Source organism: Stenotrophomonas sp. 59 (assembly GCF_030291095.1).
Lineage (GTDB): Bacteria > Pseudomonadota > Gammaproteobacteria > Xanthomonadales > Xanthomonadaceae > Stenotrophomonas > Stenotrophomonas maltophilia_Q.
The window spans coordinates 3889303-3944892 of sequence record NZ_CP127408.1; the positions used below are offsets into that span (position 1 = coordinate 3889303).

Sequence of the window (55590 nt, forward strand, 5' to 3'; positions counted from 1 at the left end):
GGGTTCGGACTTCGGCCCGTACCGCGAATACTTTGAAGGCCTGGGCATCGACCTGTCGCGCGTGCGCGTGATCGATGAGCTTTTCACCCCGCAGGCGTTCATCACCACCGACCACGACAACAACCAGATCACCGCCTTCCACCCGGGCGCGATGATGCGCTCCTACGAGAACCACGTGCGTGGCGTGCCGGGCGTGACCCTGGGCCTGGTCGGCCCGGACGGCCGCGAGGGCATGATCCAGAACGCGCAGGAATTCCACGAAGACGGTATTCCGTTCATCTTCGACCCGGGCCAGGCCATGCCGCTGTTCAATGGTCCGGAGCTGCGCGCCTTCATCGATCAGGCCGACTACGTGGTGGTCAACGACTACGAGTCGAACCTGCTGCAGGAGCGCACCGGCTGGGACGAGAAGGAGATCGTCAGCCGGGTCAAGGCCTACATCACCACCCGTGGCCCGAAGGGTGCGGTCATCCACACCCCGGAAAAGAGCTACGACATCCCGCCGGCGCACGAGCGCCGCGTGGTCGACCCGACCGGCTGTGGCGACGCCTTCCGCGCCGGCCTGATCTACGGCATCCAGAAGGGCTACGACTGGCTGACCATCGGCCGCATGGGCAACCTGATGGGCGCACTGAAGGTCGAGCACCCGGGCACCCAGAACCAGCGCTTCACCTTTGATGAGTTCAACGAGCAGTTCAAGCAGCAGTTCGGTTACGCGCTGAGCGCGTAAACGAACTGCCCGCGCATTCCACCTTATTCCCGCGCCTTCGGCGCGCCCCCTTGAACAACAAGGGGGCTTTCCACCCGATGCGCTATCGGGAATGCTGTTGGTAGGTGTCGACCTTGGTCGACACTGCCGGCCAGCGGCCGGCACTACCGGAACCTTCGGCCGGCACGCTGCCTGCTCTCTGTAGAGCCGAGCCATGCTCGGCTTGCGCGCGCCACCGCGATCTGGCCGCAGAACAGCCGAGCGTGGGCTCGGCTCTACATCATCAGGCGCCCTGCCAGGCAGCCAACAGCGCGCGGCAATCGGCGAAATGCCAGTCGGCGCGGCCCGGCCACGGGTTCTCCGGCAGGTTGACCAGCACGGTGCGGGTGCCCGCGGCACGGCCGCACTCCAGGTCGTAAGCGTGGTCACCGACCATCACCGCCTCGGCAGGCCCGATGCCCCAACGCCGCAGATGCTGCTGCAGGCCATCCGGTGAGGGCTTGGGCACCGCTTCATCGCGGCCAATGATGTCGGCATCGTCGAACAACGCCCCAACCCCGATCGCCTCCAGCGTCAGCTTCGCCAGCGCGTGGTCGTTGCGGGTCAGGATGCCCAGCCGGCAGCCCGCGGCCGCCAGCGCGCGCAGCAGCTTCACCGCGCCCGGCGCCGGCAGCGCGTCCTCGGCCAGCGCGCGCTCGTGATCCAGCAGCCACGCACGCTTGGCCTGCGCCGGCGCATCCGGCAGCGCCGCGATATGGTCGAGGATGTCTTCCTCGGCGGCGATCTGCAGCGCATGTCGGATCGCCGCGAAGTCATGCACGGCCACGGTCAGCGTGCCGTCCATGTCGAAGACCCAGTGGCGCACCTGCGCCAATGCCATGCTCATTCGCCCCCGGACGCGCAGGCGGGCTGCGATGCGCCCCCGCACAGCGTGCTGGCGGTGATCGCCTGCATGTAGCCGGCCACCTTCGCCGGCGCGATCCGGTACGGCAGATCGCGGCGCTGCTGGGCCGCATCCGCCGGCCGCCAGCCGTACTGGATCTGGTGGATGAAGCCGTTGCCCTGCAGGTAGGCCACCACCGCACCTTCCCCGAACGGCGCAGCCGGGCCGACCTTGTCGCAGAAGCCGCCAGCGACCGCGAATTCGACGCCGTTGAAGCGGTTGCTGCGCGCACTGGTGGGCGTGAACGTGCCCGCACAGAAACCGCGCGCCTTGTCCTGCTGCTGGGAAACCGCCACCTGCACCAGGGTGGCGCCGCTGGCCGCGACCTGCTTCATCACCTCGGCACCGGGCATCGGCAGGCGGTGGATCAGCAGATAGCCGCCACGCCAGCGTTGCAGGTCCTCGCCCGGTGGCAGGTACTCGGCCAGCACCTCGCCGTTGCCGCTGCGGTCGCCATCCATCCATGCCAGCGTCCAGCCCGCGGGAACGGCATGCTGCACCTGTTCGCCCTGCACCTGGAAGGCACTGCCCGGCTCACCCGCGGGTGGTGCCGCTGCGATCGCCGGAGCTGCGAGCAGCAACGCCGTCGCTGCGGCAAGGCATCGCATCACTGCCACCACTGCGGCATGCGGCTGGCGTCGACGCCACCGGTTTCGAACACAGCGATGCGGGTGCCTCCGGCCTTGACCGGGAATTCGATGCTGATCGACTTGCCCTTGCGCGCCAGCTTCCACAGCGCCTTCTGGTCGGTGATGAACATCGCAATGGCCTCATCGGTCTTCGGGCGCCAGGCCGCCATCGACACCGGCTTGCCATCGTCCACGGTCACCTTCACCGTGCACTGCGGGCAGCGGAAATCGCCAGCCTGCAGCACCAGATAGGCGTGCCGCTTCCACTCCGGGTGATCGCGGAACACCAGCTGCACCGGCTTGGCACCGCTGCCGTCCACGTCCACCCGTTCCTTGCTGTAGATCGACGCCGAGACCTGGCTGCCCTTGCTGCCGACCGGAATCTGGTTGTACTGCCACAGCCCCTGCATGCGGCGCAGGTCGCGCGCGGCATCGCCCTTGGCCTTTACTTCATCGAAACCGGCGGCGATGCGCTCGGCGGCGGCGGTGTCCTTGTACTGGTCCAGCAGGGAGGCACCATGCAGGCGCGCGCGTTCCCAGTCCTGCGCGGCCACGGCCATGTCGTACTGCTTGGCGACGTCCTCGGCCTTGGCTTCCTTCTGCGCCTGCACGGCGGCCGCGGCGGCTTCCTGCGCCTTGCGCTCTTCCTCGGGGTTGCTGCAGGCGGCCAGGGCCAGGGTACAGGCGGTGAGCAGGATCAGTCGTTTCATGGCGGAGGTCCTTCGTGTTTTCGCGATTCTGTAGAGTCGAGCCATGCTCGACTGGCCGTCCAGCAGCAGTCGAGCATGGCTCGACTCTACAAAAAAAAGCGCCGGGGGATGCCCGGCGCTTTTTCTTACTTGGCTTCAGCCTTGGCCAGCATGTCCTGCACCGAGGCCGTGGTGATCGGGTGATAGCCCGGCTTGGCCTTTTCGAAGGCCTGCTTGGCCAGCTCCAGACCCTTCGGGGTCTTCACCAGTTCGGCGTAGATCGGCATGATCAGCTTGCGACGGCCGACGCGCTCGATGAATGCAGCCGCGCCTTCATTGGCCTGCTCGTAGCCGCTGCGGATCGCCAGCGGGTACCAGCGCATGGCGATCTCGCCATTCGGGGTGCCGGTGAAGTGGAAGGCCTTGTCCAGCGTGGCCAGCTTGTCCAGCGGCTGGGTGGCACCCAGGCCATCGATGAAGCGCACCCATTCCTGCGTGCTCCAGTCGGCGATGACCTGGCTGCTCGGCACGGTGCCGGCGCTGGCAAACGCGATGCGCGCGGTATCGACACTGCTGAAGTTGCGCGACTGCGCCTTGGTGGCGAAGGCCGGAATGCCCGGCTCGTCCAGCCACGCCTTCAGCTCGGCCTCGGTCACTGCCGACGGATTCTTCGGCAGCAGGTTCTTCTTCATGTAGTCGACGAACTGGTCGGTGTTCGCGCTCTGGAAGGCATGATCATCGAACCAGCCACGCAGGAACGGATCGAAGGTCTCGCGGCCGAAGCGCTGTTCCAGGAATTCCAGGAACCACGAACCCTTGACGTAGGCCACCTGGCTGAGGGCTTCGTCGGGGTCGCGCTCGTTCAGCGGCGGCAGCGCCAGCGCCTGGTCGGCCGGGCTCATGTCCTTCACTTCGGCCAGCAGGTCGGTCTGGTCGATCTGCTTCTCCATCTCGGCCATCTCCTTGCCGTACAGGGCTTCGGTGATGCGGCCCTGGACGTAGGTGGTGAAGCCTTCATTGAGCCAGATGTCCTTCCAGCTGGCGTTGGTCACCAGGTTGCCCGACCAGCTGTGCGCCAGTTCGTGGGCGACCAGCGAGACCAGCGACTTGTCGCCGACGATCACGGTCGGGGTGGCGAAGGTCAGGCGCGGGTTTTCCATACCGCCGAACGGGAACGACGGCGGCAGCACCAGCATGTCGTAGCGGCCCCAGCGGTACTCGCCGTACAGCTTCTCGGCGGCGCCGATCATCTTCTCGGTGTCTTCGAACTCCTTGGCGGCCTTGTTGACCATGGTCGGCTCGGCCCAGACGCCGGAGCGGCCGGAGATCGGCTCGAACACCAGGTCGCCGGCGGCGATGGCCAGCAGGTACGACGGAATCGGCTGCGGCATCTTGAAGGAGTAGTCACCGTCACGCGCGGCCTTCGGATCGTTGTCGGCGCTCATCAGCACCATCACGTCCGGGCGCGAGACCACGTGCGCGCTGTAGGTGAAGCGCACGCTCGGGGTGTCCTGCAGCGGCACCCACGAACGGGCGTGGATGGCCTGCGACTGGCTGAACATGAAAGGCAGCTTCTTGCCCTCGGTCATCGACGGTGCCAGCCACTGCAGGCCCGAGGCGGTCGGCGCGGTGTGGTAGGTCACTTCCACCTTGGCCGGCTGTTCCGGGGCCTCGATGGTCAGCTTGCTGCCGAACACCTTGTCAGCGGCGGCCAGCTCGAACTTCAGCGGGCTGCGCGCGCCATCGGCGGCGACGGCCTCGACCTTGGACACAGTCAGCTCGCGGGTGTCGAGCACCAGCTGCTTGGCGTCCTTCTGCTTCCATTCCAGGGTGTAGGTGGCGGTGCCGCCGATCTGCTTCTGGTCGAAGTCCAGCTTCAGATCCAGCGCGATGTCCTTGATGGCGACCTTGTCCGGCTCGGCGTACGAGCTTTCGTCGTGGCTGCGGTTCTCGGCGTTCACGGGGGCGGCAGGGGCCTTCTCGGCAGTCGGGGCGGCGGCGGGCGCGGCCGCCTCCTGGGAGCAGCCGGCGGCCAGAGCCACGGCCAGCGGAAGGAGCATCAGCGGATTACGCATGAATCGGGACCGTTACGGGGATCAAACCCCAATGGTACCTCCCCCGGGCCACGCAGGCGTTGCGCGGTGCGGGGTAATGGCCTGCCGGGCGCGAAGGCGCCGCGCCTTGGTGGGTGCCAACCTTGGTTGGCACGGATCCATCAACGCTCACGGCAGGCCGATGCCGACCAAGGTCGGCATCTACAGGTAGGTGCCAACCTTGGTTGGCACGGATCCATCAACGCTCGCGGCAGGCCGATGCCGACCAAGGTCGGCATCTACAGGTAGGTGCCAACCTTGGTTGGCACGGATCTTTCATCGCTCGCGGCCGGGGCGTGCCAACCAAGGTTGGCACCCACCAGGGCAAGGCTTACAGCTTGTAGCCGGAGTGGATCGAGACGATGCCGCCGGTCAGGTTCTTGTAGTGGCAGCGCTCGAAGCCGGCCTGCCCCATCATCGCCTTCAGTTCTTCCTGGGGCGGGTGCTTGCGGATGCTCTCGGCCAGGTACTGGTAGCTGTCCGAATCGTTGGCGAACAGCTTGCCCAGCTTGGGCAGGATCCTGAACGAGTGGAAGTCGTAGATCGGCTTGAACCAGTCCGCGGTGACTTCGGAGAATTCCAGCACGCGGGCCTGGCCGCCCACCTTCAGCACGCGGTACATCTCGCGCAGGCCGGCGTCCTTGTCGGTGACGTTGCGCAGGCCGAAGGCGATGGTGACCAGATCGAAGCTGTTGTCCGGGAACGGAAGGGCTTCGGCATTGCACTGCACGTAGTCCAGGCCGAGCACCAGGCCGCGGTTGGTCAGGCGGTCACGGCCGACCGACAGCATGCCGGCGTTGATGTCGCCCAGCACCACCGAGCCCTCGGCACCAACGCGCTCCTTCAGCAGCGCGGCGATGTCGCCGGTGCCGCCCGCCAAGTCGAGCACGCGGTCGCCCGGCTTCACCTGCGCGGTCGCCACGTAGTAGCGCTTCCACGCCCGGTGCACTCCCAGGCTCATCAGGTCGTTCATCAGGTCGTAGTTGCGCGCGACCGAGGTGAACACCTGGCCGACCAGCTTCTGCTTGTCCTTGGCGGCGACGTCGCGGAACCCGAAATGGGTGGTACCGGCTTTGTAGGGGGATTCGCTCATGGCCCCGATTATCGCACCGCCGGGGGCCAGCGGCACCCCCTGCCCGTATCATGGCGGACCACGACTTACCGGAGCCCCGCATGATCACCACGCCCGACTACCAGGCCCTGCTGCAGACCGCCATCGCCGAAGCCCGCCAGGGGCTGGCCGAAGGCGGCGTGCCGATCGGCGCGGCGCTGTACCACAACGACGGCCGCCTGCTCGGCTGCGGCCACAACCGCCGCGTGCAGGAAGGCGATCCGTCGGTGCACGGCGAAACCGACGCCTTCCGCAAGGCCGGACGCCAGCGCCGCTACCAGGACACCATCATGGTCACCACGCTGGCGCCGTGCTGGTACTGCTCGGGCCTGGTCCGCCAGTTCAACATCGGCACGGTGGTGGTGGGCGAATCGCGCACCTTCCAGGGCGGCATCGACTGGCTGCGCGAAAACGGTGTCAACGTGATCGACCTGGACAACCAGGAATGCGTGGACCTGCTGGGCGGTTTCATTGCGCAGCATCCAGAGATCTGGAACGAAGACATCGGTGAATGAGCACCGCGCAGTGTCCTGTTGAACCCGCTTAATGAACGCTTCAGTGCCGGCATTCCGTTGTGCCGGCAGCGTTTGCGGCCATTGCCGTGAACCCGTGCACAGTCAGCTGCGCCCTGTGCATACGCTGCGGTAACACCCCACCCGGCCGCCGCGCCTAGGGTGGGGTTACCGGGGTCCCCTACCCCGGCGGAGCCAGCCATGTGCGCGCACGCCATATGCCCCGCGCCCGACCCGATTCTCGACGCCATCCGTGAGCGCCTGCTGCAGCAGTTCGCACTGCACCAGCGTGGCCCGATGTTCTGGACTGCCTACCAGGGCCTGCAGCTGGAACTGGTGCGCGGCCGTCCACTCGACCACGAGCGCCTGTGCAACGCCATGGCCGACATGGCGGAGGAGATGGGCGCTGTCGAGCATGCGCAACTGATAGGCAATCGCAACGCCGGCTCCACATCGCGCTGACACGGCATGCACCGGCTCCTAAGCCACACTGCGATGAACCCCCATTCCCATCCACCTCAACCGATTGGATCGTCATGCACGCTGAAGTCCCCACCATTCCCCCGGTCATCAATGTTGACGCCGAGCTTGACCACTGGCGGCGCCAGCATGCCGATGGTGCGTTGGCGCACAACTCGTTCGGCTCCTACGTGCCGTGGATCAAGTTCGCCTGCGATTCGCTGATCACCCAGCCGCGCGCCAGCAACGCGCAGCGCGACGAGATGTTCCAGACCCAGTACGCCCTGCAGATCATGCCGCGGCTGAGCGAAGCCCAGGCCCGCGAGTTCGTCGACCGTTGCTGGCAGCATGTCTACCAGACCAGCCCGGTGCGCATCCAGGATGCGCCGCGCCTGCAACGCATGCGCGCCTGACTGCCGCTGCACGACGCCTCCACGCGCCACTGCTGATCATCCTCGTCACCTGAGTGGGACGACGACGATGAAAGCACGCAACCTGTTCAATACGATCGCCAAGAAGGCCGCGACCGCCACCGGTTCGCCGTGGACCTTCCTGGCTGCGGTGGCGATCGTGGTGATCTGGGGCATCACCGGCCCGGTATTCGGTTTCAACGACACCTGGCAGCTGGTGATCAACACCGGCACCACCATCATCACCTTCCTGATGGTGTTCCTGATCCAGCACACGCAGAACGCGGATACGGCCGCGATGCAGATCAAGCTGGACGAGCTGATCCGCGCTACGGCGGAGGCCAACAACGAACTGTTGGATCTGGAAGAACTGGACGAGGAACGGCTGGAAGAGATCCGCGCCGAATACGAGCGCATGGCCCGCGAGGCCGGTGACGCGCTGCTGCGCGTGCGCGCCTGCCGCGCGGCCCCGCGCGATGATGAAGCGATCTGACGGTAGCGCCGGGCCATGCCCGGCGAGCGCGATACCCGGAAGAATCCCACACGGGCCATCGCCCTCGGCTGATAACGGCGGACATCCCATCAGCGCAGACTGGCGCCATGTCCAGCCGTCATCTGGAACGTGGCCGCCACTCCCGTATCGGGGGCTACTACGTCCTCACCACGGTCGTACGCCACCGGCGCCCGGTCTTTGAAGATCCACGTTGTGCAACGTGTCTTGTGGATGCATTGAGGTATGTTGAACGCATGGGCCTCAGTCGGTCCTTTGCCTGGGTCGTCATGCCTGACCATCTGCATTGGCTGATGCAGCTGCGCGACGGATCACTGGCGCGCATGATGGGAACGGTGAAATCCCGCAGCAGCCGGTTGCTGGGGCAGCAGTTCGGCATACAGACGCCTTTGTGGCAGCCGAGCTATTTCGATCACGCGGTACGCAGCGAGGAAGCCTTGAGGCGCCATGCGTTGTACATCCTGGGCAACCCCATCCGCGCAGGGTTGACCCTGCATCTCGATGAATATCCGTTTGCATGGTGCCGTTGGCCCATGCGGTAGCGCCTGGCCATGCCCGACGAGCACGAAGCGCGGTCCGCCCCAGACGTCAGGCATGCAGGAACGAAAAGCCGCCGGGCGTGGCCCGGCGCTACCGGTATCGAATTGCTGCTCAGCTGCGCTCGTGCCAGCCACCGCCCAGCACCTTGTACAGGGTGATACGGTTGGACTGCTGGGCCAGTTCGGCCTGCAGGCGGGTCTGCTGCGCGGTGTAGGCGGTACGCCGTGCGTCGAGCAGGGTGACGAAGCTGTCCAGGCCGGCGTCGTAGCGCGCCTGCGACAGGCGATTGGCCTGTTCGGCGGCTTCCACCAGGCGCTGCTGCGCGCTCACCTGCTCATCCAGGCTGACATTCAGCGCCAGTGCGTCCGCGGTTTCGCGGAAACCCACCTGGATCGACTTCTCGTACTGCGCCAGCGCGATATCGCGATCCGCATTGGCGATGGCAAGGTTCGCGCGCAGCTTGCCGCCCTGGAAGATCGGCAGGGTGATCTTCGGCAGGAAGCTCCACACACGGGTGCCGCTGTCGAACAGGTTGGACAGTTCATTCGAGCCGCTGCCGATGCTGCCGGTCAGCGAGATGCTCGGGAAGAACGCCGCACGTGCCGCACCGATGTTGGCATTGGCCGCCAGCAGCTGGTGTTCTGCGGCCATGATGTCCGGGCGCTGCAGCAGCACGTCGCTGGGCAGGCCGGCCGGCGGCGGCGCCAACGCCAGCAGCTGCGGTTCGATGCTGTCCGGCAGCAGCGCCGGATCCAGCTGGCCACCAGCCAGCAGCGCCAGCGCGTTGCGGTCCTGGGCCAGCTGGCCGCGCAGGCGGGCGGCGTCGGTGCGCGCGGTTTCCACCAGTGTGCGGGTCTGGGTCAGCTCCAGCGCGGAGCTGCCACCGCGCTCGTGGCGGGCTTCGGCCAGGCGCAGCGAATCTTCGTAGGTCTTCAGCGTCGCCTCGGCGATCTTCAGCTGCTGCGCGTCGGCCCCGTAGGTCAACCACGCGGTGGCGGTCTCGGCCACCAGGCTCAGCTGCGCGTTGCGGCGGTTGGCGGCCACGGCGAAGTACTGTCGCAGTGCCGCTTCGCTGAGATTGCGCACGCGGCCGAACAGGTCCAGTTCGAACTCGGCCACGCCGACACCGGCGCTGAACTGCTCGGTGACGCCCGCATCGGTACCGCGACGGTCCATCTGGCCGGTGACGGCCACGCCGGGCACGCGATCGGCGCGCTGCACGCGGTACTGGCCGCGCGCGCGCTCGACATTGAGCACGGCCACGCGCAGGTCGCGGTTGTTCTGCAGCGCCTGCTCGATCACCTGCTGCAGGCGTGCATCGGTGAAGAAGTCGCGCCAGCCGACGGCGGCGACATCGGCCACCTGGCCCTGGGCAGCCTCGGACGGCCACTGCGCCGGGATGGCGGGCGCAACGGCGGTGTTCTTCGGTGCCAGGGTGGAACAGCCGGCGAGCGTGAGCACGCCGGCCAGGGATACAGCAAGAGAAGAGAATTTCATGGCGACACCTTGGGGGTCACGGTGGTAGCGCCGGGCCGTGCCCGGCGGCTACGCGGTGAGGCATCCGCCGGGCATGGCCCGGCGCTACCGGATTTCATCACTCGGCGGTCTTGCGCTTGAACACGCGCTGCACCACCACGAAGAACAGCGGCACGAAGAACACGCCCAGCACGGTGCCGACGATCATGCCGCCGAGCACGCCGGTGCCGATCGCCTGCTTGGCACCGGAGCCGGCGCCGGTGGAGATCGCCAGCGGTACCACGCCCATGCCGAAGGCCAGCGAGGTCATCACGATCGGGCGCAAGCGGTCGCGCACGGCATGCATGATCGACTCGATCAGGCCTGCACCCTTCTCCAGGTTCTCCTTGGCGAACTCGACGATCAGGATCGCGTTCTTGCTGGTCAGGCCCACCGTGGTCAGCATTGCCACCTGGAAGTAGATGTCGCGTTCCAGGCCCTTGAAGGTGTTGGCCAGCACCGCGCCGAGGATGCCCAGCGGCGCCGCCAGCAGCACCGCCGTCGGCACGCTCCAGCTTTCGTACATCGCAGCCAGGCACAGGAACACGATCATCAGCGACAGCGTGTACAGCAGCGGCGTCTGCGAGCCGGCCTGGCGTTCCTGGTAGGACATCGCCGTCCACTCGATACCGAAGCCCGCCGGAAGCTGCTTGGCCAGCTGCTCGATCTCGGCCATGGCGTCACCGGAGGCGACACCCGGGGCCGGTTCGCCCTGGATTTCCATCGCCGACACACCGTTGTAGCGCTCCAGGCGCGGCGAACCGTAATCCCAGTGCTTGGTGGCGAACGCGCTGAACGGCACCATCTCGCCCTTGTCGTTCTTCACGGACCAGAGGTCGAAGTCTTCCGGGACCATGCGGAACGGCTGGTCGGCTTGCACGAACACGCGCTTGACGCGGCCGCGATCGACGAAGTCATCGATGTACGAGCTGCCCCACGCAGCGGCCAGGGTGCCGTTGATCTGGTCGATCGACAGCCCCAGCGAGGTCGCCTTGGCCGCGTCGATGTCGATGCGGAACTGCGGCGTGTCCTCCTGGCCGTTCGGGCGCACGTTGGCCAGCTTCTTGCTGCCCGCAGCGAGGCCCAGCAGCTGGTTGCGTGCGGCCACCAGTGCCTCGTGGCCCTGGCCGCTGTTGTCCTTCAGGAAGAAGGTGTAACCCGAAGCGGTACCCAGTTCCGGAATGGCCGGCGGCGGGAAGGCGAAGATGAAGGCATCCTTGATCTGGCCCAGTGCCGCCATCGCGCGACCGGTGATCGGCATCACGCCATTGTTGGCGTCACGCTCGCTCCAGTCCTTCAGCTTGACGAACGCCATGCCCGCGTTCTGGCCCATGCCGGCGAAGCTGAAGCCCTGCACCGAGAACACCGAGTCCACCGCATCCTTCTCGTTCTGCAGGAAGTGGTTTTCCAGTGCCGCGATCGATTCCAGCGTGCGTTCCTGGGTGGCACCCACCGGTGCCTGCACCAGCGCCATCAGCACGCCCTGGTCTTCGTTGGGCAGGAACGAGCTGGGCAGGCGCACGAACAGCACGCCCATCAGCACGAACAGCGCCGCAACGATGCCCATGAAACGCCACGGACGGTGGATGATGCCGCGCACGCCACGCTGGTAGCGTTCGCTGGTGCGGTCGAAACCGCGGTTGAAGCCGTTGAAGAAACGACCGGCCAGGCCGCGATGGGCAACATGGTGCTCGCCCTTCTTCAGCGGCTTGAGCATGGTCGCGCACAGCGCCGGGGTCAGCACGATCGCGACCAGCACCGACAATGCCATCGCCGAGACGATCGTGGCCGAGAACTGGCGGTAGATCACGCCGGTGGAACCACTCATGAAGGCCATCGGCACGAACACCGCCGACAGCACCAGGCCGATGCCCACCAGCGCGCCGGTGATCTGGCCCATCGATTTGCGGGTCGCTTCCAGTGGCGACAGTCCTTCCTCGGACATGATGCGCTCGACGTTCTCCACCACCACGATGGCATCGTCCACCAGCAGGCCGATCGCCAGCACCATCGCGAACATGGTCAGCATGTTCACCGAGAAGCCCAACATCGCCAGCACGCCGAAGGTACCCAGCAGCACCACCGGCACGGCGATGGTCGGGATCAGGGTGGCGCGGAAGTTCTGCAGGAACAGGTACATCACCACGAACACCAGCACGATCGCTTCGATCAGGGTCTGCACCACGCCCTTGATCGACACACGCACGAACGGCGTGGTGTCGTACGGGATCTCGGCCTTCAGCCCGGCCGGGAAGAAGCTCTTCATGTCCTCCAGCGCAGCATTCACGCCGGCGGCGGTATCCAGCGCGTTGGCGCCGGTGGCCAGGGTGACCGCCAGGCCACTGGCCGGCTGGCCGTTGTAGCGGGTGACGAAGTCGTACGATTCCGCACCCAGCTCGACGCGGGCGACATCACCCAGGCGCAGCTCGGCACCGTCCTGCGCACCGCGCACGATGATGTTGCGGAACTGTTCCGGGGTCTGCAGGCGCGACTGCGCGTTGATGGTGGCGTTGAGCTGCTGGCCCTTCACCGACGGCGCGCCGCCGAGCTGGCCGATGGCCACCTGGGCGTTCTGTGCCTTGACCGCTGCAGTCACTTCGGCAACCGACAGGCCATAGGTGTGCAGCTTGTTCGGGTCCAGCCAGATGCGCATGGCGTACTTGCCACCGAACACCTGGATGTTGCCCACGCCCGGCACGCGGCTCAGGCGGTCGACGACATTGGAGCCGACGTAGTCGGCGATGTCGTTGGCGTCCATGCTGCCGTTCTCGGACACGAACGCGATGACGTTCAGGAAGCCCGAGCTGGACTTGGCCACGTTGATGCCCTGCCGCTGCACTTCCTGCGGCAGCAGCGGCATGGCCAGCTGCAGCTTGTTCTGCACCTGCACCTGGGCGATGTCCGGGTTGGTGCCGCTCTCGAAGGTCAGGGTAATGGTGGCCTGGCCGTTGGACGAGCTGTTGGAGGAGAAGTAGATCAGGCCATCAAGGCCCTTCATGTTCTGCTCGATGATCTGCGTCACCGAGTCCTCGACCACCTTGGCCGATGCACCCGGGTAAGTGGCGCTGATTTCCACCGCCGGCGGTGCGACGTTGGGGTACATCGAGACCGGCAGCTTGAACAGGGCCAGGCCGCCGGCGAGCATGATGATGATGGCGATGACCCATGCAAAGATGGGTCGATCGATGAAAAAGCGTGCCATGGGGTTCTCCGCTTACTTCGCGTCGCCGGCCGGGGCCGCAGGCTGGGCGGCCGCCGCCGGCTTGGCCGGAGCAGCGCCCTTCTCGGTGGCCTTGACCGGCATGCCGGGGCCGATCTTCTGCAGGCCTTCGACGATGACCTTGTCGCCCGCCTTCAGACCGTCCTCGACCAGCCACTTGTCGCCAACCGTGCGGCTGACCTTGACCGGGCGCACTTCGACCTTGTTGTCCTTGTCGACCACCATCGCGGTGGTATCACCCTTCGGATCGCGGGCGATGCCAGCCATCGGCACCAGTACCGCATCGCTGCGCACGCCGCCACCGATCACCGCGCGCACATAGGTGCCCGGCATCAGCAGGCCGTCCGGGTTGTCCACCTTCACGCGCAGGCCGAAGCTGCCGGTAGCAGGATCGACGCTGACTTCGGAGAACTCCAGCGTGCCCTTGTGCTCGAAGGTGCTGCCGTCTTCCATCAGAATGCTGACCGGCAGCGACTGGTTGTCCTGCAGGCGGCCAGCGGCCAGTTCACGACGCAGCTGCAGCAGCTCGGCCGAGGACTGGGTCAGGTCCACATAGATCGGGTCCAGCTGCTGCACGGTGGCCAGGGCATTGGCCTGGCCGGCGCTGACCAGCGCACCCTGGGTGACGCTGGACTTGCCGATGCGGCCGCTGATCGGCGCGACGATGCGGGCATAGCCCAAGGTGACGTTGGCCGCATCCAGCGAGGCCTTGGCGGCACCGACATCAGCCTCGGCCTGCTTCTGCGCGGCCACGGCGTTTTCCAGATCCTGCTGGCTGACCGCATCAACCTTGGCCAGCTCGGTGATGCGCTTGGCGCTCAGGCGAGCAGCATTGGCCGTGGCTTCGGCACGGGCCAGCTGGGCGCGGGCGCTGTTGGCCTGGGCGCGGTAGCTGGCGTCCTCGATCTGGTACAGCGGCTCGCCGGCCTTGACCATGCCGCCTTCGGTGAACAGGCGCTTGGCGACGATGCCGTTGACCTGCGGGCGCACTTCAGCAACCAGGAAGGCATTGGTACGGCCCGGCAGTTCGCGGGTCAGGCCCACGGTCTCGGACTTCAGCGTGACCACGGTGACGTCACCCGGGCCCTGCTCGGGGGCCTGGGGTTGGCCGCCGCAGGCAGCCACGGCCGCGGCGATGGCCAGCGACAGTGCAATGGGTCGGATTCGGCTCAGCAACATGACGGAAAGGCTCTTGGAGGAAAGGGTCTCAGCCGGCGCTGATACGGCGGACCCTCCACCAGCAACAGTGAAGGCCATGCGAACAGCGCCCACCCGGGTGGAGTGGGAGCCGGACCGGCCTGCCACGCACACGACGGGAATGATGGGATGGAAATATACATACATGCTTGTTTGTTTGTAAACCGGTACAATTCAGCCACGTTTCACCCGCACTCGTACCCATCCATGGCCCGCAAGACCAAAGAGGACACCCAGGCAACCCGGGAAGGCATCCTTGACGCCGCCGAAGCCTGCTTCCATGAACACGGCGTGGCCCGTACCACGCTGGAGATGATCGGTGCCCGCGCCGGCTACACCCGCGGCGCGGTCTACTGGCACTTCAAGAACAAGAGCGAGGTGCTGGCCGCGATCGTCGAGCGCGTGCACCTGCCCTTCATGCAGGAACTGGAGCGCACCTCCAGCGACCAGCGCGACACGCCGGTGCACGACCTGCGCGCGGTGATGATCCATTCGTTCATCGAACTATCCGAGGACGAGCGCCTGCGCAAGACCATGGAGATCATGCTGCGCAGCGATGCCTCGGCCGACACCAAGGTGCTGACCGAACTGCAGCAGGCCGGCTTCCGCGACGGACTGGATCGGATGGAGCGCGCCCTGCGCCGGGCCAAGGACCTGGGCCAGCTGCGAGACGGCGCCGACCCGAAGATCGCCGCACGCATGCTGCATGCAACCATCCTCGGCGTGCTGCACGGTGCGATGGTCGAACCGGACCTGATGGATCTCAAGCGCGACGGCATGATCGCCCTGGACATGACCTTGGCCGCCTACGTGAAGGACGGCGTGTTCGTCCCCGGTACGGTACCCGAGCCGTTGCCGGAAGCCTAGAACACCCTGGCGCAGCGAACGTTGCGCGCCCCTGACCCGATCAACAGCGAGAACGCAGCGATGGTCCTGGACAACGTGGTGTGGGGCTTCATCGGATGCGGCAGCGTCACCGAGAAAAAGAGTGGCCCGGCCCTGGCCAGCACGCCGGGCTCACGGGTAGCGGCAGTGATGCGCCGCAATGCGGCACTGGCCGAGGACTACGCTCGGCGCCATGCGATTCCCCGCTGGTACGCGGATGCCGATGCGCTCATCGCCGATCCGGAGGTGAACGCGATCTACGTTGCAACGCCGCCCTCCACGCACATGCACTATGCGCTGCAGGCGATTGCCGCGGGCAAGCCGGTCTACATCGAAAAGCCGATGGCCATGGACCATGGCGAGTGCCAGCGCATCATCGCGGCCAGTGCCCGCAGCGGCGTGCCGGTGTTCGTGGCCTATTACCGCCGCGCCCTGCCCCGCTTCGCAAAGGTGAAACAGCTGCTGGACAGCGGCGCGATCGGCACACCGCGCAGCGTGCGCGCCAGCCTGCACCGGCCACACTCGATGCGGGCAGCGTCACCGGACTTCTGGCGGACCAATCCCGCGATCTCCGGTGGCGGCCTGTTCGTCGATCTGGGCTCGCACACGCTGGATCTGCTCGACCATCTGCTGGGGCCTTTGATCGATGTCCATGGCCTGGCCAGTTCGCTGACCGGTGCCTACGCCGCCGAGGACAGTGTCTCGATGTGCTTCCGTACCGGCAACGGCGCGCACGGCATCGCGCAATGGAGCTTCTGCGCTTTCCGCCGCCAGGATGAGATCGAGATCACCGGCGACCGCGGGCAGCTGCGCTTTGCCACCTTCGAGGATGTTCCAGTGGTACTGGAAACCGAAGCCGGCGTGCAGGCGTTCGATATCCCGAACCCGCCGTCGGTCCAGCAGCCGTTGATCGCTTCCATCGTGGAAGAGCTGCGTGGCAACGAACGCTCACCGTCGACCGGCATCAGCGCCGCGCGCACCAGCGCAGTGATCGATCAGGTGCTGCACGCCTACCGCATGACACAGTAGATCCACGCCATGCGTGGATTGGAACCACCCGCGCCCTGCAGAAAGGCCGCCTTCCGGCGGCCTTTTCTGTTGCAGCGGGCTGGGTCAGGGCCCTCGCCACGGCGAGGGATCCGACCCCAACGCGCATTACAGGATGTAGCGGCTCAGGTCCGGATCCTGCACCAGCTCACCCAGGTGCGCATCGACGTAGGCGCTGTCGATGGCCAGGGTCTCGCCGTCGCGGTCCGGTGCCTCGTAGCTGAGCGAATCCAGCAGGCGTTCCAGCACGGTGTGCAGGCGACGGGCACCGATGTTCTCCTGGCGCTCGTTCACCTGGAAGGCGATCTCGGCCAGGCGCTCGATGGCGTCGGCGGTGAAGCTGACCTTGACGCCTTCGGTAGCCAGCAGTGCTTCGTACTGCTTGGTCAAAGCGGCCTTCGGCTCGGTCAGGATGCGCACGAAGTCGCCCTTGCTCAGCGCGCCCAGCTCGACGCGGATCGGGAAGCGGCCCTGCAGCTCCGCAATCAGATCGCTGGGCTTGGCCAGGTGGAACGCACCGGAGGCGATGAACAGGATGTGGTCGGTCTTGATCGTGCCGTACTTCGTGGACACGTTGGAGCCTTCCACCAGCGGCAGCAGATCGCGCTGCACACCTTCGCGCGACACATCGCCACCACCCACGTTGTCACCACGCTTGGCAACCTTGTCGATCTCGTCGATGAACACGATGCCGTGCTGCTCGCAGGCCTCGATCGCCGCGGTGCGGATGTCGTCTTCGTTGACCAGCTTGCCGGCCTCTTCCTCGATCAGCAGCGGACGCGCGGCCTTGATGGTCAGCGTACGCTTGTGCGCCTTGGCGCCACCGCCGAGGTTGGCGAACATCGACTTCAGCTGCTGGCCCATTTCCTCCATGCCCGGCGGGGTCATGATGTCCATGCTGACATTGGCGGCCAGGTCGAGTTCGATCTCGCGCTCGTCCAGCTCACCGTTGCGCAGCATCTTGCGGAACTTGATGCGGGTCTCGTTGTCCTGCGCCGACGGTTCGTTGCGGGCGACTTCCGGATCAAAGCCGATGCCACCGCTGCGGCGCGGCAGCAGCGCATCGAGGATGCGGTCTTCGGCGCGTTCTTCGGCCTGGGTACGCACGCGCACCTTGGCCTGTTCGCGGTACAGCTTCACTGCGGTATCGGCCAGGTCACGGATGATCTGTTCGACATCCTTGCCGACATAGCCGACTTCGGTGAAGCGGGTCGCTTCGACCTTCACGAACGGCGCGTTGGCCAGCGTGGCCAGGCGACGCGCGATCTCGGTCTTGCCGACGCCGGTGGGGCCGATCATCAGGATGTTCTTCGGCATCACTTCATTGCGCAGCTCCGGCACCAGCTGCATGCGACGCCAGCGGTTGCGCAGGGCAATGGCCACCGCGCGCTTGGCGTCGTGCTGGCCCACGATGTGCCGGTCCAGTTCCTGCACGATCTCGCGCGGGGTCATGGTAGCGGAGGAAACTTCGATCTTCGACATGGATGTGCTCACGGATTCGTTGTCGGTAGCGCCGGGCCATGCCCGGCGGATCGGGAGGCGTTACAGCTCCTCGACCACCACGTTGCGGTTGGTGTAGATGCAGATGTCACCGGCGATGCCGATCGCCTCGCTGGCGATGGTGCGCGCATCCAGCTCGGTGTGTGCCATCAGCGCACGCGCAGCCGAAAGGGCATACGAACCGCCGGAACCGATGGCGATGATGCCGTCCTCCGGCTCGATCACATCGCCGGTGCCGCTGATGATCAGCGAGGTTTCCTTGTCAGCCACTGCCAGTAGGGCTTCGAGTTTGCCCAGGCGGCGCTCGGTGCGCCAATCCTTGGCCAGCTCGACCGCTGCACGCTGCAGCTGGCCGTGCTTTTCCAGCTTGGCCTCGAACAGCTCGAACAGCGTGAAGGCGTCGGCGGCGGCACCGGCAAAGCCGGCCAGCACCTGGCCATCACGGCCAAGGCGGCGCACCTTGCGCGCATTGCCCTTCATCACGGTGTGGCCCAGCGTGACCTGGCCGTCGCCGGCGATGGCCACGTGCTCGCCGCGACGGACGCAGACGATGGTGGTGGCGTGGAAAACATTGGGATTCTGACTGGGGTCCATGCGGCCTCCGATAGCTGTTCACGGGACATGGGGACAGCGCCCGGTGCGATCAAGCCTGCGCGGATGGCTGCCGTTCAGCGCGAAGGCAGCGATACCGCTGCGCTCGCCGGGCATGGCCCGGCGCTACCACGGCGATAGCCCACGAAACCGGTAGCGCCGGGCCATGCCCGGCGGACGGTCGGCTACCGGCGGCGCTTGGCGCGCGGATGCGCTGCGTCGTAGACCTTGGCCAGGTGCTGGAAGTCGAGGTGGGTATAGATCTGCGTGGTGGCGATGTCGGCATGGCCGAGCAGTTCCTGCACGCCACGCAGGTCACCGGACGATTCCAGGATATGGCTCGCGAAACTGTGCCGCAGCATGTGCGGGTGCACGTGCTTGAACAGACCCTGGCGCTGCGCCAGCTGGCGAATGCGGATCTGCACCGCGCGTTGGCTGATCGGCCCGTTGCGGCCGGGAAACACCGGCGAGGCCGGACCACCACCACTCTCCGTGCGCCACGCCTGCAGGGCTTCGCGCGCCGGCCGGCCGAACGGCACGCGGCGCTGGCGATTGCCCTTGCCCAGCACGTTGACCAGGCCGCTGGCGAAATCCAGGTCGCGCCAGGTCAGCGCGCAGACTTCGCTCAGGCGCAGGCCGGAGGAATAGAACAGTTCCAGCAGCGCGCGGTCGCGGCGGCCGAGCTCGCCTTCCGGATCCAGCTCGACCAGCTGCACGGCTTCGTCGGCGTCGAGGACCTGTGGCAACCGGCGCGGTGCGCGCGGTGCCTTCAGCGTCGCCGCCGGGCTGACCTTGATGCGCCCGTGCTTGAGCAGCCAGGCGTAGAAGCTCCGGCACGCCGACAACCGGCGCTGCAGGCTCTTCGCGGACAGGCCGCGGCGATGCTCATCGGCAACAAACTGGCGCAGCGCGTCGGCATCGAGTGCCTCCACCGCCACGCCACGCGGCTCGGCCCAGACCGAGAGCGCATCCAGGTCGCGGCGGTAGGCATCGAGCGTATGCGCCGACATCCGCCGCTCCACCTGCAGGTGCTGCAGGAAGGCCTGTACCGCGCTCATCGTCGTGGTGTCCTGCTCAGCTCGCGAAGCGCTTCAGGCCGGCGACCAGGGCATCGCCCATCATGCGCAGGAACAGCGTGCCCATGCCCGGATAGAAGCGGTTCGGATCGTGGCTGCCGACCGCGATCAGGCCAACGCCCGGCAGCGGCAGCAGTGCGGTGGTCTGCACCTCCTCGCTGCGCACGCCATACAGCACGGCGTTCTTTTCCGGCTGCAGGCGGCCACAGATCGGCTCGCCGTCCTTCAGGCAGTCGCGGAACGGGCCCAGCTGCGGATCATCGGCGGCGATCACCTGCAGCCAGTCGGCCTGTTCCAGCCCGGAAACAGGCGTGTGCACCACCAGCCGTACCAGATCGCCAGCGAAGTCTTCCTGAAGCGAGGCCGCCATCGCACGCAGGGTGTCGGCGGCGTTGTCCTGCTTCATCAACGCCAGGGTCAGCTGGTGCGTGCGCACCGCCAGGCGTTCGTTGACCTGGGCAGTCGCGCCCAGGTCGGCCAACCGTCGTGCCAGCTCGCGGTTCTTCTCGCGCAGCACTTCCAGCTGGTAGCTGGCCAGCGACGCGGTCGGGCCGTCGTCACGCGGCACCACCAGGGTCAGGGCCAGGTCCGGGAACTGCTTGAGGAAGCCGGGATGACGCCGCAACCAGGCAGCGACTTCATGGGCCCCGAGCTTGTCGACGGTTTCGGTCATGCGATCCACTCCCCTTCGAAGACGAATGCAGTCGGGCCGGCCATCACCACCGGCTGGCCATCGCCCGGCCACTGGATGCGCAGGTCACCACCGGGCAGGCTGATGCGTGCATCACGCTGCAGGCGGCCGCGCTGCATCAGGGTCACCGCGGCGGCGCAGGCGCCGCTGCCGCAGGCCAGGGTTTCGCCGACGCCACGCTCATTCACACGCAGACGCGCATGCGCCGGGCCCATCACCTGGGCGAAACCCACGTTCACCGAGCGCGGGAACGATGCATGCTGCTGCAGCAGCGCACCGACGCGCTCGACCGGCGCAGCATCGATCAGGCCCACTTCGATCACCGCATGCGGGTTGCCCATCGACACCGCGGCAAATCGCACGCTTTCGCCCTGCAACGGCAGCAGATACTCCTCGCGCGCATGGGCAAAGCCCATCAGCGGCACGTTGGCCGGCTCGAACGCGGGCACGCCCATGGTCACCGCATACTGGCCATCGCCCAGCACTTCCACGTCATGGCTTGCCAACGGACTGTCGATGACGAAACGGTCCCCCTGTGCACTGCCTTCGCGCACCAGCCAGGCCGCGATGCAGCGCGCGCCATTGCCACACTGCTCGGAATTGGAACCGTCGGCATTCCAGATGCGGTACGAGGCCACTGAACCTTCCGCACGCGGCGCCTCGATGGTCAGGATCTGATCGCAGCCGACGCCGGTGTGGCGGTCGGCCAGGCGCGCGGCCAGTTCAGGCGTGGGCGGCGCGGTGCCGTCACGCAGGTCGATCACTACGAAATCATTGCCCGCGCCATGCATCTTGCTGAAGCGCAGCGCCTTGGAACCGGCCTTACTCATTCCCGCCGCCCACCTTCTTCGCAGGCGCAGGCGCAGGCGCCGGTTGGGTGGTCGGTGCAGCCGGGTCCACGGTCGTGGCCGGCGTGCCGCTGCCCTGGGTCTCCGCCGGGGTCGCTTCGGTCGCGGGCTCGGCAACCGGTTCGACGGTTTCTTCCACCGGCACCGGCTTCTGCGGCAGTACCAGCGGGCCCTTGTTGCCGCAGGCGGCGAGGAACAGCAGCGAGGCCGCTGCCAGCGGAATCAGGATGGCGTTTCGATGGGGGATCTTCATGCCCCGAGTATAGCCATTGGCGGCTGAGCGGTAGGTAGAGTCGACTGTTAGTCGACTGCTCTTCGATCAGATAGCGAAAACCCCGCGCTGCGCGCGATAGTCGACTAACAGTCGACTCTACCCCTTACCGCCCCCACGGGCGCCGCTGGCGGGCCATGTTCAGCCCTCCGGCGGCGGCAGCGGCCGGGTCCACAGCCAGATCGCCACCACGGTCATGCTGCCGATCGAGAACCACTTCACCCAGGCGATCGGCACGCACCACAGCATGATGCCGGCACATACCGCCATCGTGATCGTGGCCATCCACTTGCCGTAGCGGCTGACCGCCCCGTGCGCCTGCCAGTTGGCGATGGCCGGACCGAAGCGCGGATGCTGCAGCAGCCAGGTGTGCAGGCGCTCGGAGCCGCGCGAAGCGGCCCAGGCCGAAATCAGGATGAATACGGTGGTCGGCAGGCCCGGCACGAAGATGCCGACGATGCCGGTGCCAAGGCTGACGTAGGCCAGCAGCCACCACGCCCAGCGGAAACGCACCACGCGCGGTGGCGTGGTGGCGTCGCGTGGGGCGGAAGGATCTGGCGCGCTCATGGCCGCAAGGATACCGGTTCAGGGTGCCAGGCAGTGCCCGGCACCCTGTCGCGATCACGGCTGGGCGATGCCCAGCTGCTGCAGCACGAACGCGTACGACTCGGACAGCTCGCGGTAACGCTGGAAGCGCCCCGACTTGCCACCGTGGCCGGCTTCCATGTTGGTGCGGAACAGGATCGGGTAATGGCCGGTGTTGTCGTCACGCAGCTTGGCCACCCACTTGGCCGGTTCCCAGTACTGCACCTGCGAATCCCACAGGCCGGTGCCCACGAACAGCGCCGGATAGGCCTGCTTCTTCACGTTGTCGTAGGGCGAGTAGGACAGCATGTAGTCGTAGTACGGCTTCTGCTCCGGGTTGCCCCACTCGTCGTATTCGTTGGTGGTCAGCGGAATGGTCGGGTCGAGCATGGTGGTGACCACGTCGACGAACGGCACCTGCGCCACCATCACGCGGTAGTCCTGTGGCGCCTGGTTGGCCACCGCGCCCATCAGCAGGCCACCGGCACTGCCTCCGGATGCCGCCACGCGATCCTTCGCCGCCCAGCCCTGCGCCACCAGGCCACGGGTGACGTCGATGAAGTCGTTGAAGGTGTTCTGCTTGTGCAGCAGCTTGCCGTTCTCGTACCAGTCGCGGCCCATTTCCTGGCCACCGCGGATGTGGGCAATGGCATACACCACGCCACGGTCGAGCAGGCTCACCGCGGTCTGGTTGAAGTACGGGTCCATCGACATGCCGTAGCTGCCATAGGCGTACTGGAACAGCGCGCCCTTGCCGTCCTTCTTGTAGCCCTTGCGGTAGACCAGCGACACCGGCACCTTCACGCCATCGCGCGCGGTGATCCAGACGCGATCGGTCTCGTACTTCGAGGCGTCATAGCCGATCACCGGCTGCACCTTCAGCTGGCGACGCTCACCGGTGGCGGTATTCAGTTCGAACACCGTGGTCGGGGTGGTCATCGAGGTGTAGATGTAACGCAGCCACGGCGTGTCGGCCTCGGTATTGTCGCCCAGGCCCATCGAATACGCCGGCTCATCGGCCTTCACGTAGTCGCTGCGGCCGTCCTTGAACAGCAGGCGGATGCGCTCCAGGCCTTCGGAACGTTCGGCGATGGCGGTGTAGCTGTCGAACAGTTCGAAGCCCTCGATGAACACGGCATCGTCATGCGCGATCCAGTCCTTCCACTGCGCGCGCGAGGTGGCATCGGTGGATGCGGTGACCAGCTTGAAGTTCTTCGCTCCGTCGTTGGTGCGGATCACCCAGCGGCCATCGTAGTGGTCGGCGTCGTACTCGACGTCGCGCTGGCGCGGCGCCAGCACGGTGAACGTGGTCGGGTCGCTGGCGGGTGCATAGCGCTCTTCCGAGGACACGGTGCTGTGCACGCCGATGGTGATGAAGCGATCGTCGCGGGTGCGGCCGATGCCCATGTAGAAGCTGTCGTCCTTCTCTTCGTAGACGACAGTGTCGGCGCTGGCCGGGGTGCCCAGCACATGCTTCTTCACGCGCACGGTCAGCAACGTTTCCGGATCGTTCTCGACGTACAGCACGGTGCGGTTGTCGTCGGCCCAGACCAGATCACCGGAACTGCCGGTGATCACATCGGGCAGCACCTTGCCGGTGGCCAGGTCCTTGAAGCGGATCGTGTACTGGCGGCGGCCGACGTCATCATCGGCCCAGGCCAGCAGCTGGTTGTCCTGGCTCACTTCCATGGAGCCGACGCTGAAGTAGCCCTTGCCGGCAGCCATCGCATTCACGTCCAGCAGGATTTCTTCGGCCGCGTCCATGCTGCCCTTGCGGCGCGCATGGATCGGGTAGTCCTGGCCGGTCTCGAAGCGGCTGTAGTACCAGTAGCCGCGCTCACGCGCCGGCACGCTGGAATCGTCCTGCTTGATGCGGCCGACGATCTCCTTGTACAGGGTGTCTTCCAGCGGCTTCAACGGCGCCAGCAGCTGGTCGGCATAGGCATTCTCGGCCTGCAGGTAGGCCAGCATGTCCTTGTTCTCGCGCTTGTCGTCGCGCAGCCAGTAGTAGTCATCATTGCGGGTCGCGCCGAACGGCGCCTTGACCACATGCGGGTGCTTGGCGGCATCCGGCGGAACAGGCAGGGGGACGGCGTTGGCAGTGGTGGTCATCAGGCTGGCGAGCAACAGGCAGAGGGTAGGTTTCATGAAATAAGGCTCCAGGCGCTTCAATGCAATGGTCTTCGACGGGGTCAGATCCCTTTTCCCGAAAAGGGATCTGACCCCAATCGCGGCGATGCGGCAACCCTGCGGATCGTCATGGTGCGGTTTCTGTTGGGGTCAGAGCCCTTTTGCGCGCAAAAGGGATCCGACCCCAGCGCGCGGCGTACCATGGGCGCATGAGCACCCTGCCCCACACGCCGGGCTACAGCCGGCGCAGCCATGAAATCGCCCCGTTCCACGTGATGTCCCTGCTGGCCCGCGCTCAGGCGCTGGAACAGGCGGGCCACGATGTGATCCACCTGGAGATCGGCGAACCGGACTTCACCACCGCCGAACCGATCGTGCGCGCCGGACAGGCCGCACTGGCCGCCGGCCATACACGCTACACCGCCGCACGTGGCCTGCCGGCCCTGCGCCAGGCGATCAGCGGCTTCTATCGCAGCCACTACGGGCTGGACATCGACCCCGAGCGCATCCTGGTCACTCCGGGCGGGTCCGGTGCGCTGCTGCTGGCCAGCAGCCTGCTGGTCGACCCCGGCCGCCACTGGCTGCTGGCCGACCCCGGCTATCCGTGCAACCGCCACTTCCTGCGCCTGGTGGAAGGCGGCGCGCAGCTGGTGCCGGTCGGGCCGGAGACCGCCTATCAACTCACCCCTGCGCTGGTCGAACAGCACTGGAACGCGGACAGTGTCGGCGCGCTGGTCGCCTCACCGGCCAATCCCACCGGCACCGTGTTGTCCGCCGACGAACTGGCAGCATTGTCGAAGACCCTGCATGCGCGCGGCGGCCATCTGGTGGTGGACGAGATCTATCACGGCCTGACCTACGGCCTGGATGCGCCCAGCGTGCTGCAGGTGGATGACAGCGCGTTCGTGCTGAACAGCTTCTCCAAGTACTTCGGCATGACCGGCTGGCGGCTGGGCTGGCTGGTGGCACCACCGGCGGCAGTACCGGATCTGGAGAAGCTGGCGCAGAACCTGTACATCAGCGCGTCGAGCATCGCCCAGCATGCCGCACTGGCGTGTTTCAGCGAGGAGGCGATGGCGATCTTCGAGCAGCGTCGCGAAGCCTTCCGCCAGCGCCGCGATTTCCTGCTGCCCGCGTTGCGTGAGCTGGGCTTCCGCATCGAAGTCGAGCCACAGGGTGCGTTCTACCTGTACGCAGATGTCAGCGCATTCACCGATGACGCGCAGGCGTTCTGCGCCCACTTCCTGGAAACCGAGCACGTGGCCTTCACGCCGGGGCTGGATTTCGGCTTCCACCGTGCGAACCAGCACGTGCGGTTGGCCTACACGCAGGAAGTGCCGCGGTTGCAGGAGGCGGTGGAGCGGATTGCGCGCGGATTGAAGCACTTCCGGTAGCGCCGGGCCATGCCCGGCGGCATCCTGCCGCGCTATGCGCGCGCCGGGCATGGCCCGGCGCTACCCGATAACGAAAAACGCCGCCCGAAGGCGGCGTTTTTCATTCCATCACTTACCGCCGAGGCGTTCCCACAGGAAGCTGTAGGCCAGCGCCGACATGTGTGCGGCCTGCGCGTTGTTGGCTGCGCCGCCGTGGCCACCTTCGATGTTCTCGTAGTAGGTCACGTCCTTGCCGGCATCGATCATCTTCGCCGCCATCTTGCGGGCATGGCCCGGGTGCACGCGGTCATCGCGGGTGGAGGTGGTGAACAGCACCGGCGGGTAGTTCTTCTTCGCGTCGAACAGGTGGTACGGCGAGAAGGTCTTGATGAACTCCCAGTCGCTGGTATCCGGGTTGCCGTACTCGGCCATCCACGACGCACCGGCCAGCAGGTGGCTGTAGCGCTTCATGTCCAGCAGCGGCACCTGCACCACCACCGCACCGAACAGCTCCGGGTACTGGGTCAGCATGTTGCCGGTCAGCAGGCCACCGTTGCTGCCGCCCTGCACGCCCAGGTGCTTGGCGGTGGTGATCTTGCGCTTGACCAGATCGCGTGCCACGGCGGCCATGTCTTCATAGGCCTTGTGGCGGTTCTGCTTCAGCGCCGCCTGGTGCCAGCGCGGGCCGTACTCGCCGCCGCCACGGATGTTGGCAACCACGTACACGCCGCCCTTCTCCAGCCAGGCGCGGCCCATGCCACCGGAGTAGCCCGGGGTCAGCGAGATCTCGAAACCACCGTAGCCATACAGCAGGGTCGGGTTCGAGCCGTCCAGCTTCATCGCCTTGTCGTGCACCACAAAGTACGGCACGCGGGTGCCGTCCTTGCTGGTGGCGAAGTGCTGCTCGATCACCTTGCCCTTGGCATCGAAGAAGGCCGGCATGGTCTTCAGCGTTTCCGGTGCCTGGCCGATTTCAGCCAGTGCCAGGGTGGTCGGGGTCAGGTAGTCGGTGGCGGTCAGCCACACCGCGTCGCTGTCATTGCTGTCGACCGCGGCCACGCCCAGCGTGCCGAAGGCCGGCGCGCCGACGAAGCGGCTGGTCTGCCAGCCATTGGCGCCCGGGGTCAGCACCGACAGGCGGTTCTTGACGTCATCCAGCACGTTCAGCACCAGATGGCTCTTGGTCCAGGTGGCGCCGGCCAGCGAGGTGGTCGCGGTCGGGGTGAACAGCACGTCGAACTCGCGCTTGCCGGCCAGGAAGTCATCCAGCCTGGTCGCCAGCAGCGAACCGGACGCATAGGTCTTGCCACCCACGGTCCACGGATCACGCAGTTCCAGGGTCAGCCACTGCTTGTGCAGGCCCTTCTCGGCCGAGTTCGGCGCGTCGATCTTGGTCAGCGTGCCATCGTCGCCACGCAGGTAGATCTCGTTGTTGTAGAACGCCAGCGTGCGGCTGACCAGGTTGCGTTCGAAGCCCGGAGTGTCATCGTGCATCGCCGCGATGTACATGTCTTCCGGCTTGCCTTCATACACCACGCTGGCGGAGGCCATCGGCGTACCACGCTTCCACAGCTTGGCCACGCGCGGGTAGCCGGAGGTGGTCATCGAGCCGGCACCGAAGTCGGTGTAGACGAACACGGTGTCGCGATCGATCCAGTTCAGGCCACCCTTCGACTCGGGACGGAAGAAGCCGTCCTTGATCCAGCTCTTGCTGGACAGATCGAATTCGCGGGTGACGTCGGCATCGGCACCACCGCGCGACAGCGCGATCAGGCAGCGGCTGTAGTCCGGGCGCAGGCAGTCGGCGCCGTGCCAGACCCAGTTCTCGCCCTCGGCCTTGTTCAGCGCATCCAGGTCGAGCACGGTTTCCCACTGCGGCGAGGCCTTGCGGTACTCGGCCAGCGTGGTGCGCCGCCACAGGCCGCGCTCGTGCTGCTGGTCCTTCCAGAAGTTGTAGTAGTAGTCGCCGATCTTCTGCACGGCGGGAATCTTGGCGTCGGAGTCGAGCACCTCGCGGATGCTGGTCTCCATCTGCTTGAAGGCCGGGGTCTGCGCCAGGCGCGCTTCGGACTTGGCATTCTGTTCCTTGACCCAGGACAGCGGCTTGTCGCCGGTGACGTCCTCCAGCCAGGCGTAGCGATCGGTGTCTTCAGCGGCCACGGCGGTCCCCACCGAGGCAGCGGTCATCATGCCGGCCAACAGGCAGGCGGAAGCGAGTCGAGACATTGCAGCTCCAGGCAGTCATAAGCCGTGGAACGCTAGCATGGATCGCTGCAGCCGCCCCCGTGTCGAAGGTCAGGCCGCGGCGGTCGAGCCACGGCGGCCACCACGGACCGCGCCACGGCTGCGGCGTCGCGCCTGTCCACCGGTGCGACGGGCCAGTCGCAACCACGACAGGCGCGGCGCAGGGAAGCGCAGCAGCGCCCACCAGGCCACCAGCGGCATGCCCACCAGCCACATCGGCAGCCAGCCCAGCCAGGCGTTGCTGCCACGAGCAGCTGGCCAGACCAGTACCAGTGCCAGGCCGGCCAGGGCGACCTGACGCACGCTGCGCAGCAGGCGCGGGTCGGCGCGTTCAATGATGACGCGTTCAGTTGCAGGGCGACGAACGGAACGAGCGTTCATGGGGCTTCTCCGGTGGACAATGCAACACAGCTTGGGCAAGGCCCTTCTCACAGGTTGCGACACCATTGACGGATCGCGTGCACACAGTCGACCATGCGCGTGCAAGCCCACTGGAGCCCGCTCCCGCATGACTTCGATCCGCCCGCTCTGCGCCGCGCTGCTGGCCCTTTCCCTGGCCGGCCCCGCCGTGGCCGCCAGTGAGCCGCCGTCGCCCCGTACCAGCGCCTCTGGTGCGGCTGCCCTGGACGCGCCGATCGACCTGAAGCGCTTCATGGGCACCTGGTACGTGATCGGCCGCGTGCCGAACTTCATCGAACGTGGCCATGTCGCCAGCGTCAACGAATACGAGCTGCGCGACGCGCACAAGGTCGGCATCACCTACCGTTACCGTGACGGCTTCGGCGAACCCCTGCAGGAAGTGCGTGCCCGCGCCAGCGTCGACCCGGACAGCGGCAACCATGGCTGGCGTACCTGGTTCTACCGCGTCGTGCCGACCCATTCGCGGGTGCTGGAAGTGGCGCCGGATTATTCCTGGGCGCTGATCGGCTACCCCGGCCGTGAGATGGCCTGGATCTTCTCGCGCACCCCGGACATGGACAAAGGCCTCTACAAGGAGCTGGCCGAGCGCCTGCGCGACGAGTACGGGGTGAACACCGACAAGCTCAAGCGCGTGCCGCAGCACCCCGAGCAGGTCGGGAAGCTGGGTTACGAAGTGCCGAACGTGCGTTGAGAGAGCGCTCGCCGGGCATGGCCCGGCGCTACCCTGCCACGCGAACGTTCCGGTAGCGCCGGGCCATGCCCGGCGGACGCACCGACTACTTGCGGCTGTAGTGCGCGACCAGGCGATCGCCGAGCATCTGCAGCAGCTGCACCAGGATCAGCAGCAGGACCACCGTGACCAAGGCCACGTCGGTGTGCGAGCGCTGGTAGCCATCGCGGAACGCCAGGTCGCCGAGGCCACCGGAACCGATCGCGCCGCCCATCGCGGTGAAACCGATCAGCGCGACGGTGGTGACCGTCGCACCGGCAATCAGGCCCGGGCGCGCTTCCGGCAGCAACACGCGGGTGACCAGCTGCCAGGTGGTGGCGCCCATCGCCTGTGTCGCTTCGATCACGCCGCGGTCAACTTCACGCAGCGCGGTCTCGACCAAGCGCGCATAGAACGGCGCCGCGCCGATGACCAGCGGCACGATCGCACCGCGCACGCCCAACGAGGTTCCCATCAGGAACAGGGTGACCGGGATCAGCACGATCATCAGGATGATGAAGGGCACCGAACGCAGCAGGTTCACCACCAGCGCCAGCACGCCATAGGCGAACGGACGGCGCTTCATCTGCGGTGCGCCGAACAGGTACAGCAGCACGCCCAAGGGCAGGCCGATGGCCAGGGTCAGTGGCAGCGAACCCAGCAGCATCAGCAACGTGTCGATGGTGGCCTGGCCGATGTCGGCCCACTTGCCCGCATCCAGGTGGCGGAAGAAGCCGCCGGCAGTAGCGATGATCATCGACGCAGTTCCTCAACATGCACGCCGGCGGCCACGAACGCGGCCTGCGCGGCGGACTGGTCGCCGCCCACCAGGGCGACCACCAGCTGGCCATACGGGGTGTCCTTGATCCGGTCGATACGGCCGGACAGGATGTTGTAGTCGACCCCGGTCTCGCGCGCGACGCTGCCGAGCAGGGGTTCGTAGGTGTCGCCACCCAGGAAGGTCAGCCGCACGATGCGGCCACCGACGGCGTCGAAATCGCGGTGCAGCGTGCCCTCGTCCACATGCTCCGATTCGCTGACGAAGCGGCGCGTGGTCGGGTGCTGCGGGTGCAGGAACACCCGGGTGACCGGGCCGGTCTCGACCATCTGGCCGGCGTCGAGCACGGCCACGCGGTCGCAGACACGGCGGATCACATCCATCTCGTGGGTGATCAGCACGATGGTCAGGCCCAGCTCGCGATTGATCTTCGACAGCAGCGACAGCACAGACGCGGTGGTCTGCGGGTCAAGCGCACTGGTCGCCTCGTCGCACAGCAGGATCTGTGGACGGGTCGCCAGCGCACGCGCAATGCCCACGCGCTGCTTCTGGCCGCCGGACAGCTGCGCCGGGTACTTCTGCGCGTGCGCTTCCAGGCCAACGGTCTGCAGTAGCTCGGCCACACGCGCGTCGATTTCCGCCTTCGGCGTGCCGGCCAGTTCCAGCGGGAAAGCCACGTTGCCAGCCACCGTGCGCGAGGACAGCAGGTTGAAGTGCTGGAAGATCATGCCGATGCGCCGGCGCAGCGCGCGCAGGCCGTCCGCGTCCAGTGCAGTGACATCCTCGCCGCCGATCAGCAGCCGGCCACCGCTGGGCTCTTCCAGGCGGTTGATCATGCGGATCAGCGTCGACTTGCCGGCGCCGGAATGGCCGATGATGCCGAATACCTCACCGGCTTCGATGGTCAGGTCCAGTGGTTGCAGCGCGCTGACTTCGCGGCCGGCAACGGCATAGGATTTGTGCAGGCGCTGGAACTCGATCACGGGCGTGGCTCACCGGCTGGGTGACGGAAGGGGGCGTGCAGCCTACCAGCGCCGGCGCTCGCGCGCCCGCGCCATGGGCCAGAATGTTATTCCTTTTGGTTCTAAGGCGCCCGTGACGGTGATTGAGCCGAGGTCAGAGCCCCGGCCGACCCAGCTCAGGGATGATCCAGCGGCTTCGGCGGTTCCTGCCGGTTCACCCGCTCGCGGTGCAGCAGGTACAGCCCCGAAGCCACGATGATCGCCGCACCCACCCAGGTATAGCCGTCCGGCAGCTGGCCCCAGAAGGCCAGGTCCCAACCGATCACCCAGACCAGGCCGCTGTACTCCAACGGCGCGATCATCGACGCCTCGCCCAGCTGGAAGGCCTTGGTCAGGGCGATCTGGCCCAGTGCCCCGGCCAGGCCCATGCCGGCGATCAGCGGCGCGTGCGCCAGCTGCAGCGGTACCCAGCCAGGAAGGGCCAGCAGGCCCGCGCCGATCGCCATGATCACCAGGAACCAGACCACCATCGACTGCGAAGTATCGGTGCGGGTCAGCAGGCTGACCGTGATCGCAGCCACGGCATAGGCGGTGGCCGCGGCAAGCACCATCAGCCCCGGCACCGAGATGAAGCCATCCACGCCCGGCCGCAGCACCACCAGCACGCCGACCAGGCCGATGCCGATGGCTACCCAGCGCCGCGGCCCCACCCGTTCACCGAGCAGCGGCACCGAGAGTGCAGCGATCAACAGCGGAGCAACGAAGTAGATGGTGTAGGCGGTGGACAGCGGCAGGTCGCGCAGGGCGAACACGAAGCAGCCGATCATTGCCATGCCCAGCGCGCCGCGCAGCAGGTGCAGGCCCCAGCGCCGCGGCACCAGCGAGCGCGGGCCGGCACTGACCAGCACCCAGACCAGCACGAACGGCAACGAGGCCGCGCCGCGCAGGAAGGTCACTTCCAGGGTGGGATAGCTGGCCGACAACTGCTTCATGCCAGCGTCCATCAGCGAGAAACAGGCGACCGCAGCGACCATCCAGGCCACCGCACGCGAAGGGGAGCGTTGCACGTTCATGGCCCATTATCGCCCGGTCGTCGCCTTCTGTAGAGCCGAGCCCACGCTCGGCTGCGTTGTGAAGAGCAGCCGAGCGTGGGCTCGGCTCTACAGAGGGCGGGTAAGCGGGCCCTCGCGATAGAATGGCCGCCACTGAAACCTGCGGAGCACCGCCCATGCCTTCCTTCGACGTCGTGTCCGAAGTCGACACCCACGAGCTGACCAACGCCATCGACCAGGCCAACCGCGAACTGGCCACCCGCTTCGACTTCAAGGGCGTGGACGCAAAGTTCGAGCGCGACGGCGATGTCATCAACCAGTTCGCGCCAACCGAATTCCAGCTCAAGCAGATGAATGACATCCTGCGTGCACGCCTGGCCGCACGCGGCATTGATGTGCTCAGCCTGGAGTTCGGCGACATCGAGACCAACCTGGCCCAGGCCCGGCAGAAGATCACCGTCAAGCAGGGCATCGAGCAGAAGATCGCCAAGAAGATCGCGGCGGCCCTGAAGGATGCCAAGCTGAAGGTGGAAAGCCAGATCAACGGCGACAAGCTGCGCGTGCAGGGCAAGAAGCGCGATGACCTGCAGGACGCCATCGCCGTGCTCAAGGCCGGCAAGTTCGAGCTGCCGCTGCAGTTCAACAATTTCCGCGACTGATCTGCCCGCCGGGCATGGCCCGGCGCTAAGCGGGCCGCAGCGGTAGCGCCGGGCCATGCCCGGCGGACTGCAGCCTCAACCGCGCAGCAGCTTGTACAGCGTGGTGCGCGAGATACCCAGCTGGCGAGCGGCCAGGCTCAGATTGCCGTCCGCCGCCTGCGCCGCACGGCGCGCCGCTTCACGCTGCTGATCACGCAGCAGCGGTGCATCCACCGTCGCCGCTGAAGGCCGTTGCGCGCTGCGGCCAGCGACCCTGCGCGGCGCCTGCAGGTGCTGCAGGTAAACCGCACTGCCCTCGCCCACCCGCACCCGATGCGGCGCCCCGGGTTGCAGCAGGCGCCGCCGCTGCGCGGCACTGGCGCCGGCAAACACGCTTTCCAGGTTCAACAACGGCAACGGTCCCCGACGCGGCAGGCCCAGCAGGCGCCGCGCAACACGGTTGGCCGCGCGCAGCTGGCCATCCTCCTGCACCGCCAGCAGCCCCTGCAATGGTGACGCCAGCCAGCGCGGATCGTGCTGCAGCGCCAGCAGGTGTACGTCGGCAAGCGCGTGGAACAGCCGGTTCTCGCTGGCCAGCGCGGCCTGCCGGAAATAGCCCTGCAGCAACGAGGGATCGCGCTCACCCAGGCCGGTGATATCGATCACCCCGCATACCTGCCCATCGAGATCGTGCAGTGGCTCGCTGAGGCAGAACACCGGGGCGAAGCGCTGCAGGTAGTGTTCATTGCCCCGTACCAGCGCAGGCAGGTCGTCGGCCAGGCTGACCGCCGGTGCCGTGGTGCCGATCTCGCCCTCGCCCAGCCTCCGCCCAACCTGGATCGGACGCAGCAGCGGTGCATCTTCCAGGCCATGGGCCTGCTGCGCGATCACCATGCCCTCACGGTTGGCACAGAACATCGTCCAGCCGCGCCCGCCAAAGGCAGCCCACAGCTGTTCCAGCTCCGGCCGCACGCAGCGCGCGAGCCGACGGTCGCCGGGATCGGAAAGATGCCGGCCATCACCCAGCAGCGGACGGTAGTCCGGCTCCTGCCCGGGCAGCAGGCCCGCCGCGCGCGAACGCAGCCATGACTGCTGCAGCGGCAGCGGCAACACGCCCAATGAACGCGCATCGCCCTCGACGAAGGCGGCGCGTGCCGCCACCAACTGCTGTTGCCCGACTGTCGTGGCCATCATGGATGCAGCCTACACCCGCCAGCGGCAACACCACGTTACGTCTGGGCAACGGAACGTTTCCGACGGCGGTTCAAACACGGGGTCGGATCCGTTTTCCTTTGGAAAGCGGATCCGACCCCATCGCACAAGGCTTGCCGGCCAGCGGCCGGCACTACCGATGCCCGTTACGCCGCGATGCGCAGGATCGGCTTCAGGGTGATGCCCTTCGTGCTGTCCTCGGCCGCCTGGTTGATCTGCTCCAGCGGGTAGAACTTCACCAGCTTGTCGAACGGGAAGCGGCCCTGCTGGAACAGCGTGACCAGCTGCGGAATGAACACCTGCGGCACGCTGTCGCCTTCCACGATGCCGCGGATGCTGCGGCCACCGAGCAGCAGGTTGTTCACATCGAAACTGGCGGTGGTGCCCAGCTTCGGTGCGCCGACCACGCCCATCATCCCCAAGCCACCCAGTGCCTCGACACCGGCCGACAGCACCTCCGGGCGACCGGTCGATTCCAGTGCGAAATCAGCACCACCGCCAGTGATCGCGCGCACGGCCTCGACCACATCGGCCTCGCGGCTGTTGACCACGTGGGTGGCACCCAGTTCCAGCGCCAGCTCCAGCCGCGACGGCACCACGTCGATGGCGATGATGGTGGTGGCGCCGGCCACCTTGGCCGCCATCACCGCACTCAGGCCGACCGCGCCGGCGCCGTAGCTGGCGAAGCTGCTGCCCGAACGCACCTGCAGCGAATTGAGCACTGCACCGGCACCGGTCTGGATGCCGCAGCCCAGCGGGCCCAGCAGTTCCAGCGGCGCGTCGTCGGGCACCTTGATCGCGTTGATCTCGCGCGCGATGGCGAAGGTGGCAAACGAAGACTGCGCGAAGAAATGGTCGTGCAGCGGCTGGCCCTGCGCATCGGTGATCGCGGTATGGCCGTGGCCATCATCGCCACCGAAGTTCAGCGCGAAGAAGTCCTTGCAGTAGGCACCATGACCGCCGCGGCACGGGTTGCAGTGGCCACAGGCGCCATAGGTCAGTACCACGTGGTCGCCCACCTTGAGGTCGCGCACGTTGGGGCCAACCGCTTCGACGATGCCGGCGCCTTCGTGGCCGAGTACCGCAGGCAACGGCACCGGGTAGTACTGATCACGCACGATCAGATCGGTGTGGCACAGGCCGGTGGCCACTACCTTCACCAGCACCTCGTCATCCTGCGGGCCGCGCAGCCGCGCCTGCTCGATGACGAAGGGCTGTTCCTTGCCGCGGACCACGGCGGCAGTGATCTCGCGTGTTGTCGTGTTGCTGCTCATCGCAATGCTCCTTCGATCAGATCGGGTAGGTGGGCGCTTCGCCCTTGACGGTCAACCACTGCCATTGGGTGAACTCTTCCCCGTTGGCGGGGCCGCCGATACTGGTGCCGTTGCCGGATGCACCGACGCCGCCGAAGGGATTGATCACTTCGTCGTTCACGGTCTGGTCGTTGATATGCAGCAGGCCGGTGCGCAGGCGCTCACCGAGCTTCAGCGCGCGCCCGACATTGCTGGAGACGATGGCCATCGACAGGCCGTACTCGCTGCCGTTGGCCAGGCGCACGGCCTCGTCGTCATCGTCGAACGGCACCACCACCGCCACCGGTGCGAAAATCTCTTCGTTGAACGCCGGATTGTCGGCAGAGACGTTGCCAAGCACGGTCGGCGCGAAGAACAGATCGCGATGGGTACCGCCTGCCTCCAGCGAGGCACCGGCCTGCAGCGCCTGCTCGACCACGCGCGCGGCGTGGTCACGCTGGCCAGCATTGATCAGCGGGCCGATGGCCACCTCTTCGCGTGCCGGATCTCCCACCTTCAACGAATTGGCCTTGGCCACCAGCTTCTGCAGGAAGGCATCATGGATCTTCCGATGCACCAGCACGCGGCCGGTCGCCATGCAGATCTGTCCCTGATGCAGGTAGACGCCCCACGCGGTGTTGGCCACCGCCAGGTCGAGGTCGGCATCGTCGAGGATGATCAGCGAGTTCTTGCCACCCAGCTCCAGCGACACCTTCTTCAGGTGCTTGCCCGCCGCTTCGCCGACCTTGCGCCCGGCCGCGGTGGAGCCGGTGAACTGGATCATCGCCACGTGCGGATCGCTGGTCAGCGCGGCACCTGCCGCGCCATCACCGGGCAGCATGTGCAGCACTCCTGCCGGCAGCCCGGCCTGCTCGAACAAGCGTGCGATCACCGCGCCGCCACACACCGCCGTGCGCGGATCCGGCTTCAGCACCACGGCGTTGCCCAGCGCGATCGCCGGCGCCACCGCGCGCATGGCCAGGTACAGCGGGAAGTTGAAGGGCGAGATGACCCCGACCACGCCCAGTGGCCGGCGCCGTGCCAGGTTCAGACGGCCCGGCTCGGAAGGCAGGATCTCGCCGGTGCTGCGCGAAGGCAGCGCCGCGGCTTCGTGCAACGCCTTGATGGTGACCTTGGCCTCAAAGCCGGCCTTCAGGCGAGTGGAGCCGCTTTCGCGCACCAGCCACTCGACCAGGGTGTCGATGTTCTCTTCGGCCAGGCGTGCCGCTTTGCGCATAACCTCAGCGCGCTGCTCGTAAGGCGCTGACGCCCAAGCCTGTTGCGCCTGGGCAGCGGCTGCCGCCGAGCGTGCCACCTGCGCCGGGTCGGCCAGGCCGATCTCGCCGAGGGTGTTGCCGGTGGCCGGCTCGATCACCGGCTGCCGTTGCGCAGCCGCCTGCCAGTGGCCATCGAAGAAGGCGCCGGCCCAAAGGGCATCCGGCAGCCACGGGGAAGATGCAGTCATGGGTGTCCTCCTGTGTCGTGCGTCCATTCCACGCCCGCCGTCCGCGGCAGGCAATCGGCCATCCAGCGGTCGCCCGCAAGGGCTTGAATCGGCGGGAATTTCCAGCATGGCGACTGTCCAGTTCCTGCACAGTGAACAGCGCGGCGGCGGCGCACTGCCTACAATGTCCGCCCCGCCAGCCGACGTGCCCGCCATGACCGACACCCACCTGCCCACCGATGACCCGATCGCCGCCACCCGCCTGTGGCTGGAGCGCATCGTCATCGGCCTGAACCTGTGCCCGTTCGCGAAGGCGGTGTACGTGAAGGACCAGGTCCGTTTCGTGCTCAGCGATGCGACCACCCCCGAAGCGCTGGTCGAACAGCTGGCCGAGGAGCTGGTGCTGCTACGCGATACGCCGGCCGAGCAGATCGATACCACGCTGATCGTGCATCCGCAGGTGCTGACCGACTTCCTCGACTACAACGACTTCCTCGACAACGCCGATGCGGCGATCGAGGCACTGGACCTGCAGGGCATCCTGCAGGTGGCCAGCTTCCATCCGGATTACCAGTTCGAGGGCGTGGCTGCCGACGACGCCAGCAACTACACCAACCGTGCGCCCTTCCCCACCCTGCACCTGCTGCGCGAGGACAGCGTGGCGCGCGCGGTGGACGTCTATCCGGACCCGGACGTGATCGTCGAGCGCAACATCCAGACCCTGGACCGCATCGGCGTGGACGGCTGGCATCGCCGCCTGCGTGGCGACGACCTGTCATGAGCCGCGTTCCGCCGATTGCCGCATGGCCGGCCGCGCCGCTGTCGGGCAAGGTGGTGCTGATCACCGGGGGGGCCAACGGCATCGGCCGCGGCATCGCCCAGGCCGTGCTCGGTGCCGGTGGCCGCGTACTGATCGGCGACCTGGACATGGAGGCCGGGCAGGCCTGCCTGGACGAATGGCAGCGCGGCGATGACGCTGCGTTCCAGCACCTGGACATCACCGACGAAGCCAGCGTGCGCGCGTTCATCGCCGAAGCGCTGCGTCGCTTCGGCCGTATCGACGGGCTGGTCAACAATGCCGGCATCGCCGGGCCGCACGGCACGCTGCTGCAGGACATGGACTGGGACGAGTGGCAACGCCGCCTGTCGTCGCTGCATGGTGCGTTCCTGTGCAGCAAGCATGCGCTGCCCGCGCTGTCGGCCAGTAGCGCGGGCGCGATCATCAACATCGCTTCGACCCGCGCATGGCAGTCGGAGGCGCACAGTGAGGCCTATGCGGCCGCCAAGGGTGGGTTGGTCGCCTTCACCCATGCGCTGGCGATCAGCGCCGGCCCCGCGGTGCGGGTGAACAGCATCAGCCCCGGCTGGATCGGTACCACGGCCTGGCAGGCGCCCTCACGCCGCCACCCGCCCGACTACTCGGCCACCGACCACGCCCAGCACCCGGTCGGCCGGGTCGGCCAGCCCGAGGACATCGGCGCGCTGGCGGTGTACCTGCTGTCGTCGCTGTCCGGCTTCACCACCGGCCAGGACTTCGTCGTCGACGGCGGCATGACCCGGAAGATGATCTACGCCGAATGACCCGCCTCATCCACGCATGGCGTGGATCTACTGAATATCATCGGTAGATCCACGCCATGCGTGGATGGCGGTGATGTGCCAACCAAGGTTGGCACCCACCACAGCGGTCAGGCCATGCCCGAATGGCGCAGCAGCGCGTCGATCTGGGGTGCGCGGCCGCGGAAGGCCTTGAAGTTCTCCGCCGCCGGGCGGCTGCCACCCCGCGACAGGATCTCATCGCGGAAGCGTGCACCGGTTTCCGCCAGCGCCTGCGGCGCTTCTTCGAACGCGGCGTAGGCATCGGCGCTCAGCACCTCGGCCCACTTGTAGCTGTAATAGCCCGCCGCATAGCCACCGGCGAAGATATGGCTGAACTGGTGCGGGAAGCGGTTCCAGACCGGCGGATGGTTCACCGCCACTTCCGCGCGCACGCGGTCGAGCAGCGCCAGCACGCTGTCCTGCGCCGGTTCGAACTGGCTGTGCAGCAGCATGTCGAACAGGCCGAACTCCAGCTGGCGCACAGTGGCCATGCCGCTGTGGAAGTTGCGCGCGGCCAGCATGCGCTCGTACAGCTCACGCGGCAGTGGCTCGCCACTGTCCACGTGCGCGGTCATGCCCTGCAGGTGCTCCCATTCCCAGCAGAAGTTCTCCATGAACTGGCTGGGCAGTTCCACTGCATCCCATTCCACGCCATTGATACCGGCTACGCCCAGTTCACCGATGCGGGTGAGCAGCTGGTGCAGGCCATGGCCCATTTCATGGAACAGGGTGGTCACTTCATTGTGGCTGAAGGTGGCCGGCTTGCCATTGGCACCCCGGCCGAAGTTGCATACCAGGTAGACCAGCGGCGTCTGCACGCTGCCATCGGCGCGCACGCGGCGGTTGCGGCAATCATCCATCCACGCACCACCGCGCTTGCCTTCGCGTGCATACAGATCCAGATAGAACTGGCCGACCAGCGCGCCCTGCGCATCGACCAGGCGGAAGAAGCGCACGTCCTCGTGCCACACCGGCGCGCGGTCCTCCTGCACACGCAGGCCGTACAGCTGCTCGATCACCGAGAACAGGCCGCCCAGCACCTTCGGTTCGGTGAAGTACTGCTTCACTTCCTGCTCGGAATAGCTGTAGCGCGCCTGCTTCAGGCGATCGGCAGCGAAGGCCAGGTCCCACGCCTGCAACGGCTCGATGCCCAGCTGCTCGCGCGCGAACTGCTCCAGCTCGGCGCGGTCCTTGGCCGCGAACGGTTTGGCGCGCGCGGCGAGGTCACGCAGGAAGCCGAGTACTTCGGCCGGGTCCTGCGCCATCTTGGTCGCCACCGAATACTCGCCGTACGAACCGAAGCCGAGCAGCTTGGCCAGCTCTGCGCGCAGGGCGAGGATGCGGTCGATATTGCCGCCGTTGTCCAGCGCATCGTCGCCGAATTCGGATGCGCGCTGCGCACTGGCGCGATACAGGATCTCGCGAAGGTCACGGTCCTCGCCCCAGGTCTGCACCGGCAGGTAACACGGCATCTGCAGGGTCAGCTTCCAGCCCTTGTTGCCGTCTTTTTCCGCTGCTGCATGCGCGGCCGCCTTCACGTCGTCCGGCACGCCAGCCAGGCGTGCCTCATCCTCGATGATCAACGACCACGCGTCGGTGGCATCCAGCACGTTCTGCGAAAACTTCGCCGACAGCGCCGACAGTTCTTCCTTGATCGCAGCGAAGCGCTGCTGGGCCTCGGGCGCCAGTTCGGCACCGCCCAGGCGGAAATCGCGCAGGGTGTTGTCCAGCACCTTGCGCTGCGCCTCATCGAAGGTCGCCGCCTCGGGGCTGCCGGCCAGGGCCTGGTACTGGCGATACAGCGCCAGGTTCTGGCCCAGTGCACTGGCAAAGCGGGTCACCCGCGGCAGGTTGCTGTTGTAGGCCTCACGCAGTTCCGGCGTGTTGACCACGCCCTGCAGGTGGCCGACCAGGCCCCAGGCGCGCCACAGGCGCTCGGTGGCATCGTCCAGCGGGGCCACGAAGGTCTGCCAGGTGACCGGCTGCACCTGCTCGGCGGCGCAGACAGCGGCTTCCGCCTCGGCCAGCAGCACATCCAGCGCCGGCGCCACGTGCTCCGGGCGGATCGCCTCGAAACGCGGCAGGCCGGAAAAATCGAGCAGGGGGTTGGCAACGGTCACGGCAGGTCTCCAGGGTACGGGCCCGGCAGGCGGGCAGCCCGTTAGATATGGCGCTGCCAGGCGAGGCTGACAAGGGGGCGCGGCCCGATATTCACGTCGGCCTTACGGTCACGGCTCGAAGCTCTGGCTGCGGGGGAGTCCGCAGCGGTACGTATCGAACGAGGCCCCACATGGAAGGTCTGGCTGCAGTTGCATCCGCCTCACCGGCACGGTCGCTGGCGCTGTCCGCCAGTACGGCCGAACTGACCTGGATCGCCGCGCTGTGCGATGCCGGCGACGACGCCCCGCGCCACCTGCAGCAATTGCAGACGGTGCTGCAGCAGGGTGGCACGTTCAACGATGCCCAGGAGTGGTACCCGTTCGAAGTGATCGAACGCGGCGCCAGCCAGTTGCGGCTGGGCCATGAGCGCGAGTTCGTGATCTGCGTACTGCTGTGGCTGCAGGCACTGGCCCAGGGCCGCGCCAGTACCCTCGATCCCGGCCTGCACCTGGATGACCGCGCGATGGACATCGAGGCGCTGCCCGATGCGCTGCGCGATGCAGTTCTGGATGCGTTCACCGCGGCGGGGTATTGATCTGGATGTAGCACACCGCTGCGCTCGCCGGGCACGGCCCGGCGCTACCCGCCCGGCATGATCGGTAGCGCCGGGCCATGCCCGGCGACAACGTCGACCGTCCTACAGCGCTTCCAGGCTGCACCACGGCAACGCCGGCAGCCCCTGCCCGGCCACCGCGGCCGCCAGTTGCGCATCGGCGCCGTCGACATCGATGCCCTGCCGCGCGTACCACGACGGGTCGTAATAGCTCTGCGCGTAGCGCTCGCCGCTGTCGCACAGGATGCTGACGATGCTGCCCTGGTGGCCCGCCTCGCGCATCCACTGCGCGGCCTGCAGCACACCGATGAAGTTGGTGCCGGTGGAGCCACCAACGCGGCGCCCCAGCTGGCGGCTGACATGGCGCATCGCGGCCAGGCTCAGTGCATCGGGCACCTTCACCATCGCATCGACACTGGTCGGGATGAAGCTCGGCTCCACCCGCGGCCGGCCGATGCCTTCCACGCGCGAGCCACCGCTGCAGGTCAGGCCGCGCCAATCCTGTTCACCGGCCACGGCTGCTTTGTAGCCATCGAAGAACACCGACACTTCCGGGTCCGCGCACAGGATGCGGGTGTCATGCCGGCGGTAGCTGACATAACGGCCCAGCGTGGCGGCGGTACCGCCGGTGCCGGGGCTGCATACGATCCATTCCGGAACCGGGCTCGGTTCTTCGGCCATCTGCTTGAAGATGGATTCGGCGATGTTGTTGTTGGCGCGCCAGTCGGTCGCGCGTTCGGCGTAGGTGAACTGGTCCATGAAATGGCCGCCGGTCTCGCGGGCCAGCTTTTCCGAATCGCAGTTGAGATCGCAGGCACGCTCGACCAGATGGCAGCGGCCCCCGTGGAACTCGATCGCCGCGATCTTCTCCGGCGAGGTCGTGGCCGGGATCACCGCAATGAACGGCAGGCCGAGCAGCCGCGCGAAATAGGCTTCGGAGACAGCGGTCGAGCCGCTGGATGCTTCGATCACCGGGCGCCCTTCGCGCAACCAGCCATTGGTCAACGCATACAGGAACAGCGAGCGCGCAAGCCGGTGCTTCAGGCTGCCGGTGGGATGGCTCGATTCATCCTTCAGGTACAGGTCGATGCCCTCGAACCCTGGCAGCGCCAACGGGATCAGGTGGGTATCGGCGGAACGGTTGAAATCGGCTTCGATCTTGCGGATGGCGGCGGCCACCCATTCACGCTGCGACATGGCGGGCAATCGTTGTCAGGACGGAACGGTGCGATCCGGCCATTGTACGTCGCAGTGCCGTCAGGTGCTGGCCGGTAGAATGGCCCCATCCGGCCGGCAACGGCCCTGTCTGAAGGACCTCCCCCATGACCATTACCGCCCTGCGCGATGTTCCCGGCGTCGCCGCCCAGGCCCCGGCCGAAACCACCGGCTTCGTGTTCAACCACACCATGCTGCGGGTGAAGGACATTACCGCCTCGCTGGACTTCTACACCCGCGTGCTCGGCTACCAGCTGATCGACAAGCGCGACTTCCCGGAGGCCCAGTTCAGCCTGTATTTCCTGGCCTACGTGCCCGCTGGCGTCACGGTGCCGGAAGATGACAACGCCCGCCGCCTGTGGATGGCCGGCCTGCCGGGCGTGCTGGAACTGACCCACAACCACGGCACCGAGAACCAGGACGGCGCGGTCTACCACGACGGCAACAGCGACCCGCGCGGCTTCGGCCACATCTGCGTGTCGGTGCCGGACATCGAGGCCGCCTGCCAGCGCTTCGAGGACCTCGGCGTGACCTTCCAGAAGCGCCTGACCGACGGCCGCATGAAGAACCTGGCCTTCATCAAGGACCCGGACGGCTACTGGGTCGAGATCATCGCCAACGCCTGACCCGGAAAGGGGCACAATTCCGGTAGCGCCAGGCCATGCCCGGCGGCCTTGAGCAGGCCGCGCTGCGCGCTCGCCGGGCACGGCCCGGCGCTACCGACTCCGTCCCCTTTTTTGCGAGGTTCGTATGGAAACGATGGAACTTCACCGTGGCCGCCTGATCGACCACATCCAGCTGGTGGTGCGCGACCTGGCCGCCAGCCGCCGCTTCTACCAGGCGGTGTTCGACACCATCGGCATCCCGGTGGCCGGTGAAGGCGATGACTACTTCTGGGCCGACGAGCTGTTCATTTCCAGCGCCAGCAGCGAGGCCGCCGCTGGCCAGCTGACCGGCCGCCACCACCTGGCATTCCAGGCCCGCGACACCACCACTGTCGATGCCTTCCACAGCGCCGCCATTGCCGCCGGCGGTACCGACAACGGCGCGCCCGGCGAACGCCCCTACCACCCGGGCTACTACGGCGCGTTCGTGCTCGATCCCGATGGCAACAACATTGAAGTGGTCTACCACGGCCCGGCCAACTACAGCGCCGACTCGGTGAAGGTCACTTTCTGATTTCACCGATGCCGTGAACGAAGAAGCCGGGCAATGCCCGGCTTCTCTGCTTCCGACGGTGTGGCCCTCAGTGGGCGGCCATGTAGATGTCCTGCAGCACGGCCTTTTCCAGCTCCAGCTCGCCCAGCAGGTTCTTCACGATGTCGCCCAGGCTGAGGATGCCGACCAGGCGGGTGCCTTCGGTGACCATCAGATGACGGCGCCGCGAGTACGTCATCAACGACATGGCCTGCTTCAGGGTGGCCTCCGGGGCGATGCCTTCCAGGCCGGTGGACGGCAGGCTGGAAATCACCCGGCGGCCGGCCTGCGGGCCGTCGTCGGCCAAGGTGCGCACGATGTCCTTTTCGGAAATGATGCCGACCGGGGCATCGTCCTTCATCACCACCAGCGCAGCGATCTTGTTCGCGCTCATCTTGTGGGCGGCGGCACCGATGGTGTCTTCGGCGTCGATGGTGATGACAGCTTCTTTCTTGGATTGCAGGAGTTCGCGGACGTTCATTCTTGTTTCCTGGTGCAGGTCACTGAAGTCAAAAAAGTGTGCTCTTCCGATACGCCCCCTCCCCGGGAACAGACCTTTCAGCGCACGTCTGGCGCACACGCCGGCCTTGGGAGATGGATCGGCAGGCATCGTGCTGCAACGCGAACGAGGTGGGTTCAACCGCTCACCTTGGACCTCGGTCAACTTGATTCTACGACTGCGACCATCGGTCACTACCGGCATCGATGGGACAGTTCGTCGTGGGAACCAACCGACGATCCAGAGAATGGCATCGCGGCTGAAACCGCCGCTGAATACACGCGATGCCGCGTGTTAAAGATTGATTGATGGCTGCCGACGGCGGACAGAACACCCTGAGGCTGTCCCACTTCGCACGGACTCCGGCACAAACGAAAGGGGGCCACTGGGGCCCCCTTCGCTTGCAGCATCCAACCGAGCCGACGGGTGTTACTCCACTGTCACGCTCTTGGCCAGGTTGCGCGGCTTGTCCACGTCGGTGCCACGCGCCAGCGCGGTGTGGTACGCCAGCAACTGCACCGGAATGGTGTGCACGATCGGGCTGAGCACGCCGGCATGGCGCGGTGTACGAATCACGTGCACGCCTTCGGACTCGTTGAAGTTGCTGTCCTGGTCGGCGAACACGAACAGCTCGCCACCACGGGCGCGCACTTCCTGCATGTTCGACTTCACCTTTTCCAGCAGGCTGTCGTTCGGCGCGATCACCACCACCGGCATGTCCTCGTCCACCAGCGCCAGCGGGCCATGCTTCAACTCGCCCGCCGGGTAGGCCTCGGCGTGGATGTAGGAGATTTCCTTGAGCTTGAGCGCGCCTTCCAGCGCGATCGGGTAGTGCAGGCCGCGGCCCAGGAACAGCGCGCTGCTCTTGCGCGCGAAACGCTCGGCCCACGCAGCGATCTGCGGCTCCATGTTCAACGCGTGCTGCACGCTGCCCGGCAGGAAGCGCAGCTGCTCCAGGTAGTCCGCTTCCTGTGCCGCGTCGATGCGGCCATGCAGCTTGCCCAGCACCACGGTCAGCTGGAACAGTGCCGCCAGCTGGGTGGTGAAGGCCTTGGTCGAAGCGACGCCGATCTCGGCACCGGCACGGGTGTAGCAGACCAGTTCGCTGGCCCGCGGAATCGCACTTTCCGGCACGTTGCAGATCGACAGCGTGTGCTTGTGGCCCAGCGACTTGGCGTACTTCAGCGCTTCCATCGTATCCAGCGTTTCGCCGGACTGGGAAATGGTGACGATCAGGTGCTTCGGGTTGGCATACGCGGCACGGTAGCGGTACTCGCTGGCGATCTCCACGCTGCACGGCAGGCCGGCGATGGCCTCGACCCAGTAGCGTGCAGTCAGGCCGGCGTAGTAGCTGGTACCGCAGGCGATGATCTGCACGCCCTCGATGCCCGACAACACGGCTTCGGCGTTCTTGCCGAACAGCTCGGCCGGGAAACCACCGGCATCGATCGCCGCCTCGATTGTGTCGCCCAGCGCGCGCGGCTGCTCGTGGATTTCCTTCTGCATGAAGTGGCGGTACGGGCCCAGCTCCAGCGATGCCAGCGACACGTCGGACAGATGCACGTCGCGCTCGACCGGCTGGTCGTGCTCGTCGAAGATGCGCACGCCGTCGCGGCGGATTTCGGCGGTGTCGCCCTCTTCCAGGAAGATCACCTTGCGGGTGGCCGAGATCACCGCCGAGACGTCGGAGGCGACGAAGTTCTCGCCTTCGCCCAGGCCGATCAGCAGCGGGCAGCCCATGCGCGCGCAGACGAAGCGCTCCGGCTCGGCGCGGCTGACCACGGCCAGCGCGTAGGCGCCGGTCAGTTCCTTCACCGTGTGCTGCAGCGCCACCAGCAGGTCGTCGCCATCCTTCAGGTGGTGGTGGATCAGGTGTGCGATGACTTCGGTATCGGTCTGCGACTCGAAGGTGTAGCCCATCGCGCGCAGCTTCTCGCGCTGCTCTTCGTGGTTCTCGATGATGCCGTTGTGCACCAGCGCCACGCCCTGGCTGATGTGCGGATGCGCATTGGCCTCGGTGACACCACCGTGGGTGGCCCAGCGGGTATGACCGATGCCGAGCACCGCGTTGAAGCCCTCGGCCTCGGCCGCCGTGGCCATTTCCGACACTCGGCCGGTACGACGCACGCGACGCACCTCCGACCGCTCGGCATGGTCGATCACCGCGATACCCGAGGAATCGTAACCACGGTACTCAAGGCGCTTCAGACCCTCGATCAGCACCGGCACTACGTCGCGATCAGCGATCGCACCCACGATTCCACACATGTCACGCGTTTCCTTGAAGACGATCGTCGCATTCTAGCCTGCGTGTCCGGCTTCCCCCTCCTGTCCGCTTAATGAAAGTGTCCGGAAAGGTGTCCGCGGACACCCGGACACTTCAGACGCCCACCCAACTCATTGATGGAAAAGGAAATAAAGTTGGCACGCTACGTGCTTGGTACTGGCTACCACCGTCAGGCACGCACCCGATGATCCGCGACACTTCCGCCCAGGACCAGATCGTTTCCTCCACCCCGGCCAGCGCTCCGCGCGCCAACTGGCTCCGTTACCGTTGGCCGGCGCTGGGCACGATCGCCCTGCTCGCCGGCATCGGCTGGGCCGTGCACGCCTGGTCCAACGCCAGCCGCTCCTTCGACAGCAGCCGCGTGCGCATCGCCGAAGTGAAGCGTGGCGATCTGGTCCGTGACATCGCCGCCGACGGCCGCGTGATCGCCGCCAACAGCCCGATCCTGTATGCCATCTCCGCCGGCACCGTGGACCTGAAGGTAGTCGCCGGCGATGTGGTGAAGAAGGGGCAGGAGCTGGCGATCATCGACAGCCCCGAACTGCGCAGCAAGCTGGCCCAGGAACAGGCCACCCTGGCCGGCCTGGAAGCCGAGGCCAGCCGTGCCGCGCTGGACGCCACCCTGGCCCGCGCCAAGTCGCGCAAGGAAACCGACCAGGCCACCATCGAACGGCAGGCCGCCGACCGCGACCTGCAGCGCTACCAGCGCGGCTACGACGGCGGTGCGGTGCCGCAGATAGACCTGGCCAAGGCCAAGGACTCGTTGAAGAAGGCCGACATCACCCTGGCCAACGCCACCACCGATGCACGCCTGCAGAGCCAGGGCGCCGACCTGGATGCCCGCAACAAGCGCCTGCTGGCCGATCGCCAGAAGGCGGTGGTGGCCGAAGTGCAGCGCCAGGTCGACGCGCTGACGCTGCGTGCCCCGTTCGATGGCCAGGTCGGCCAGGTGCAGGCGGTGCAGTCCACCAACCTGGCCGCCAACGCCCCGGTGCTGGGCGTGGTCGACCTGTCCAAGTTCGAAGTCGAGATCAAGGTGCCGGAAAGCTTCGCCCGCGACCTGGCGATCGGCATGCCGGCACAGCTGACCGGTGGCAACGGCCGGCCGTTCCCGGGTGAGATCAGCGCGGTGTCGCCGGAAGTGGTCAACGGCGAGGTCAACGCACGCGTGCGCTTTGCCAGCGCGCAGCCGGAAGGCCTGCGCCAGAGCCAGCGGATGTCGGTGCGGGTGCTGCTCGATACCCGCAGGAACGTGCTGAAGGTCGAGCGCGGCCCGTTCGTCGAACAGGGCAATGGCATGGCCTACGTGATGGATGGCCGCACCGCCGTGCGTCGTCCGGTGGAACTGGGCGTCAGCAGCCTGGGCGAAGTGGAAATCAAGTCGGGTGTGCAACCGGGCGACCGCATCGTGGTCTCCGGCAGCGACCTGTTCAAGGACGCCGAGCGCGTCTCCGTCAACTGATACCTGATACCTGAATCCTGGAGAGAGGACACCCCATGTACATGCTCGAAATGCGCTCGGTCGCCAAGGTCTTCCGCACCGAACAGGTGGAAACCCACGCACTGCGCTCGCTGGAACTGCAGGTCAAGGAAGGCGAGTTCGTCGCCGTCACCGGCCCGTCCGGTTCCGGCAAGACCACCTTCCTCAACATCGCCGGCCTGCTGGAAACCTTCACCAGCGGCACCTACATGCTGGACGGCCAGGACGTGAGCACGCTGGGCGATGATGCGCGCAGCCGCCTGCGCAACCAGAAGATCGGCTTCATCTTCCAGGGCTTCAACCTGATCCCGGACCTCAACCTGTTCGACAACGTCGACGTGCCGCTGCGCTATCGCAGGATGAGCGCCAACGAGCGCCGCGAACGCATCGAGAAGGCGCTGACCCAGGTCGGCCTCGGCTCGCGCATGAAGCACTACCCGAACGAGCTGTCCGGCGGCCAGCAGCAGCGCGCGGCGATCGCACGTGCCCTGGCCGGCAGCCCGCGCCTGCTGCTGGCCGACGAACCGACCGGCAACCTGGATACGCAGATGGCCCGTGGCGTGATGGAACTGCTGGAAGAGATCAATGCCGCCGGCACCACCATCGTGATGGTCACCCACGACCCGGAACTGGCCGCACGCGCGCAGCGCAACGTGCACATCGTCGACGGCCAGGTGACCGACCTGGTGCGTGAGCCGGTGCTGGCCACGCCGGTGCGCCACATCGTCGCCGTCAACGAGTGAGGGCCCGACCATGTTCGCCTACTACGCCCGATTGGCGGCGCGCAGCTTCCGCCGCAACAAGGTCCTGACCGCGCTGATGGTGGTTGCCATCGCGCTCGGCATCGGCGCCTCGATGACCACGTTGACCGTGTTCCACGTATTGTCCGGCGACCCGATTCCCGGCAAGAGCGACCGCCTGTTCTACGTGCAGCTCGACGCCGCGACCGGCGCCTATGTCGCCGGCGAAGAACCGGAAACCCAGCTGACCCGCTTCGACGGTGAAGCGCTGCTGCGCGAAGCCAAGGGTGAACGCCAGGCACTGATGAGCGGCGGCGGCGGCACCATCGAACCGGACAACAGCACCCTCAAGCCCTTCAGCATCGACACCCGCTGGACCTCGGCCGACTTCTTCCCGATGTTCGAGGTGCCCATGCAGTACGGCCGCCCCTGGACGCGCGAGGACGATGAAGGCCGCGCACGCGTAGTGGTCATCTCCAAGGCGCTCAACGACAAGCTGTACCAGGGTGCCAACAGCGTGGGCCGCGACCTGCGCATGGAAGGCCAGAGTTACCGCATCGTCGGCGTGATGAAGGAATGGAGCCCGGAGCCGCACTTCTACGACCTGACCACCGGCAGCTACGGCAAGAACGAAGACCTGCTGCTGCCGATCTCCACCTCGTTCGACCTGAAGCTCGGCAACAACGGCAACATGAACTGCTTCGGCGAAAACCCCGACGGCAACAGCTACTCGCTCAATGCACCGTGCGCGTGGCTGCAGTACTGGGTGGAAATGGACCCGGCCAAGGCCGGCGACTACCGCCGCTACCTGGAGAACTATTCGACCCAGCAGCGCGAGGCCGGCCGCTTCAAGCATCCGCCGAACGTGCGCCTGCGCACCGTGATGGAATGGCTGGACTTCAATGGTGCAGTCCCCAGCGACGTGCGCCTGCAGCTGTGGCTGGCGCTGGGCTTCCTCGGTGTCTGCCTGGTCAACACGGTAGGCCTGCTGCTGGCCAAGTTCCTGCGCCGCAGCGGTGAGATTGGCGTGCGCCGTGCACTCGGTGCCAGCCGCGGCCAGATCTTCCTGCAGTGCCTGGTGGAAGCCGGCGCGGTCGGCGTGGTCGGTGGCGTGCTCGGCATCGGCCTGGCCCTGCTCGGCCTGTTCGCGGTACGCCAGCAACCGGTGGAGTACGCCAAGCTGGCCCACCTGGACGGCAACATGCTGCTGCTCGCACTGGGCCTGACCCTGTTTGCCAGCCTCGCCGCCGGTTTCCTGCCCGCCTGGCGCGCCATGCAGGTCACCCCGGCCATCCAGCTCAAGTCGCAGTAAGCACCCGAACGAGGACTCCCATGGACATCCGCCCCATCCTCAGCACGCTGCGCCGGCACAAGACCGCTGCCGCCCTGATCGTGCTGGAAGTCGCACTGACCTGCGCCATCGTCTGCAACGCGCTGTTCCTGGTCAGCCAGCGCGTGGAAAAGATCAGCATGCCCAGCGGCATCGCCGAGAGCGAACTGGCAATGCTGCGCGTCAGCGGCATCGGCAAGCAGACCGACGCCATGGCCCGCACCCGCGAGGACCTGGCATCGCTGCGCGCGATCCCCGGCGTCAGCAACGTCACCATCATCAACCAGATCCCCTTCCGCAACGGCTCCTCCAGCAGCAGCATCTCGCGCGTGATCGACCAGGAACGGCCGACCACCAACGCCTCGATGTACACCCTGTCGGAGAACGGGCTGGCCACGATGGGCATCAACCTGATCGCCGGCCGCGATTTTCTGCCTGACGAGTACCAGAACTTCGAAGACGTCAGCAAGGGCGGCGCCAAGGAAAAGGCCATCCCGGTCATCCTCACCCAGGCCACCGCCGCCAAGATGGAGCCCAACGGCAGCGCCCTGGGCAAGACCTACTACATGGGCAAGCAGTCGCTGCACGTGGTCGGCATCGTCGATGTCCTCAGCACACCCAATGGCTGGAGTGACAACTGGACCAACTCGATGCTGCTGCCGATCCGCCGCACCTTCGACGACGGTGGCACCTACATCCTGCGCACCTCGCCCGAACGCCGCCAGGAAGTGCTCGACGCCGGTGCCGCCGCGCTGGAACGCAACGACCCGAACCGGCTGATGCGCGACAAGCTGACCTATGAAGACCAGCGCAAGGACTTCTTCAAGAACGACCGCGCGATGGTCGGCCTGCTGATCACCGTCAGCATCTCGCTGCTGGTGGTCACCGCGCTGGGCATCATCGGCCTGGCCAGCTTCTGGGTGCAGCAGCGCAGCAAGCAGATCGGCATCCGCCGTGCGCTGGGCGCGACCCGCGGGCAGATCCTGCGCTACTTCCAGACCGAGAACTTCCTGCTGGCCACGCTGGGCATCGTGCTGGGCATGCTGGCTGCCTACGCGATCAACCTGGCCCTGATGAACCTGTACGAGCTGCCGCGCATGCCGCTGTACTACCTGCCCCTGGGCGCACTGCTGCTGTGGGTGCTGGGCCAGATCGCGGTGTTCGGTCCGGCACGGCGTGCGGCGGCGGTACCGCCTGCGGTCGCCACGCGGGGCGCGTGAGATGCGTGCCTGCGCGATGTGCCTGATGCTGCTCCTGCCACTGCCGGCGCTGGCCGGTGGTGGCAGCGCACAGACGCTGGAATGGCGCCAGGATGGAGCGCGGTTGTCGCTGCGCTCGACCGAAGGCCAGGTGCATGTGGAAGCCGCCAGCCCGGAAGCACGCTTCGGCGTACGCAGCGGGGATCGCATCCTCCGCGTGGACGACACGGCGGTGCGCCGGGTCGAGCACCTTGCCGTGGCCTTGCGCCATTCCAGCACAGCCACTGCCTATCTGTTGCTGCGCCGCGACAGACGCGAACTGACGGTGGCGGTCAACGCCGCCGCATGGCGACAGGCACTGGATGTCCCGCCACCACCCGCGCCACCACCTCCGCCGGCCCCACCCGGGCGCTGAGCATCATCCGCTCCTGCACGGCCACAGGTTTGGCTATGCTTGATGGGTGGCGCCGGGCTCTCCCGGTGCGTGGACACGAACGGCTCCATCGGCGCCGCCCATCCCTTTCTGCAGAACCGCTTGATGCCTGCGATCCTGATCATCGACGACAACGCCAGCGTGGGTACCGCGCTGGACGTGCTGTTCTCCCTGCATGACATCGATACCCTGCAGGCGCAGACGCCCGCCGACGGGCTGGCGCTGCTCGAATCACAGCCGGTCGACCTGGTCATCCAGGACATGAATTTCAGCGAGGACACCACCTCCGGTGAAGAGGGCGAGGCGCTGTTCGCGCAGATCCGCGCGCGCCATCCGGACCTGCCGGTGATCCTGCTCACGGCGTGGACCCATCTGAGCAGCGCCGTGGACCTGGTCAAGGCCGGTGCCGCCGACTACCTGGCCAAGCCGTGGGACGATCGCAAGCTGCTGACCACGGTCAACAACCTGCTGGAACTGTCCGAGGCGCGCCGCGAGCTGGACCGCCGGCGCACGCGTGAACTGCGCCAGCGCAATGCGCTGGAAGCGAAGTACGACCTGTGCGGTGCGGTAGTCGCCGATCCGGCCAGCGAGCGTGTGGTCACCCTGGCCTGCCAGGTCGCACGCTCGGAACTGCCGGTGCTGATCACCGGCCCCAACGGCGCCGGCAAGGAAAAGATCGCGCAGATCATCCAGGCCAATTCGCTGGTGGCCAAGGGTCCGTTCGTGGCGGTCAACTGCGGCGCGCTGCCCTCGGAACTGATCGAAGCCGAGCTGTTCGGTGCCGAAGCCGGTGCGTATACCGGCGCCAACAAGGCACGCGAAGGCAAGTTCGAAGCCGCCGATGGTGGCACCCTCTTCCTGGATGAGATCGGCAACCTGTCGCTGGGCGGGCAGATGAAGCTGCTGCGCGTGCTGGAAACCGGCCGCTTCGAGCGCCTGGGCTCCAACCGCGAACGCCAGGTCAAGGTCCGCGTGGTCAGCGCGACCAATGCCGACCTGCCGGCGATGATCCGCGACGGTACCTTCCGCGAAGACCTCTACTACCGCCTCAATACGGTGGAACTGGTGCTGCCGCCGCTGGCCGAACGACCGGGCGACATCGTGCCGCTGGCCGAACGATTCCTGGCCGCCGGCAAGCCGCTGTCCAGCGCCGCCACCGCAGCACTGCAGCGGCACCCGTGGCCCGGCAACGTGCGCGAACTGCGCAACGTGATCCAGCGTGCCGAACTGCTGGCCACCGGCAACCGCATCGAAGTGGCCGATCTCAACCTGCCACGCGCAGCCGTCGCACCGCGGCCGGCACCCAGCGCAGGCAATGATCCCGACCGCGCACGCATCGAGGATGTACTGGCGCGCAACCATGGCGTCATCGCCCAGGCTGCCGCCGAGCTCGGCCTGAGCCGCCAGGCGCTCTACCGGCGCATGGACCGCCACGGCATTCCACGCGAATGAAACGGCGCTCCTTCACTTTCCGCCTGTTCCTGCGCCTGCTCCCGGTGCTGGCACTGGCTGCGGCACTGCCGTGGCTGCTGGCCTACTGGATGGACCATGGTTGGGTGGTGACCACGGTATCGGCGCTGATCCTGCTGTCGCTGATGTGGTGGACCCTGCGCCGTGCGACGGCGCCGGTACGCTCGCTGATGCGTGCCCTGGCCGGTACCACCAGCAGTTACCGCGATGGCGAATACAACTTCGGTGTGCACTGGCCGGGGAACGACGAGCTGGGCGACCTGGTGCAGGCCCACCGCGAACTGGGCGACGTGCTGCGCGCGCAGCGACAGGGGCTGGTGCAACGTGAGCTGCTGCTGGACACCATGGTGCAGAACACGCCGGTGGCGATGCTGCTGATCGCCTCCGGCGGTGATGGCGTCGCCCGCGTGGTGTTCTCCAACCTGGCGGCGCGCAAGCTGCTGCACGGCGGCTGGAAGCTGGAAGGCCAGCGCCTGGAAGACGTGCTGGAACAGGTGCCGGTGGAACTGCGCGATGCCATCGCCCGTGGCGGTGACAGCTTGTTCGCGGTACATGCCGATGGCGAAGACGGCGACGAGGACGATGAGCAGGTCTACCACCTCTCGCGGCGCGCGTTCCAGCTCAACGGCCGCCCGCACGACCTGCTGCTGGTGCGGCTGCTGACCGCCGAACTGCGCCGCCAGGAAGTGCAGACCTGGAAGAAGGTGATCCGGGTGATCAGCCACGAGCTCAACAACTCGCTGGCGCCGATCGCTTCGCTCGCCCATTCCGGCGGCGTGCTGGTGCAGCGCGAGCGCTTCGACCGGCTGCCGGAGATCTTCACCACCATCGAAGACCGCGCACGCCACCTGGAAGGCTTCATCCGCGGCTACGCGCGCTTTGCCAAGCTGCCACAGCCACAGCTGCAGACCGTGCACTGGGCACCGTTCCTGTCCAGCCTGCGCCAGCAGATTCCGTTCGGCATGGAGCGTGAACCGGACGAGGAGCTGAGCAGTCGCATCGACATCGCGCAGTTCGGGCAGGCGTTGTTGAACCTGCTGAAGAACGCGCACGAAGCCTGCGCCGAAGCCGAGCCGCCCAACGATGACGTGCAGGTACAGCTGACGCGGCTGCCGCAGTGGCTGCGGCTGGACGTGCTGGATCGTGGCAAGGGCATGAACGAGCAGGTGCTGCAGAACGCACTGATGCCGTTCTATTCGACCAAGCGCAACGGCACCGGGCTGGGGCTGGCGCTGACGCGCGAGATCGTGGAAGCGCACGGCGGACGCGTGTCACTGCAGAATCGCGGCGATGGCGGGTTGTGCGTGTCGATCCTGCTGCCGGTGGGTTGAGCGGGCCGATCGGGGCTACCGGTAGTCGCCACCCCTGATCGGCCAGTCAGTAGATCCACGCCATGCGTGGATATGCCGACCAAGGTCGGCAACTACCAGAAGCACGCACCGCCATGCGCGGATGTGCCGACGAAGGTCGGCATCTACCAGATTTTCCGCATCGCCACGCGCAGCTGCATCGGAAACCCGAGCGCAGCCTCTTCGGCCATCACCGACTGCAGTCCGGCACCCCACTCCGCCTCCGGCACGGTGACGAACCCTTCGCTGGCATAGAAGGCCGCATTCCACGGCACGTCGGACAACGTGGTCAGCACAGCCGAGCGATAGCCTTCCGCCCGGGCCTGTACCAATGCATGGCGCAACAACGCGCGCCCATGGCCCTGCCGCGCGTGCGCAGGATCTACATCCATCTGCAGAACGTGGAACTCACCCGCCAGTTCGCCGGCAAGCAGATACCCGGCGATGCCACCGTCAGCCGCATCCACCACCCACAGCTGCCGGCGCTCAAGGCCGTCCTGCAGTGTCGGCAGGTCCAGGCCATGCCCGGCGAACACCGGATAGGCCTCATGGCCCTTCAACACCTCGCCGGCGCGCTGCTCGATGCCGGGCAGCACACCAAGTTCAGCGGCGCGAGGAAGGCGGGGCTCAGGACTTCTTGAGCGGGCGCTTCCAGCCATCGATGGTTTCCTGTCGTGCACGTGCCAGTGTCAGCTTGCCGTCCGGCGCGTTGCGGGTGATGACCGAACCGGCGGCAATGGTCGCGCCGTCGCCAATGGTCACCGGCGCTACCAGCGAACTGTTGGAGCCGATGAACGCGTTGTCGCCGATGGTGGTGGTCGACTTGTTCACGCCATCGTAGTTGCAGGTGATGGTGCCGGCGCCGATGTTCACCTTGCTGCCGATCACCGCATCGCCCAGGTAGGTGAGGTGATTGGCCTTGCTGCCCACACCCAGCGTGACCTTCTTGGTCTCGACGAAGTTGCCGACGTGCACGCCATCGGCCAGCACGGTGCCCGGGCGCAGGCGGGCGAATGGGCCGATCTGCGCAGCGCCTTCGGTGACCACGCCTTCCAGATCGCAATGCGCGCGCACTTCGGTGCCCGGGCCGAGGTTGACGTCCTTCAGGCGGTTGAACGGACCGACGGTGACCCCGTCACCGAGCACGATGTTGCCTTCCAGCACCACGTCGACATCGATCAGCACGTCGCTGCCAACGGTGACGGTGCCGCGGATGTCCAGCCGTGCCGGGTCGCGCACGCGCGCGCCCTGCGCGCACAGCGCACGCACTGCGCGACGCTGCCAGGCACGCTCCAGCTGCGACAGCTGCCACGGATCGTTCGCCCCTTCGGCTTCCTGCGCGTCGGCCACCAGCGCCATCTCGGCCGGGGTGTACTCGTGCGCGGCGAACGCGAACACGTCGGTCAGGTAGTACTCGCCCTGTGCGTTGCTGTTCGACAACTGCGACAGCCAGCGGCGCAGCGCGGTCGATTCCGCGGCGATGATGCCGGTGTTGATGATGCGCACGCGCAACTGCTCGTCGCTGGCATCCTTCTGCTCGACGATCGCACCCACCTTGCCCTCGGCATCGCGCAGCACGCGGCCATAGCCAGTCGGGTCATCCACCTCGGCCACCAGCACCGCCAGCCGACCCGGCTGCGCGAGCAGCTCACGCAGGGTCTGCGCACGGATCAGCGGTACGTCGCCGTACAGCACCAGTACCTGTGCAGCATCGGGCACCTGCGGCATCGCCTGCGCGACGGCGTGGCCGGTGCCGAGCTGCTGTGCCTGTTCAGCCCATTGCAGGTCCTGCT

53 protein-coding genes (2 of these 53 cut by a window edge) are annotated in these 55590 nt (G+C 66.7%); 23 read left to right on the forward strand and 30 right to left on the reverse strand.

From position 1 onward, the window contains the following. Positions 1-730, forward strand: the 3' portion of a protein-coding gene (locus QP552_RS17860; protein WP_019660686.1) for a carbohydrate kinase family protein. The gene continues 209 nt to the left of window position 1, outside the view; the window shows 730 of its 939 coding nt (coding positions 210-939); its start codon lies off the left edge, out of view; the stop codon is at positions 728-730. Between the two features lie 262 nt (positions 731-992). On the opposite strand, the gene QP552_RS17865 is transcribed toward QP552_RS17860, so the two are convergent. From QP552_RS17865 to ubiE, 5 genes are all read right to left on the reverse strand, one after another. After that, the gene (locus QP552_RS17865) at positions 993-1589 is read right to left on the reverse strand and encodes an HAD family hydrolase (RefSeq protein WP_286074209.1); all 597 of its coding nucleotides are present in this window, start codon (positions 1587-1589) and stop codon (positions 993-995) included. Positions 1590-1591: 2 nt separating this feature from the next. Beyond that, positions 1592-2260: a hypothetical protein gene (locus QP552_RS17870; protein ID WP_286074210.1), complete on the reverse strand. Its 669-nt coding sequence runs from the start codon at positions 2258-2260 to the stop codon at positions 1592-1594. After that, a complete protein-coding gene (locus QP552_RS17875; protein ID WP_286074211.1) occupies positions 2260-2991 on the reverse strand; it encodes a hypothetical protein in 732 nt (243 codons plus the stop codon). Before QP552_RS17875 ends, QP552_RS17870 begins: the two co-directional genes overlap by 1 nt. A gap of 125 nt (positions 2992-3116) precedes the next feature. After that, positions 3117-5045: a M1 family metallopeptidase gene (locus QP552_RS17880; RefSeq protein WP_286074212.1), complete on the reverse strand. Its 1929-nt coding sequence runs from the start codon at positions 5043-5045 to the stop codon at positions 3117-3119. A 349-nt stretch (positions 5046-5394) separates the two neighbouring features. Then, on the reverse strand, positions 5395-6156 hold the full coding sequence (ubiE, locus tag QP552_RS17885) for a bifunctional demethylmenaquinone methyltransferase/2-methoxy-6-polyprenyl-1,4-benzoquinol methylase UbiE (protein WP_008267586.1): 762 nt from the start codon (positions 6154-6156) through the stop codon (positions 5395-5397). Positions 6157-6236: 80 nt separating this feature from the next. Between ubiE and QP552_RS17890 the strand changes: the two genes are divergently transcribed. The 5 genes from QP552_RS17890 to QP552_RS17910 all read left to right on the forward strand — a co-directional run bounded on the left by QP552_RS17890 (position 6237) and on the right by QP552_RS17910 (position 8608). Continuing rightward, positions 6237-6689: a nucleoside deaminase gene (locus tag QP552_RS17890; RefSeq protein ID WP_049399252.1), complete on the forward strand. Its 453-nt coding sequence runs from the start codon at positions 6237-6239 to the stop codon at positions 6687-6689. 198 nt (positions 6690-6887) lie between these two features. After that, positions 6888-7148, forward strand: a complete 261-nt coding sequence (locus tag QP552_RS17895; RefSeq protein ID WP_286074213.1) for a hypothetical protein — start codon at positions 6888-6890, stop codon at positions 7146-7148. 74 nt (positions 7149-7222) lie between these two features. Continuing rightward, complete coding sequence (locus QP552_RS17900) at positions 7223-7558, forward strand: hypothetical protein (RefSeq protein ID WP_286074214.1); 336 nt, start codon at positions 7223-7225, stop codon at positions 7556-7558. Between the two features lie 67 nt (positions 7559-7625). Beyond that, positions 7626-8048 (forward strand): low affinity iron permease family protein, encoded by a 423-nt coding sequence (locus QP552_RS17905; protein ID WP_111111461.1) that lies wholly within the window; start codon positions 7626-7628, stop codon positions 8046-8048. A 107-nt stretch (positions 8049-8155) separates the two neighbouring features. Then, entirely contained in the window at positions 8156-8608 is a 453-nt protein-coding gene (locus QP552_RS17910) for a transposase (RefSeq protein WP_080354734.1), read from the forward strand. 109 nt (positions 8609-8717) lie between these two features. Here the strand turns inward: QP552_RS17910 and smeF are convergent, their stop codons facing one another. From smeF to smeD, 3 genes are all read right to left on the reverse strand, one after another. After that, a complete protein-coding gene (smeF, locus tag QP552_RS17915; protein WP_286074215.1) occupies positions 8718-10103 on the reverse strand; it encodes a multidrug efflux RND transporter outer membrane subunit SmeF in 1386 nt (461 codons plus the stop codon). Positions 10104-10200: 97 nt separating this feature from the next. Further along, positions 10201-13323 carry a multidrug efflux RND transporter permease subunit SmeE gene (smeE, locus tag QP552_RS17920; protein ID WP_286074216.1) on the reverse strand — a complete coding sequence of 1041 codons (3123 nt, stop codon included), beginning with the start codon at positions 13321-13323 and terminating at the stop codon, positions 10201-10203. A 12-nt stretch (positions 13324-13335) separates the two neighbouring features. Further along, positions 13336-14520, reverse strand: a complete 1185-nt coding sequence (gene smeD, locus QP552_RS17925) for a multidrug efflux RND transporter periplasmic adaptor subunit SmeD (protein ID WP_286074217.1) — start codon at positions 14518-14520, stop codon at positions 13336-13338. A gap of 225 nt (positions 14521-14745) precedes the next feature. On the opposite strand from smeD, the gene smeT reads away from it, so the two are divergent. Then, the gene (smeT, locus tag QP552_RS17930; RefSeq protein ID WP_286074218.1) at positions 14746-15405 is read left to right on the forward strand and encodes an efflux transporter SmeDEF transcriptional repressor SmeT; all 660 of its coding nucleotides are present in this window, start codon (positions 14746-14748) and stop codon (positions 15403-15405) included. 60 nt (positions 15406-15465) lie between these two features. Then, positions 15466-16452, forward strand: a complete 987-nt coding sequence (locus QP552_RS17935) for a Gfo/Idh/MocA family oxidoreductase (RefSeq protein WP_286075946.1) — start codon at positions 15466-15468, stop codon at positions 16450-16452. A 126-nt stretch (positions 16453-16578) separates the two neighbouring features. On the opposite strand, the gene hslU is transcribed toward QP552_RS17935, so the two are convergent. The 8 genes from hslU to QP552_RS17975 all read right to left on the reverse strand — a co-directional run bounded on the left by hslU (position 16579) and on the right by QP552_RS17975 (position 24180). Further along, on the reverse strand, positions 16579-17952 hold the full coding sequence (gene hslU, locus QP552_RS17940) for an ATP-dependent protease ATPase subunit HslU (protein ID WP_286074219.1): 1374 nt from the start codon (positions 17950-17952) through the stop codon (positions 16579-16581). A 60-nt stretch (positions 17953-18012) separates the two neighbouring features. Further along, positions 18013-18564 (reverse strand): ATP-dependent protease subunit HslV, encoded by a 552-nt coding sequence (hslV, locus tag QP552_RS17945; protein ID WP_005411093.1) that lies wholly within the window; start codon positions 18562-18564, stop codon positions 18013-18015. 182 nt (positions 18565-18746) lie between these two features. After that, positions 18747-19619, reverse strand: coding sequence for a tyrosine recombinase XerC (xerC, locus tag QP552_RS17950; protein WP_286074221.1), 873 nt, complete (start codon positions 19617-19619; stop codon positions 18747-18749). Between the two features lie 16 nt (positions 19620-19635). After that, the gene (locus QP552_RS17955; RefSeq protein WP_111111643.1) at positions 19636-20310 is read right to left on the reverse strand and encodes a DUF484 family protein; all 675 of its coding nucleotides are present in this window, start codon (positions 20308-20310) and stop codon (positions 19636-19638) included. Beyond that, positions 20307-21158: a diaminopimelate epimerase gene (dapF, locus tag QP552_RS17960; RefSeq protein WP_106550483.1), complete on the reverse strand. Its 852-nt coding sequence runs from the start codon at positions 21156-21158 to the stop codon at positions 20307-20309. Before dapF ends, QP552_RS17955 begins: the two co-directional genes overlap by 4 nt. Further along, entirely contained in the window at positions 21151-21429 is a 279-nt protein-coding gene (locus QP552_RS17965; RefSeq protein ID WP_286074223.1) for a lipoprotein, read from the reverse strand. The genes dapF and QP552_RS17965 overlap by 8 nt, the downstream gene beginning before the upstream one ends. A gap of 159 nt (positions 21430-21588) precedes the next feature. Continuing rightward, a complete protein-coding gene (locus tag QP552_RS17970; protein WP_106550485.1) occupies positions 21589-22014 on the reverse strand; it encodes a YbaN family protein in 426 nt (141 codons plus the stop codon). A 54-nt stretch (positions 22015-22068) separates the two neighbouring features. Further along, entirely contained in the window at positions 22069-24180 is a 2112-nt protein-coding gene (locus QP552_RS17975; protein ID WP_111111644.1) for a S9 family peptidase, read from the reverse strand. A gap of 191 nt (positions 24181-24371) precedes the next feature. Here QP552_RS17975 and QP552_RS17980 point away from each other — a divergent pair, with 191 nt between their 5' ends. Then, positions 24372-25556, forward strand: coding sequence for a pyridoxal phosphate-dependent aminotransferase (locus tag QP552_RS17980; protein ID WP_286074224.1), 1185 nt, complete (start codon positions 24372-24374; stop codon positions 25554-25556). A gap of 108 nt (positions 25557-25664) precedes the next feature. Here QP552_RS17980 and QP552_RS17985 read toward each other — a convergent pair whose 3' ends face one another. Continuing rightward, positions 25665-27761, reverse strand: a complete 2097-nt coding sequence (locus QP552_RS17985; protein ID WP_111111646.1) for a prolyl oligopeptidase family serine peptidase — start codon at positions 27759-27761, stop codon at positions 25665-25667. Between the two features lie 69 nt (positions 27762-27830). Beyond that, positions 27831-28160, reverse strand: coding sequence for a hypothetical protein (locus QP552_RS17990; protein ID WP_286074226.1), 330 nt, complete (start codon positions 28158-28160; stop codon positions 27831-27833). Positions 28161-28287: 127 nt separating this feature from the next. On the opposite strand from QP552_RS17990, the gene QP552_RS17995 reads away from it, so the two are divergent. Continuing rightward, a complete protein-coding gene (locus QP552_RS17995; protein ID WP_049411005.1) occupies positions 28288-28890 on the forward strand; it encodes a lipocalin family protein in 603 nt (200 codons plus the stop codon). An 85-nt stretch (positions 28891-28975) separates the two neighbouring features. Here QP552_RS17995 and QP552_RS18000 read toward each other — a convergent pair whose 3' ends face one another. The 3 genes from QP552_RS18000 to QP552_RS18010 form a co-directional block, all read right to left on the reverse strand. Next, positions 28976-29665, reverse strand: a complete 690-nt coding sequence (locus QP552_RS18000; protein WP_010481370.1) for a methionine ABC transporter permease — start codon at positions 29663-29665, stop codon at positions 28976-28978. Further along, on the reverse strand, positions 29662-30669 hold the full coding sequence (locus QP552_RS18005) for a methionine ABC transporter ATP-binding protein (RefSeq protein ID WP_106550490.1): 1008 nt from the start codon (positions 30667-30669) through the stop codon (positions 29662-29664). The genes QP552_RS18000 and QP552_RS18005 overlap by 4 nt, the downstream gene beginning before the upstream one ends. A gap of 155 nt (positions 30670-30824) precedes the next feature. Further along, complete coding sequence (locus QP552_RS18010; RefSeq protein WP_008268196.1) at positions 30825-31721, reverse strand: DMT family transporter; 897 nt, start codon at positions 31719-31721, stop codon at positions 30825-30827. Positions 31722-31876: 155 nt separating this feature from the next. Here QP552_RS18010 and QP552_RS18015 point away from each other — a divergent pair, with 155 nt between their 5' ends. After that, on the forward strand, positions 31877-32359 hold the full coding sequence (locus tag QP552_RS18015; RefSeq protein ID WP_005411107.1) for a YajQ family cyclic di-GMP-binding protein: 483 nt from the start codon (positions 31877-31879) through the stop codon (positions 32357-32359). A gap of 75 nt (positions 32360-32434) precedes the next feature. On the opposite strand, the gene QP552_RS18020 is transcribed toward QP552_RS18015, so the two are convergent. The 3 genes from QP552_RS18020 to QP552_RS18030 form a co-directional block, all read right to left on the reverse strand. Then, the gene (locus tag QP552_RS18020) at positions 32435-33529 is read right to left on the reverse strand and encodes a helix-turn-helix domain-containing protein (protein WP_258393959.1); all 1095 of its coding nucleotides are present in this window, start codon (positions 33527-33529) and stop codon (positions 32435-32437) included. A gap of 167 nt (positions 33530-33696) precedes the next feature. Then, complete coding sequence (locus QP552_RS18025) at positions 33697-34824, reverse strand: NAD(P)-dependent alcohol dehydrogenase (RefSeq protein ID WP_111113596.1); 1128 nt, start codon at positions 34822-34824, stop codon at positions 33697-33699. A 16-nt stretch (positions 34825-34840) separates the two neighbouring features. After that, positions 34841-36307, reverse strand: a complete 1467-nt coding sequence (locus QP552_RS18030) for a benzaldehyde dehydrogenase (protein WP_286074229.1) — start codon at positions 36305-36307, stop codon at positions 34841-34843. 193 nt (positions 36308-36500) lie between these two features. On the opposite strand from QP552_RS18030, the gene QP552_RS18035 reads away from it, so the two are divergent. After that, entirely contained in the window at positions 36501-37067 is a 567-nt protein-coding gene (locus QP552_RS18035) for a DUF1415 domain-containing protein (protein ID WP_049429265.1), read from the forward strand. Further along, positions 37064-37867, forward strand: coding sequence for an SDR family oxidoreductase (locus QP552_RS18040; RefSeq protein ID WP_111113594.1), 804 nt, complete (start codon positions 37064-37066; stop codon positions 37865-37867). Before QP552_RS18035 ends, QP552_RS18040 begins: the two co-directional genes overlap by 4 nt. A gap of 107 nt (positions 37868-37974) precedes the next feature. Here the strand turns inward: QP552_RS18040 and QP552_RS18045 are convergent, their stop codons facing one another. Next, complete coding sequence (locus tag QP552_RS18045) at positions 37975-40005, reverse strand: M3 family metallopeptidase (RefSeq protein WP_286074231.1); 2031 nt, start codon at positions 40003-40005, stop codon at positions 37975-37977. A 170-nt stretch (positions 40006-40175) separates the two neighbouring features. Between QP552_RS18045 and QP552_RS18050 the strand changes: the two genes are divergently transcribed. Further along, a complete protein-coding gene (locus QP552_RS18050; protein WP_106550942.1) occupies positions 40176-40580 on the forward strand; it encodes a hypothetical protein in 405 nt (134 codons plus the stop codon). Between the two features lie 102 nt (positions 40581-40682). Here QP552_RS18050 and QP552_RS18055 read toward each other — a convergent pair whose 3' ends face one another. Further along, the gene (locus QP552_RS18055; RefSeq protein WP_111113592.1) at positions 40683-41795 is read right to left on the reverse strand and encodes a PLP-dependent cysteine synthase family protein; all 1113 of its coding nucleotides are present in this window, start codon (positions 41793-41795) and stop codon (positions 40683-40685) included. Positions 41796-41920: 125 nt separating this feature from the next. Here QP552_RS18055 and gloA point away from each other — a divergent pair, with 125 nt between their 5' ends. Both gloA and QP552_RS18065 read left to right on the forward strand, forming a co-directional pair. Then, positions 41921-42439 carry a lactoylglutathione lyase gene (gloA, locus tag QP552_RS18060; RefSeq protein ID WP_111113591.1) on the forward strand — a complete coding sequence of 173 codons (519 nt, stop codon included), beginning with the start codon at positions 41921-41923 and terminating at the stop codon, positions 42437-42439. A gap of 124 nt (positions 42440-42563) precedes the next feature. Then, positions 42564-42992: a VOC family protein gene (locus QP552_RS18065; RefSeq protein ID WP_111113590.1), complete on the forward strand. Its 429-nt coding sequence runs from the start codon at positions 42564-42566 to the stop codon at positions 42990-42992. A 67-nt stretch (positions 42993-43059) separates the two neighbouring features. Here QP552_RS18065 and QP552_RS18070 read toward each other — a convergent pair whose 3' ends face one another. Both QP552_RS18070 and glmS read right to left on the reverse strand, forming a co-directional pair. After that, on the reverse strand, positions 43060-43491 hold the full coding sequence (locus tag QP552_RS18070; RefSeq protein ID WP_010481344.1) for a CBS domain-containing protein: 432 nt from the start codon (positions 43489-43491) through the stop codon (positions 43060-43062). A 447-nt stretch (positions 43492-43938) separates the two neighbouring features. Next, positions 43939-45777 (reverse strand): glutamine--fructose-6-phosphate transaminase (isomerizing), encoded by a 1839-nt coding sequence (gene glmS / locus QP552_RS18075; protein ID WP_111113589.1) that lies wholly within the window; start codon positions 45775-45777, stop codon positions 43939-43941. A 203-nt stretch (positions 45778-45980) separates the two neighbouring features. Between glmS and QP552_RS18080 the strand changes: the two genes are divergently transcribed. The 7 genes from QP552_RS18080 to QP552_RS18110 all read left to right on the forward strand — a co-directional run bounded on the left by QP552_RS18080 (position 45981) and on the right by QP552_RS18110 (position 53779). Then, on the forward strand, positions 45981-47258 hold the full coding sequence (locus QP552_RS18080) for an efflux RND transporter periplasmic adaptor subunit (protein ID WP_286074233.1): 1278 nt from the start codon (positions 45981-45983) through the stop codon (positions 47256-47258). 35 nt (positions 47259-47293) lie between these two features. Beyond that, positions 47294-48019 carry an ABC transporter ATP-binding protein gene (locus QP552_RS18085; RefSeq protein ID WP_111113587.1) on the forward strand — a complete coding sequence of 242 codons (726 nt, stop codon included), beginning with the start codon at positions 47294-47296 and terminating at the stop codon, positions 48017-48019. Between the two features lie 10 nt (positions 48020-48029). Further along, a complete protein-coding gene (locus tag QP552_RS18090; protein ID WP_005414537.1) occupies positions 48030-49328 on the forward strand; it encodes an ABC transporter permease in 1299 nt (432 codons plus the stop codon). A gap of 20 nt (positions 49329-49348) precedes the next feature. After that, on the forward strand, positions 49349-50566 hold the full coding sequence (locus QP552_RS18095) for an FtsX-like permease family protein (protein ID WP_106550947.1): 1218 nt from the start codon (positions 49349-49351) through the stop codon (positions 50564-50566). Between the two features lie 16 nt (positions 50567-50582). After that, positions 50583-50960 (forward strand): PDZ domain-containing protein, encoded by a 378-nt coding sequence (locus tag QP552_RS18100; RefSeq protein ID WP_181358241.1) that lies wholly within the window; start codon positions 50583-50585, stop codon positions 50958-50960. A gap of 123 nt (positions 50961-51083) precedes the next feature. Further along, positions 51084-52430: a sigma-54 dependent transcriptional regulator gene (locus QP552_RS18105; protein WP_286074234.1), complete on the forward strand. Its 1347-nt coding sequence runs from the start codon at positions 51084-51086 to the stop codon at positions 52428-52430. Continuing rightward, a complete protein-coding gene (locus QP552_RS18110) occupies positions 52427-53779 on the forward strand; it encodes an ATP-binding protein (protein ID WP_099554693.1) in 1353 nt (450 codons plus the stop codon). Before QP552_RS18105 ends, QP552_RS18110 begins: the two co-directional genes overlap by 4 nt. 143 nt (positions 53780-53922) lie before the next feature. Here QP552_RS18110 and QP552_RS18115 read toward each other — a convergent pair whose 3' ends face one another. Together QP552_RS18115 and glmU are read right to left on the reverse strand one after the other, a co-directional pair. Then, positions 53923-54456, reverse strand: coding sequence for a GNAT family N-acetyltransferase (locus QP552_RS18115; protein WP_286074237.1), 534 nt, complete (start codon positions 54454-54456; stop codon positions 53923-53925). Then, positions 54425-55590, reverse strand: the 3' portion of a protein-coding gene (gene glmU / locus QP552_RS18120; RefSeq protein ID WP_106550950.1) for a bifunctional UDP-N-acetylglucosamine diphosphorylase/glucosamine-1-phosphate N-acetyltransferase GlmU. Its footprint extends 202 nt past the window's final position; the window shows 1166 of its 1368 coding nt (coding positions 203-1368); the start codon falls outside the window, past its right edge; its stop codon occupies positions 54425-54427. Before glmU ends, QP552_RS18115 begins: the two co-directional genes overlap by 32 nt.

What these genes read in the sequence shown, in the direction of transcription:
- QP552_RS17865 (WP_286074209.1), bottom strand. Translation starts at nt 1,589, where the DNA reads ATGGCATTGGCGCAGGTGCGCCACTGGGTCTTCGACATGGACGGCACG.
- QP552_RS17870 (WP_286074210.1), bottom strand. Translation starts at nt 2,260, where the DNA reads ATGCGATGCCTTGCCGCAGCGACGGCGTTGCTGCTCGCAGCTCCGGCG.
- QP552_RS17875 (WP_286074211.1), bottom strand. Translation starts at nt 2,991, where the DNA reads ATGAAACGACTGATCCTGCTCACCGCCTGTACCCTGGCCCTGGCCGCC.
- QP552_RS17880 (WP_286074212.1), bottom strand. Translation starts at nt 5,045, where the DNA reads ATGCGTAATCCGCTGATGCTCCTTCCGCTGGCCGTGGCTCTGGCCGCC.
- ubiE (WP_008267586.1), bottom strand. Translation starts at nt 6,156, where the DNA reads ATGAGCGAATCCCCCTACAAAGCCGGTACCACCCATTTCGGGTTCCGC.
- QP552_RS17890 (WP_049399252.1), top strand. Translation starts at nt 6,237, where the DNA reads ATGATCACCACGCCCGACTACCAGGCCCTGCTGCAGACCGCCATCGCC.
- QP552_RS17895 (WP_286074213.1), top strand. Translation starts at nt 6,888, where the DNA reads ATGTGCGCGCACGCCATATGCCCCGCGCCCGACCCGATTCTCGACGCC.
- QP552_RS17900 (WP_286074214.1), top strand. Translation starts at nt 7,223, where the DNA reads ATGCACGCTGAAGTCCCCACCATTCCCCCGGTCATCAATGTTGACGCC.
- QP552_RS17905 (WP_111111461.1), top strand. Translation starts at nt 7,626, where the DNA reads ATGAAAGCACGCAACCTGTTCAATACGATCGCCAAGAAGGCCGCGACC.
- QP552_RS17910 (WP_080354734.1), top strand. Translation starts at nt 8,156, where the DNA reads ATGTCCAGCCGTCATCTGGAACGTGGCCGCCACTCCCGTATCGGGGGC.
- smeF (WP_286074215.1), bottom strand. Translation starts at nt 10,103, where the DNA reads ATGAAATTCTCTTCTCTTGCTGTATCCCTGGCCGGCGTGCTCACGCTC.
- smeE (WP_286074216.1), bottom strand. Translation starts at nt 13,323, where the DNA reads ATGGCACGCTTTTTCATCGATCGACCCATCTTTGCATGGGTCATCGCC.
- smeD (WP_286074217.1), bottom strand. Translation starts at nt 14,520, where the DNA reads ATGTTGCTGAGCCGAATCCGACCCATTGCACTGTCGCTGGCCATCGCC.
- smeT (WP_286074218.1), top strand. Translation starts at nt 14,746, where the DNA reads ATGGCCCGCAAGACCAAAGAGGACACCCAGGCAACCCGGGAAGGCATC.
- QP552_RS17935 (WP_286075946.1), top strand. Translation starts at nt 15,466, where the DNA reads ATGGTCCTGGACAACGTGGTGTGGGGCTTCATCGGATGCGGCAGCGTC.
- hslU (WP_286074219.1), bottom strand. Translation starts at nt 17,952, where the DNA reads ATGTCGAAGATCGAAGTTTCCTCCGCTACCATGACCCCGCGCGAGATC.
- hslV (WP_005411093.1), bottom strand. Translation starts at nt 18,564, where the DNA reads ATGGACCCCAGTCAGAATCCCAATGTTTTCCACGCCACCACCATCGTC.
- xerC (WP_286074221.1), bottom strand. Translation starts at nt 19,619, where the DNA reads ATGAGCGCGGTACAGGCCTTCCTGCAGCACCTGCAGGTGGAGCGGCGG.
- QP552_RS17955 (WP_111111643.1), bottom strand. Translation starts at nt 20,310, where the DNA reads ATGACCGAAACCGTCGACAAGCTCGGGGCCCATGAAGTCGCTGCCTGG.
- dapF (WP_106550483.1), bottom strand. Translation starts at nt 21,158, where the DNA reads ATGAGTAAGGCCGGTTCCAAGGCGCTGCGCTTCAGCAAGATGCATGGC.
- QP552_RS17965 (WP_286074223.1), bottom strand. Translation starts at nt 21,429, where the DNA reads ATGAAGATCCCCCATCGAAACGCCATCCTGATTCCGCTGGCAGCGGCC.
- QP552_RS17970 (WP_106550485.1), bottom strand. Translation starts at nt 22,014, where the DNA reads ATGAGCGCGCCAGATCCTTCCGCCCCACGCGACGCCACCACGCCACCG.
- QP552_RS17975 (WP_111111644.1), bottom strand. Translation starts at nt 24,180, where the DNA reads ATGAAACCTACCCTCTGCCTGTTGCTCGCCAGCCTGATGACCACCACT.
- QP552_RS17980 (WP_286074224.1), top strand. Translation starts at nt 24,372, where the DNA reads ATGAGCACCCTGCCCCACACGCCGGGCTACAGCCGGCGCAGCCATGAA.
- QP552_RS17985 (WP_111111646.1), bottom strand. Translation starts at nt 27,761, where the DNA reads ATGTCTCGACTCGCTTCCGCCTGCCTGTTGGCCGGCATGATGACCGCT.
- QP552_RS17990 (WP_286074226.1), bottom strand. Translation starts at nt 28,160, where the DNA reads ATGAACGCTCGTTCCGTTCGTCGCCCTGCAACTGAACGCGTCATCATT.
- QP552_RS17995 (WP_049411005.1), top strand. Translation starts at nt 28,288, where the DNA reads ATGACTTCGATCCGCCCGCTCTGCGCCGCGCTGCTGGCCCTTTCCCTG.
- QP552_RS18000 (WP_010481370.1), bottom strand. Translation starts at nt 29,665, where the DNA reads ATGATCATCGCTACTGCCGGCGGCTTCTTCCGCCACCTGGATGCGGGC.
- QP552_RS18010 (WP_008268196.1), bottom strand. Translation starts at nt 31,721, where the DNA reads ATGAACGTGCAACGCTCCCCTTCGCGTGCGGTGGCCTGGATGGTCGCT.
- QP552_RS18015 (WP_005411107.1), top strand. Translation starts at nt 31,877, where the DNA reads ATGCCTTCCTTCGACGTCGTGTCCGAAGTCGACACCCACGAGCTGACC.
- QP552_RS18020 (WP_258393959.1), bottom strand. Translation starts at nt 33,529, where the DNA reads ATGGCCACGACAGTCGGGCAACAGCAGTTGGTGGCGGCACGCGCCGCC.
- QP552_RS18025 (WP_111113596.1), bottom strand. Translation starts at nt 34,824, where the DNA reads ATGAGCAGCAACACGACAACACGCGAGATCACTGCCGCCGTGGTCCGC.
- QP552_RS18030 (WP_286074229.1), bottom strand. Translation starts at nt 36,307, where the DNA reads ATGACTGCATCTTCCCCGTGGCTGCCGGATGCCCTTTGGGCCGGCGCC.
- QP552_RS18035 (WP_049429265.1), top strand. Translation starts at nt 36,501, where the DNA reads ATGACCGACACCCACCTGCCCACCGATGACCCGATCGCCGCCACCCGC.
- QP552_RS18040 (WP_111113594.1), top strand. Translation starts at nt 37,064, where the DNA reads ATGAGCCGCGTTCCGCCGATTGCCGCATGGCCGGCCGCGCCGCTGTCG.
- QP552_RS18050 (WP_106550942.1), top strand. Translation starts at nt 40,176, where the DNA reads ATGGAAGGTCTGGCTGCAGTTGCATCCGCCTCACCGGCACGGTCGCTG.
- QP552_RS18055 (WP_111113592.1), bottom strand. Translation starts at nt 41,795, where the DNA reads ATGTCGCAGCGTGAATGGGTGGCCGCCGCCATCCGCAAGATCGAAGCC.
- gloA (WP_111113591.1), top strand. Translation starts at nt 41,921, where the DNA reads ATGACCATTACCGCCCTGCGCGATGTTCCCGGCGTCGCCGCCCAGGCC.
- QP552_RS18065 (WP_111113590.1), top strand. Translation starts at nt 42,564, where the DNA reads ATGGAAACGATGGAACTTCACCGTGGCCGCCTGATCGACCACATCCAG.
- QP552_RS18070 (WP_010481344.1), bottom strand. Translation starts at nt 43,491, where the DNA reads ATGAACGTCCGCGAACTCCTGCAATCCAAGAAAGAAGCTGTCATCACC.
- glmS (WP_111113589.1), bottom strand. Translation starts at nt 45,777, where the DNA reads ATGTGTGGAATCGTGGGTGCGATCGCTGATCGCGACGTAGTGCCGGTG.
- QP552_RS18080 (WP_286074233.1), top strand. Translation starts at nt 45,981, where the DNA reads ATGATCCGCGACACTTCCGCCCAGGACCAGATCGTTTCCTCCACCCCG.
- QP552_RS18085 (WP_111113587.1), top strand. Translation starts at nt 47,294, where the DNA reads ATGTACATGCTCGAAATGCGCTCGGTCGCCAAGGTCTTCCGCACCGAA.
- QP552_RS18090 (WP_005414537.1), top strand. Translation starts at nt 48,030, where the DNA reads ATGTTCGCCTACTACGCCCGATTGGCGGCGCGCAGCTTCCGCCGCAAC.
- QP552_RS18095 (WP_106550947.1), top strand. Translation starts at nt 49,349, where the DNA reads ATGGACATCCGCCCCATCCTCAGCACGCTGCGCCGGCACAAGACCGCT.
- QP552_RS18100 (WP_181358241.1), top strand. Translation starts at nt 50,583, where the DNA reads ATGTGCCTGATGCTGCTCCTGCCACTGCCGGCGCTGGCCGGTGGTGGC.
- QP552_RS18105 (WP_286074234.1), top strand. Translation starts at nt 51,084, where the DNA reads ATGCCTGCGATCCTGATCATCGACGACAACGCCAGCGTGGGTACCGCG.
- QP552_RS18110 (WP_099554693.1), top strand. Translation starts at nt 52,427, where the DNA reads ATGAAACGGCGCTCCTTCACTTTCCGCCTGTTCCTGCGCCTGCTCCCG.
- QP552_RS18115 (WP_286074237.1), bottom strand. Translation starts at nt 54,456, where the DNA reads ATGGCTGGAAGCGCCCGCTCAAGAAGTCCTGAGCCCCGCCTTCCTCGC.